Source organism: Actinosynnema pretiosum, from assembly GCF_024171695.1.
GTDB lineage: Bacteria > Actinomycetota > Actinomycetes > Mycobacteriales > Pseudonocardiaceae > Actinosynnema > Actinosynnema pretiosum.
On the sequence record NZ_JAMTCF010000001.1, the window covers coordinates 57,672 to 114,785 of the forward strand.

Below are 57,114 nucleotides of genomic sequence, written 5' to 3' on the forward strand. Positions count from 1 at the left end.
GCTTCGGTTTTGCTGGACGGTGGTTCCGCACGCTTCGCGTGCGGGGACGTGGAATACTCGCGGCCCGTTGTGCCTGAGGAAGCTGGTTGACCGTGGGTGGTGTGGTGTGAAGGTCGAGATCGTCGAAGTCGCCGACCCCGGCTCCGGGCAGGTGGTGTTCCGCCTCGCGGGGGCTCGGGACACGGCGTCCGGCTACTGGTCGTCCGGCGAGGACGCGCAGGTCGGCGAGAGCACGGTCGAGCTGGACGTGCCCGGCGAGGTGACGGCCTGGTCGGTCGTCGCGCCGCCTGAACCGCCGGAGTCGTCCGTGGCCGACGTGGACGGCGGGGTCGCGATCACCGCCGAGGTGCTGCCGGGTGAGGACGCGGACGCGTTCGCCCTGCGCGTGGGCGTGGGCGTGGTGCTGGTGGAGCTGTCCGGCGACGTGTCGGCGGTCGCGCCGGGCACGTGGGTGTCGCTGTCGGTGCCGAAGGTCGTGCTGTACCCGTTCAGCGCCTAGCCGTCCGGCCCGCGCCGGTCCGGCCCCGCTGCCGGAGAGCGCCCCCGCGCGCCACCGGACTGGGTACAGTGCGGAGGCGACCGACGACGGGGAGTGATCCACCATGCGCGAGCCGCTTTCGGTCCACCGGCACTCCGACCCGCTCGGACGGTACGCGGAGAGCGTCGAGATCAGCGGCGCCTCGCGGGTGCTGTTCATCAGCGGGCAGGTCCCCACCGACGTCGACGGGAGCGCGCCCGCCGGGTTCGCCGACCAGTGCCGCAACGCCTGGCAGCGGGTGCTGGCCGTGCTGGAGCAGCACGACATGCGGCCCGAGCACCTGGCCAAGGTGACCACGTTCCTGCGCGACCGGGGTGACCGGGAGCTGAGCAGCGAGGTGCGCAGGCAGGTGCTCGGTGAGCACCTGCCCGCGCTGACCGTGGTCGTGGCCGAGCTCTACGAGCCCGACTGGTTGGTCGAGATCGAGGCCATCGCGCTGGCCTGACCCCGCGCCGCCTTGCCGACCAGGCCGAACTCGACCGCGACCGCGGCGGCCTCGCCCCTGGTGCCGACGCCGAGCTTCTCGAAGATCCGCACCAGGTGGAACTTGATCGTCGCCGGGCTGAGCTGGATCTCGCGGGCGATCTCCCGGTTGCGCAGACCGCGCGCCACCCGGCTGAGCACGTCCAGCTCGCGTGCGCTCAACCCGAAGTCCGGCACCTCCTCCGGCACCGCCAGCGCGCGCCGCAGCGGCAGCACGACGGTCGCGGTGGCGCCGAGCCGGTGGTCGACCTCGACCGAGATCGTGCCGCCGACCGGCGCGACCCTGGTCGCCAGCGCGCGCACGCCCGCCGGGTCGAACCCGGTGGTCGCGTTGTCGCGCACGCGCAGCACCAGCTCCTCCCCGACCTGCCAGCCCACGCGCAGCGAGGTGACCGCGTCCCGGTCCAGCGCGAGCAGCACGACCTCGGTGCTGACGGCGGCGGCGAGCCCGGCCAGCTCCAGCGGCACGTCGCCGCCGTCGTCCGGCTCGTCCACCTCCAGGCGCACCCCGGCCCGCCGCACCACCGGCTCCAGGTCCTCGAGCAGCGCGGCGAACGCCTCGCCGACCGGCTCGCCGGACAGCCCGCGCCGCACCTGCTCCTCGGCCCGCAGGTCGAGCAGCGCGCCCATCGCGAGGCCGGTCGCCTCGGAGCGGGCCTGCCGGTCGTCGTAGCGGGACGAGCGCAGCGCCACGAGCATGGCCTTGACCAGCGCGGACTGCCGCTGCACCAGTTCGGCGGCGACCTGCGCGCCCGCGGCGGCGGCGAGCCTGGCCGAGTAGGGCTCGTCGTCCGGGGCGTCCGGGGACGCGGGCGTGGCGCGACCGGCGCGGTGCGTGGCGAGGAGCCGCCACAGCGCGCCGACGACCTGGAGGGCCGCGATCTCCTCGGTCTCGTCCAAGGCTACCGCCGGGTCGTGCACGAGCACGAGCACCGAGGCGGTCCCCCGTTTGGGTTCAGCTCGCAGCACGCTCACCCGGTACGGCCGCCCCGCCGCGGTGGCCCCGCCGCGCCACAGCGGCTCGCCGCCCGCGGACTCGACCAGGTCGGCCAGCACGGCGGGGGTGAACGCGGCCTTGGTCTCGGGGTCGCCGACCAGCCGGATGGGCGGGACGGCGGCGCTGAGCTCGACCAGCGCCCGGTGCGGGACCAGCTCGGCTATCGCGGTCGAGCAGGCCTCCAGGTGCCGCCCCTCGGGGGCGTCCAGCAGGTCCACGGCTCTGATGAACAGCTCGACCGGTTCCACGGATTGGAATGTAGCGTCGCGCCAGAACCGCCGGGCAGCGGCACCGGGGTGGGTTGGGAGCGCTTTCCCGCAGTTCACAGCGGTGCGGATCGCGGCTGCGGCGGGAACGCGGCCGTGGACCGGCGGTCCGGGCGGCGGGCGAGAAGAGTTACCCAGAACACATCCGGGGGCCGTCAGGCGACCCCGTCGAGGCGCGGGTAGTCCAGGTAGCCCAGGGGGCCGCCGCCGAAGTAGGTGGTGGGGTCGGGCCGGTTGTACGGGCCGCCGCGCGCGATCCGGTCGGGCAGGTCCGGGTTGGCCAGCCACGGCCTGCCCAGGCCCACCAAATCGGCGCCCAGGTCGAGCGCGTCGCGCACCGCGTCGTGCGGGGCGACCGCCCCGTCGTCCTGGAACGGGTTGAGCAGGAACGTCCCGCGCCACCGGTCGCGCAGCCGCCGCACCAGCGGGCGGGTGGTCCGGCCCTCGACCACGTCCAGGAAGCCGAGGACGCCGTCGAGCCGGTCGAGCAGCTCCGCGTACAGCTCATCGGTCCCCGCCTCCCTGATCCCCTTGAGGGTGCTGCCGGGACTGATCCGCAGCGAGGTCCGCTCCGGTCCGACCACGTCGGCGACCGCGCGCGCGACCTCGACGGCGAACCGCACCCGGTTCCGCGCCGGGCCGCCCCACCGGTCGGTCCGGGTGTTGGCGTCGGCGCAGAGGAACTGCTGCACGAGGTAGCCGTTGGCGCCGTGCACCTGGACGCCGTCGAACCCGGCCGCGATCGCGTTGCGGGCGGCGGTGGCGTGGTCGGCGACGGCGGCCAGGACCTGCTCCTCGGTCATGGCGTCGGGCGCCTCGTTCGGCACCCAGCCCCGGCGGGTGAGCGCGGTTCCCGGCGCGGCGACGGCGGACGGGCCCAGCGGTGGCCTGCCGCCGCGCAGCTCGGCCGGGCCGATGCGCCCGCCGTGCATGAGCTGGGCGTGGACGCGACCGCCCTCGGCGTGGACGGCGGCGGTGACCGCGCGCCACGACTCGACCTGCTCGGCGGTGTGCAGCGCGGGGAGGTCGACGTAGGTGCGGCCCTGCGGCCCTGGGTGGATCGCCTCGCTGACGATCAGGCCCGCGCCCGCGCGCTGCCGGTAGTACCGGGCGGTGTCGGGGGTGGCCAGTTCCCCCTCGGTGGCGCGGCTCCTGGTCATGGGGGCCATGACCAGGCGGTTGGGCAGCGTGGTGGCCCCGAGCTGGAACGGCGTGGCGGCCGGGTTGTGCGTCATGCGGGAAGGTTCTCCCGACTGGCGGGCGTTGACGAGGGGCGGGGAAGTCGCTTACCCGCTGGTTGCGCGGAAGGGGAGTGCTGTGCGCGAGGGCTCGACCGGGGCGGGGCACCCGCTGTGCGGGGAGATGACCGCCGTGCTGGAGCTGATGGGCAAGCGGTGGACGGCGGAGGTGCTGCACGCCGGCCGGTCGGGGGCGCGGCGGTTCACCGAGTACCGGCGCGCGGTGCCGGGGGTGTCGGACCGGCTGCTGTCGTTGCGGCTCAAGGAGTTGCAGGGCTGGGGTCTGGTGGTGCGCACGGTGGCGCCGTCGACGCCGGTGCAGGTGCGGTACGCGCCGACGCCGCGCGGCGAGGAGCTGCTGGCCGCGATGCGCGGGCTGGGCGCCTGGGGGCAGCGGCACTTCGGCGATGAGGGGCAGGAGGAGCGGCGCGGGTAGCGCACTGGCCGCCGGGGCAGGGGTTGACCATGCCCCTGGGGCATGGTTTCCCCTTGTGGCACAACCACTTCGAAGTAGGGGGAAGTGTGCGGAAACGACTCGTGCTCGCGGTCGCCCTGGCCCTGGTGTCCGGGGCGACCCCCGCGGTCGCCGAGAGCGCCCAGGGCGGCATCCCCGAGCGCTACGCCGGACAACGGCTGGACTGGCACCTGTGCGCCCCGGAGGAGCTGACCACCCAACCGCCGGAAGGCATGCAGGGCCTGGAGTGCGCCACGTTCCGGACGCCGCGCGACTGGGACCGGCCGCGCGACGGGCGGGACCTGACCATCGCGGTGAGCCGGTTGAAGGCCACCGGCGAGGCCACCGCGTCGCTGCTGACCAACCCCGGCGGACCCGGCGGGGACGGGCGGTACTTCCCCGCCTCGCCGAACTTCACCGGGCAGACCCGGTTGCGCGAGCACCAGGAGATCATCGGCGTCGACGTGCGGGGCACCGGCAAGAGCACCAACGTGACCTGCCACGGCGCGTGGGACACGCTCGCCGACCTGGACGCGCGCGACCGGGGCCGGGCGAACCTGAACCGCGCCCTCGACCTCGCCGAGCGCGCGGCGGACACCTGCCAGTCCGCGTACGGCGACCTGGGGTCGGTGATCAACACCTACCAGACCGTCCACGACTACGACCTGCTGCGCGTGCTGCTCGGCCGCGACCGGATCAACTGGGTCGGCTACTCGGGCGGCACCTGGCTGGGCGCGCACTACGCCCAGCAGTTCCCCCGGCGCACCGGGCGGTTCGTGCTCGACTCGAACACCGAGTTCACCACCACCTGGCAGAAGTCGTTCGACTGGCAGGCCACCGGGTTCGAGCGCAGCTGGCGCGAGCACTTCCTGCCGTGGGCCGCGAAGCACGACGACGTCTACCACCTGGGCTCGGACGCCGAGTCGGTGCGGCGGGTCTACGAGGACGTGCGCGCCGCGCTGGTGCGCGAGCCGGTGGAGCTGCCCACGCAGGACGGGCCGTTCCGGGTGACCGCGCCCGTGCTCGACGGCGTCGTCACGCAGAGCATGTACAGCAAGGCGCTCTTCGAGGGCCTGGCGACGTTCCTGGTGACGCTCAAGGGGATCACCGGGCAGGGCACGGCCGCGCAGGAGGACGTCGCGGCGGCGGTGGCCGTGGCGGCGCTCGCGGCGGACGAGCCCGACGCGATGCGGGCCACGTTCTGGGCCACGCTGTGCGGTGAGGGCGAGTGGACCGGTGACCGCAGGAGCGCGATCCGCGACTCGGACCGGGCGCACGAGCGCGGGCTGACGCTGGTCGGCAGCGGGTGGCCGCTGGTGCAGCTGTGCATGTTCTGGGACAGCGAGCCGCGCGCCCTGCCGAAGCTGGACGGGCGCGGGGTGCCGCCGGTGCTCATGCTGCACTCGGAGCTGGACGGCGCGACGCCGATCGAGGGCGCCCGGCGCGCGCACGCGGCGTTCGCGGGCTCGCGGCTGATCACCGTGACCGGCGAGGGCGACCACGGCCTGTACGGCATGGGCAACCCGGTGGTGGACGAGATCGCCAACGCCTACCTGGTCGACGGGGTCGTGCCCGCGAGCCGGGAGGTGGCGGGGATGCCGCTGCCCGACCCCTCGGCCTGACCGGTCGAGCGCGCGGGGAGGGGCGCGCCGAGGCACGCCCCTCCCCCGGTTCCCTAGCGCTGGTAGGCCTTCACCTCCGTCAGCGCGGTCTTGAAGCCGGACGCGTGGGTGAAGCGCACGCGCAGGCGCTGGGTGTTGACGCTGCTGAACGTCGCCTTGTTGTAGTTGGCGCGCGGGGTCGACGGCGTCGCGCTCTGGTTGGGCACGGCGACCCACGCGCTGCCGTTGTAGTACTCCACCGCGTACGAGGCGGGCGCCCGGTAGCGGTTGGCGGAGCGGTCGTCGCGGAAGTGCAGGCGCACCTCGTTGACCGGTTTGGACTGGCCGAGGTTCAGCTCGTACCAGTCGCTGGCGTTGGGCGAACCCGCCGTGCCCCACAGGGGTTCGTTGGTGGGCAGGCCGTCGATCGCGGCGGCGAGCGAGGTCCCGGAGGCGGTGTAGGAGGCCGACGGGGTGGCGGACTGGGCCAGGTTCGGGGTGGTCGAGGTCAGGTCGACCCCGGCCTTGGCCAGCACGTCGACCATGCGGGCGCTGGTCTGCTGGACCTCCTGCGGGGCGCGGAAACCGGCGAACGGCGCGCTGTGGGTGGTGCTGCCGCCCGCCGGGAGGCTGACGCCGCCGGTGGCCGGGTCGTAGACCAGCCTGGTGAGCCGGTCGACGGTGGCGACCCTGGTGCCGTTGAGGAACACCGAGTAGCCCTGCGGGACGCCGTTGTAGCGGGTGACGCCGTCGGCCGGGTCGTCCCACACCACGCTCAGGTCGGCGCCGTGGTAGCGCAGGTTGTTGACCGCGAAGTGCGACCAGCCGATGTTGATCGGCCAGAGCTCGACCTTGTTGTCCGAGCGCGGGCGCAGGCCCGCCACGTCCTCGACGACGGTCCAGTTGGAGCTGCCGAGGATGTTGTGGTGGATCCAGGACCGGTAGTCGATGGTCTTGGCGTTCGGGTTCCAGTTGGCCCAGAACTCGTTGGCGTCGGGCCACTGCGTGTTGCCGCCGGTGAACTGCGCCCAGGCGTTCCAGTACAGCAGCTTCTTGTAGTCCTCGGCGCCCATCCACTGGTTCGGGTAGTTGCGCAGCACCGAGGAGTAGAGCCGGAACTGGACGGTGGAGTTGATGGTGGAGAAGTTGTTGCTGCCGGGGAACCCGGCCTGGGCCGCCGCCGCCTTGTCGCGCTGGTTCGCGGTGTAGAAGGGGAACACCGGGTACTCGGCGGGGTCGGCGAACAGGCGCAGCGCCTCGCGGTAGTCGGCGGTGTTGGGCACCAGGCCGACCGAGAACGGGTAGTAGTTGTTGATCTCCTTCCACGGCACGTGCGCGTTGGTCGCCACGTGCTTGTGCTCCAGCAGCTTCCGGCTGGGGTTCCACAGGGTCGACATGACGCCGTTGCGGATGCGGTCGGCCAGCGCCTGCATCTCGGTGGCCTTGGCGGTGTTGCCGAGCATCGCGTACGCCTGCTGGGCGGCCATCGCGCCGCTCCACACGTAGGCGGTCTCGGCCCGGTCCATCCGGCCCTCGCGCCAGTGGAACGACACCGCGTCCGCGTCGTTGCCGGTCAGCGCGCCCCAGTCGTACTCGATGACGCCGTTGTTGTTGGTGTCGTAGAAGGAGAGCTGCCCCTTGGCGTCGCCCTCCGCGTAGCGGGCCAGGTTCCCGATGATCGCGGGCTGGCCGCCGTGCACCTGGTAGCTGCGCCAGGCGGCCTCGGAGATGTACTGGGTGTACGAGTTCGACCAGTTCTCCGGGTCGCCGGGGTTGTCCACGAACCGGGCGTTCTTGCCGGTCTGCCCGGCCGAGAGCCAGGGGCCGTAGGAGTACTCGGCGTTGCGCAGGTACTTCAGGTCGTCGATGTGCATCGGCTGGGTGAGCACGATGGCGTTGTTGTAGCCGGTGACGCCCTCGATGGACACCGGGAACTGGTAGTCCTGGCCGGGGATGTCGACGTCCAGGTGGTTGAAGCGCATCAGCCACCAGCGGTAGTAGACGCTCTTCTTGATCGCCGGGTCGGGGACGTCGATGTAGGGGACGTTGTCGGCCCACCACTTGTTGTAGGCGCGCACGTGCGTGCCGAACGCGGTGTCCGGGGTGTGGCCCCGGTAGGCGTTGTACTCGGTCAGCGACTCGGGGATCTCGTCGGTGACGAGGCCGAGCACGACCTTGGTGGTGACCGACTGCCCCGCGCCCAGGGTGATGTCGCGGGCCAGCGCGCCGGACGCGGCGGTGAAGCCGTCGCCGGACAGTCGCGGGCGGATGGTGGTGAGGTTGTTCTTCACCTGCCGCGAACCGGTCAGCTCGGACCCGCTGACCGTGGTGGCGTAGGGGGAGGTGGCGCGCACGGCGGCCGTCGTGGTGGCGGAGCCGGTGTTGGTCAGGGTCAGGTTGGTGACCAGGACGTTGTTGTGGGTGATGAACTTGCTGACCTGGGCGCGCAGCGAACCGCCGGTGTAGACGCCCTTCCAGTGGCTCGGGGCCTGCCAGCGCGAGGCGGGCTGCTCGGTCAACGTCGTGCCGCTGACCGTGATGGCGTAGGCGTTCTGGCTGCTGATGTTGTCCCAGTAGGCGGCGTTGCCGCCGAAGCCGATCACCGCCGGGTTGTGGGTGTACATGAACGCGCCGCGCCCGCGCGTCATCAGCAGCGGCCCGGTCGGGTCGTTGCCGGGGCGGGCGAGCAGGCGGTCCATCCAGAAGTCGGTGCCGCCGCTCTCCGCGTCGTAGATGGCCTTCATGGTGTCGCCGGTGCTGTAGCCCACGGGCGGGGCGGGCACGGCGGGTCCGGTGAAGGTGGGGTAGCCGATGGTCTGCGCGGCGGACGCCGTGCCCATCGCGACCGGGGTCAGCAGGGACAGCAGCACGGCCGCGGTGGTCGTGGTGGCGCGCAGCCGGGGTCGTCTCCTCATCGGGTGCTCCCCTGCTGGATCTGGTTGTCCTGGACGGGGTTCGCGCCGCTGAGGACCTTGGCGAGGCTGTTGTTCGGCGGCGGGCCGGTGCTGGTCTGCACCACGCGCTGGATCGTGCCGTCGGCGTTGAAGTTCACCAGGTCCACGGCCACCGAGCGGCGGAAGTTGCCGCCGCCGGGCGCGTTCGCGTTGTGGTAGACGATGTACCACTGGTTCTTGAACTGGACGATGCCCGCGTGGTTGGTGGTCGAGGAGACCTGGCCCAGCAGCACGCCCCGGTGCGTCCACGGGCCGGTGGGGCTGGTCGCGGTGGCGTAGCGCTGGCAGGCGTAGCTGGAGGAGGTCACGCAGCCGTTGGTGTCGTTGGCGGCGTAGACCATGTAGTACAGGCCGTTGCGCTTGAACATCCAGGGCGCTTCCCAGAAGTTCGTCAGGCCGACCGGGGTGGTGACGGGGCCGTCCAGCTCGATCATGTTGGACTTGAGCTTGGCCATCCTGGGCGCCCAGTAGCTGCCCCAGTACAGGTAGGACTGGCCGTTGTCGTCGGTGAACACGGTCGGGTCGATGTTCAGGCCCGAGGAGTTCGGGGTGCTGTCGCTGACCAGCGGTCCGCCCTTGGCGTCGCGGAACGGGCCGAGCGGGCTGTCGCCGACCGCGACGCCGATGTCCATCCAGCCCGCGCCCCGGCCGTTGACCGAGGTGTACCAGTAGTACTTGCCGTTGCGCGGTTCCACCTCGCTGGCCCACGCGTCGGCGCCCGCCCACGGGAACGTGGCGATGGTCGCCTTGGCGCCGTGGTCGGTCCAGTTCGCGGCGTCGGTGGAGGACAGCACCCGCCACTCGCGCATCAGGAAGTTGCTCGAACCTGCGGGCGCCTCGTCGCGGCCCGCGTAGACGTACATCGTGTTGCCGACGACGAGCGGTGCGGGGTCGGCGGTGTAGTAGCCGGTGATGATCGGGTTCGCCGCGAGCGCGGGCGGGGCCAGGGCGGTGACGAGCGCCAGTGCGGCGCCGAGCCCGAGCACCCGGCTTCGGGTGCGCATGGTGTGCTCCTCTTCGTTGAGGTGGCGGGGTTTCGCGGTGCGGGAGGGTTCAGACGCGCCAGTAGACGGTGTAGCGCTGGCGGTGCGTGCGGTAGAACGGGGCCAGGGTGACCCGGCCGGTGGAGGCGGTGGCCGTGTACTCCAGCGGCGTGCCGGTCGGGGCGAGCGTGCCGGGCTGGAGGGTGGGCAGCGCGGTGAGGTTGGTGGTGCCGTAACCGCCCGCGAGCACGATCGGGCCGTGCTTGACGACCTGCACCGCCGGGTCGTCGGGCGCGCTCTCCCGCGTCAGCGCCATCGGCAGGGTCAGCTCGACGGTGTCGCCGGTGGCCCAGGCGCGGTCGATCCTGGCGTAACCGCCGGGGGTCGCGGCGACGGGCGCGCCGTTGAGGCGCAGCTGCGCGCCGGTGGCCCAGGCGGGCACCCGCAGCCGCAGGTCGACGTGCCCGGAGCCGGTGAACGTGAGCTTGGTGCTCGCGGTGTCCGGGAACCCGGTGTCCTGGCGGACGGTGATGCCGCGACCGGGCCAGGTCAGCGTGGACGGGATGAACAGGTTCACCCACAGCGTCTCGCCGCCGCGGAAGTAGATGCTGTCCCGGTGCTTGGTGTTGGTCTCCATGCCGGTGCCGTGGCAGCAGGTGAAGTCCTGGTAGTCGTTGCTGAACGTGCGCTGGCCGCCCGCGCGCAGCGGCACGTAGTAGCTGTGGTGCCCGTGCGCCGAGTCGGGGTTCTGCGCACCGAGGAGGTGGTTGTAGAGGGCTTTCTCGTGGAAGTCGAACAGCTCGGGACTGCCCGGCGCGGTGCGGAAGAGCTGCCTGGTCAGCTTGAGCATGTTGTGCGTGTTGCAGCACTCGCAGGTGTTGTCGGACAGCTCGGAGGCGATCCGGTTCGGGTTCTTGAAGTACTCGCCGTTGGAGTTGCCGCCGATGGCGTAGGTGTGCGCGCCGACGACGAAGTTCCAGAAGTTGCGGGCGATGTCGCGGTACCGGGTCTCGCCGGTGGCGTGGTACTCGCGGATCGCGCCCAGCGCCTTGGGGATCTGGGTGTTGGCGTGGAACCCGGACAGGGCGTCGCGGCCCGCGGCGAGCGGGTCGAAGACCTGGGCGTGGTCGAAGTAGCGGGCGGCGGTGAGGTGCAGCGGGTCGCCGGTGAGCTGGTAGAGGTTGGCCAGCACCTCGTTCATGCCGCCGAACTCGGTGCCCAGCATGGCCTGCCGCTGGGCCTGGGTGAGCCTGCCGTTGCGCCAGGCGACCCAGGAGGCCTTGCGGGTGAGCACGGTCAGCGCCTGGGCGCTGCCGGTGAGCTGGTGCGCGTCCAGCAGCCCGGCCAGGATCTTGTGCAGGGTGTAGTAGGGGGCCCAGACCTGCTGGCGGGCCTCGACCCGGTCGATGAAGCTCTCCGGGAACGCCGACAGGTAGCCGGTGTTGAACCCGGCGGAGGTGGCCCGGTCCTGGCAGGCGGCCAGACCCGCGACGAGGTAGTCGGACTTCGACTTGAACGCGGCGTCGCCGGTGCTCGCGTAGGCCTGGGCCAGCGCGGAGAGCACGTGCCCGGTGGAGTGGCCGCGCAGCTCGGTGGTCGGGGACTCCCAGCCGCCGCACGGGGTCGCGGTGGAGGCGAGGCCGACGTTGCGGCGGAAGGTGTGCAGGAGCCGGTCGGGGTCGAGGAACTTCAGGTAGGCGTGGGTGCGGGACTCGTTGCGCTGGAACGGTCCGGCGAGCAGGGCGACGGCGGACAGCGGGAACGGGTCGGCCGAGACGCCGATGTCAGCGCGCGCGGCGGCGGTCCCCGGTGCGGCATGGGCGGTATCGGCGTTGGCGGTTCCGGTCAGGCCGGGCGCGCCCGCGACGGCGGCGACGGCGGCGGTCGCGCGAAGCACCGCGCGTCGGGACGGTTGCTGGGGCAGGGACATCTCGCGTCACCTCTCGTGTGACGGTGGGTGCGGGCGTCCCCGTGCGCGAGCGCGCGGGGACGCCCGCCGTGGTGGGACCGCGGCGGTGGTCCTCCTTGCTCAGGTGGTGGTCGTGCTCAGGTGGCGCCGGGGATCAGCGTCCGTAGCGGCTCTTCAGGTGCCGCCACCAGTCGCGCAGCATCCACTTGTCGAACTCGGTGATCGAGGGCGACGAGCCCGCCAGCATGATGAACCCGCCGACCCCGCTGGGCGTCCAGTCGTAGAAGTCGTCGAGCCCGAACGTGTGCCCGATCTCGTGCAGGAGAATCGTGACGTCGTTGCTGTTCAGGCTGTTGACGAAGTACTCGCTGCCCATGCGCTGGCCCCAGTCGCCGCCCGCGCCGCCGCCGAACCCGGAGGTCAGCCACAGCGACTGGTCGTAGTGCCTGGCCACCCCGCCGGGGCAGTTGCGGTACTGGCCGTCGCGGACGAAGAACCGACCGCACGGCTCGGCGCACTGCGGCGCGTTCTCCCGGATGTTGTTGACGTAGATGTCGACGGAGTTGTCGTTCCACTGCAGGGTGTTGCGGTCGCGCACCGCCCAGCCGACGACCTTGATCGGCACCTCGGCGTACGGCCAGTTGTTGTGCCCGACCATCGCGTCGATCCACTTGCGGTACTGCTGGGCGAGCTTGTTGTGGATGCTGTCGCGCAGCGAGGCCGACACGGGAGCCGAGGAGTCCCAGCGGACGCAGAAGTTCAGGTAGCCGCCGTTGGCGAACACCTGGTCCCAGCCGTAGTTGCGGAACCCGTACAGGTCGCCGTAGGTGCTCTCCTGGTGCGACCACACCTGGTTCAGCGGGGTGACCAGGTTCGACGGCGGGCTCCACGTGGCCGGGTTGGCCGCCGCCGAGACGCCACCGGTGTCCGGGGTCTCGGCGGCCGAGGCCGTCAGCGGTGTCACCGCCCCTGTCGCCGTGACCACCCCGAGCGCCACCGCCAGGAGGACTCTCTTCCAGGACCGCGTCATTGCGATCATTCCCTTCGTCTTCGGTGGCGGCGGATTCGCGGCGGCGGAAGCTCGTGGCGGGTCAGCCCTTCAGGGCGCCCGAGGTGAAGCCGCGCACGTAGCTGCGCTGCAGGAACGCGAACAGCAGCAGGCACGGCACGGCCATGACCACCACCCCGGCCTCCAGGGCGGCGTAGTCGACGGCGCCGTGGCTGGCGGTGCGCAGGTTGACCACGGCGAGGGTGGTGGTGAACTTGTCGGTGGAGTTGAGCAGGATCAGCGGCGCGAAGAACTCGCTCCACGAGGCGAGGAACGCGAACAGGCCCACGGTGACCAGGCCCGGTCGCACGGCGGGCAGCATGATCCGCAGCAGCGCGCCGAACGAGGTGCAGCCGTCCACGCGCGCGGACTCCTCCAGCTCGACCGGGACGGCCGCGAACGAGTTGCGCATCATGAACACCGAGAACGGCAGCTGGAACGTGGTCAGCACCAGGCTCAGCCCGACCAGCGAGTCCTCCAGCCCCAGCCAGCCCAGCAGCACGTACAGCGCGATGAGGATGGTCGCGTACGGCACCATCAGGATCGCCAGGGTCAGCAGGAACAGCGCGTCCCTGCCGGGGAAGCGGAAGCGGCCGAACGCGTAGCCGCCGAGGGTGGACACGACGAGCGTGCCGCCGACGGTGAGCGCGCTGACGACCGCGCTGTTGAGCACGTGCCGCAGCCGCACGCCGTCCTCGGAGGAGAACAGCCGCGCGTAGTTCTCCAGGCCGAAGCCGGTGTCCGTGCGCACCGACGCGAAAGCGGCCCACACCAGGGGGAACAGGAACAGCACGGCCAGCGCCGCGCAGGTCAGCCAGTGCGCGCCGAGCGGCCCGCGCTCGGTGTCGTCCACCACCAGGGTCTTCGCCACTGCTCTCCCCCGCTCAGGTCGACCGGCGGCGCAGGACGCCGAGCTGGACGGCGCTCACCGCGACCAGCGCGACGAGCAGGATGACGGAGGTGCCCGCGGCCGACCCGAGGTCGAAGCGCACGAACGCCTCCCGGTAGATGACCATGACCACCGAGGTGGTGCTGTTGTCCGGGCCGCCCCTGGTGAGGATCCAGAACTGGTCGAACGCCAGCAGCGAGCCGGTGACCAGGATCGTGAGCACCAGCGCGATGGTCGGCCGCATGAGCGGCAGCGTGATGCCCCGGAACGCCTGCCAGCGGGTGGCCCCGTCGACGCGGGCGGCCTCGTAGACGTCGACCGGGATGGCCTGCAGGCCGGTGAGCAGGATCAGCATGGTGAACCCGGCGAAGCGCCACAGCACCAGCAGGACGGCCGAGCCGAGCGCGGACTCCGGGCTGCCGCTGGTCCACGACACGTGCCCGTCCAGCAGGCCTAACCCGGACAGCAGGTCGTCGAGCGGGCCGATCTCGTCGCTGAGCAGCCCCAGGAACAGCAGGGAGGCGCTGGCGAAGCCGACCGCCATGGGCAGGTAGTAGGCGGTGCGGAAGAACCCGACGCCGCGCCTTCGCTGCTGCACCAGCAGGGCGAGGCCGAAGGCGACGACGAACAGCAGCACCGTGGTGATCACCGTGTACTTGAGGGTGAACCACGCGGCGGTGCGCAGCAGGTCGCTGTCGACGGCACGGGTGTAGTTGTCCGGGGCGTTGAGCACCGGCTTGCCCAGCAGCGGCCAGCGGTGCAGCGACATCCACGCCACCAGGCCGAGCGGGACGACGAAGAACACCGCGACCACCACCGCGAGCGGTGCGGCGTAACCGATCCCGGTGAGCGCGCGGAGCCTGCGCGCGCGGTTCCGGCGCGGCGGCGGGTCCGCCTCGCGCGCGCCCGCCACCTCGGCGGGTCGGGTGGTCGTGGCGGTCACCTCCGGCTCACCCCTGCTCCAGCGACGCGGTGATGGCGGCGCTGCCGTCGGCGAGCGCCTTGGCCGGGTCGGGGCCGAACAGGGCGCCGCGCAGCGCGGTCAGCCAGGGGCTCTGCGGATCGTTGAAGGAGGCGTTGAAGTTGCGCGCGTACGGCGTCTTCCCCTTGGCCACCAGGCTGTTCGCGGTGACCAGGCGCGGGTCGGCCGAGGCGTGCTCGTTGGCGGCCAGGTCGGTGCGGGTGGGCACGTTCTTGCCCTTGGCGACCACGTCGACCTGGGCCTGGTCGCCGGTGGTCCAGGCGAGGAAGTCCCAGGCCTGGTCGGCGTGCTCGCTGGTGGCGCCGATGCCGAGCGCGTCGCCGCCGACGAACGTGGACTCGCCGCCGTCGAGGCCGGGGATGGGCGCGAGGCCCACGTCGGCGCCGGAGGCCGCGATCTCGCCCAGCCACACCGAGGCGGCCGGTCCGATGCCGACCTTGCCGGTGCGCAGCGCGCCCAGCCAGGTGGGGCCGGCCTCGTCCTTGGACGCGGGCGCGGCGACGCCCTCCTCGTAGAGCTCGCGGTAGACCTCGAAGACCCCGGCCATCTCCGGCGAGTCCAGGGTGGCGCGCTCGCCGCTGTCGTCCAGCACGTCGCCGCCGGAGGCCCACACCGAGGGCCAGAAGGTGAACTCGACGCAGCCGCCGCAGTTGCCGCCGAAGTAGGTGCCGCGCACGTCGCCGCCGAGGGCGTGGATCTTCCTGGCGTGCTCGGCGTACTCGCGCAGCGTGGCCGGCGGCTTCTCCGGGTCGAGCCCGGCCTTGCGGTAGAGGTCCTTGTTGTACAGCAGCACCGACAGGTCGATGGTGTGCGGCAGCGCGTAGTTGCGGTCCTCCCAGGTCCCCGCGCGCACGTGCGACGGCGCGAGGTGGTCCTTGTGGTCCAAGCCCTCGACGCGGTCGGTGATGTCGGTCCACAGGCCCTGGGAGGCGTACTGGGGCGCGAAGACGACGTCGGCCGCGAACAGGTCCGGCAGGGCGCGCGCGCCTGCCGCGGAGGCGAGCTTGGCCGGGTACTCCTCGTTGGGGTACGCGGTGACCTCGACCTTGGTGGAGTGCGTGGCGTTGTAGGCCTCGGCGTAGGCCTTGGACAGCGACTCGGTGGCCGCGCGGGTCCACAGCGTGAGCACGACGTCGCCGTCCTGCCCGGAGCCGCCGCCCGAGCAGCCGGACGCGACGAGGGCGGCGGCGATCAGGAGGGCAGGTAATCCGGTTCTTCTCACCGATCTCTCCTTTGAGGGCGGTTCGCGGGGGAGGTCGTCAGCCTTGGGGCAGCCAGACGCGCATCGTGGACGGGCCGCTCCTGGCCCAGCGGTGGTACGGCACGAGGGTGAGCGGGGCGTGCGCGCCGCCCTCGGGTTCGGTCGGGGGGCCGTACGGCCACGGCCGTTCGGGCGGGGTGTCGAGGAGTGCTCGCACCACGACGCCTCCCGGCCCGTCGACCGGGGGGACGCCGGTGTCCACGCGCAGCGAGTCCAGGTCGAGCGCGGCGGACTCGGCGCAGTGGACGACGGGTCCGCGCTCGACGGCGACGCAGCCCCGGACCGCGTCGACGCGCGGGTCGGCGGCGGTGAAGCGGGGGCGCATCGGCAGTTCGAGGCGGATCTCCTCGCCCACCACGAAGTTCCGGTGCACCACGACGTCGCCGACCGGCGCGGGGTGGCGGCCGTAGGTGGTGTGCAGGACCGCGCCCTCGGCCCAGCCGGGCACGCGCAGCGTGAGCGACCACGGGCGGTCGTCGGTCTTGGTGACGCGCACGGTGATCACGCCGTCGTCGGGGTAGCGGGTGCGCACCGCCAGCCCCACCTCGCGCCCGTCGGGCAGGGTGGTGGCGAGGTCGGCGTCCGCGTACTGGTGCAGCCGCACGCCGGTGTCGTCGGCGGTCGCGGTGTAGCAGGCGAGGGACGCGAGCAGGCGGGCGAGGTTCGGCAGGCAGCAGGACACCTCGAACCAGGGCGCGCGCGGGCCGCCGCCGAAGCCGAGCTGCTCGCGGTCGCCCGGCAGCTCGGCGGTGCGGGTGCGCTGGTGCAGGGTGTTGGCGTAGAAGAAGGAGCGGCCGTCGTCGCCGATCGCGGTGGCCACCACGTTGTAGAGGACGCGCTCGATGACGTCGTCGTAGCGGCCGTCGCCGGTGGCCAGCAGCAGCCGCCAGGCCAGCATGATCGTGGCGACGCCCGCGCAGGTCTCGGAGTAGGCGCGGTCGGCCGGGAGGACGAAGTCGTCGCCGAACGCCTCGTCGGTGTGCCGCGAGCCCATGCCGCCGGTCAGGTAGGTGCGGCGGGCGAGGGTGCGGTCGAACTGGGCGGCGACCGCGTCGAGCAGCGCCCGGTCGCCGGTCTCCACCGCGACGTCGACCGCGCCGCAGGCCAGGTACAGGGCGCGCACCGCGTGGCCGTGCAGGACCGGGTTGTCCCGGACCGGGGTCTCGTCGCTGAAGTAGGACCAGCCGAACTGGTGCGGTGGCAGGGTTCTGCGGCCCCGGCGGGCCACGAACTCGGCGGCCTGGTCGAGGTAGCGGCGCTCGCCGGTGACGCGGTGCAGCTCCACCAGCGCCATCTCGATCTCGGGGTGGCCGCACACGCCGGGGTTGGTGGTGAACTCGGCGCACACGTGGTCGGCGACTCCCCTGGCCACGCGCAGCAGCTCGTCGTCCGCCCCCGCCGTGCGGGCGCGGGCCACGGCGGCCTGGAGGAAGTGCCCGGCGCAGTACAGCTCGTGGCCCCAGGCGAGGTCGCTGTAGCGGGGGCGCTGGCCGGGGCCGCCGAACGCGGTGCCGAGGTAGCCGTCCGGGGACTGCGCGGCGGCGATCGCGGCGGTCAGCTCGGTGATCTGCTGCTCCAGCGCGGGGTTCGGCGCGCGTCCCGCTTCCCAGGACATGGCTTCCAGGAGCTTGTGCACCTCGGAGTCGGAGAACTCGCGGCCCCTGCGGTCGGGCGAGCGGGTGGCGGCGGTGAGGTTGCCGGTCCAGCCGAGGCGGTCCATCCAGGCGCGGGCGTGCGGCAGGGTGGCCTCCGCGTTGACCCGCTGGCGCGTTCCCCAGAACCCGCCCGCGAGCCGCACCTCGGCGAGCCCGAGCGGTCGCAGCGCGCCGCGCGAGGGCACGACGGGGCGACCGCCGACCGCGGTGGTGTCCGGCGACGTGAGGGTCATCGGGTTCCTCCCGCTGGGACCGCGGACCGGTGGTTCCGGTCCTGCGCACCTCTCGCACTCTCGCAGCCGAAAACCTTTTCGGCAATGAGCCCGCTGCGCGATCGGCGGATTGTCAGGGGGTGCGCGTCGAACGCCGGTCGGTGTTCGATTCGATTGTTCGACAAGGGTTTCCGGTGGCGGTTCGATCCGTTCCGGTTGCCGCGCGGGGCATCGGCGTGATCCACTCGCGTCGCGCGGACCTGCGGTGCGGCGGCGGAGCGGTTCGTGGGCTCGGGCGGGCGTCCCACGGGGAAAAGGAATTGCGGCGACTCGGCGTTCCGCTCGGGGAGGGCGATCGGGCGGGAGTCCCGAGGTGTCGCCGCGACAATTCCCGAAGTGGCGGGAACTTCCGGGAACGGGGATTCCGGCGGGAGCGTTGTCGTTCCGATCGGCGCTGGTCGTCCCGGCGTGGCGGGACGGTGCTCCGGTTTCCCCCGATCCGCGACCGCCATGCGACCGCACCGGCCCCGAGTTCGGGAAACCGGTGGTACGCCGGGCAGTTGCGGATCGGGGGGAACCCGAGGGGCTCGCGCGCTGTCGGACTCCCGGCAAGGGTTTCAGGGGGCGGGTTTCGGCCCGTGCGGGTGCGGGGGCTGGCGATTTCGGAGGCTGGCGAATGGGCAGGCGGCGGTCTGGTGCGACGACGCTCAACGACGTGGCGCGACTGGCGGGCGTGTCGGTGTCGACCGCGTCGAAGGCGATCAACGGGCGCGCCGAGGTCGCGCCCGCCACCCGCGAACGGGTGCTGCGGGCGGCGGCGGAGCTGTCGTTCCAGCCGAACGCGCTCGCACGGGGGCTGATCTCCGGGCGCACCAGGACGATCGGGCTGCTGACCGACGAGCTGGGCGGGCGGTTCGCGATCCCCATCCTGCTGGGGGTGGAGAACGCGCTCGCCGACGAGCAGATGTCGGTGCTGCTGTGCGACGCGCGTGGTGACGCGGCTCGGCGGCGGCACTACATCAGCACGTTGCTGGCCCGGCAGGTCGAGGGGTTCATCGTGCTGGGCGACGACAACGACGTGCGGGCGTCGCTGGCCGGGGAGATCCCGGTGCCGGTGGTGTACGTGTACGGCGAGTCCGACTCGCCGGAGGACCTGTCCGTGCTGGCCGACGACGAGGGCGGGGCGCGGCTGGTCGTGGAGCACCTGGTCTCGGCGGGGCGCACGCGCATCGGGCACATCACCGGGCCGCGCACCTACCGGGCCGCGCGCGACCGGGCGCACGGGCTGCGGCAGGCGCTGACCGACCGGGGGCTGCCGCAGTCCGGCGGGGCGACGCTGCACGGCGACTGGTCGCAGCGCTGGGGCAGGCAGGCGGCGCGGCTGCTGCTGGAGCGCGCGCCGGACACCGACGCGGTGTTCTGCGGCAACGACCAGATCGCGGTGGGCGTGGCCGACGCGCTGCACGAGCTGGGGCACCGGGTGCCCGGTGACGTGGCGGTGGTGGGGTACGACAACTGGGAGGAGTTCGCCACCGACTGCAGGCCGCCGCTGACCACGGTGGACCTGGACCTGGAGCACATGGGCACGGTGGCGGCGCGGCTGCTGTTCCGGGCGCTGGAGGGCACCCGGCCGAGCGGGGTGGTGCGGCACCCGTGCCGCCTGGTGGTGCGCGAGTCGACGACGGGGACGATCACGCTCCCCGAGGACTGATCCCGGCGACCGCGAGGTCGAGCAGCCGCGCGGCCGAGGCCGCCGGGTCGGGGTGGTGCTCGGTGGCGAGCGCGATGCCGGTGACCAGGTCGAGCAGGTCGGCCGAGGTGGCGCCGGGGGTGAGCGAGTCGGCGGCGCGGGCGACCAGGGTGGCGCCCGCGCCGAGCAGCCGGTCGGACGCGCAGTTCTCGCGCAGGACCTCGAAGTCGGCGGGGCTGTGCCGGAGCAGGGCGGTGGACAGGCCTCGGACGCGGGCGGCGTAGGCGGTCAGCTCGCGCAGCCACTCCAGGAGGGCGGCGCGCGGGTCGGCGGCGTCGGCGCGCTCGTGGGCGTGCGCGCAGAGCTCGGCGACCTGGTCGTTGAACACGGCTTCGAGCAGGGCGCGCCGGGTGGGGAAGTGCCTGCGCGCGGTGGCCGACCCGACCCCGGCGACCCGCGCGATCTGCTCCAACGACGCACCGGCGCCGTTGGCGGCGATCTCGCGCTCGGCGACGGCGAGGAGGCGGGCGCGGTTGCGCTGGGCGTCGACGCGGCGGGAGGGGGGCTGAGGGGTGGGGGTTGAGGGGGCGGGTGGCGTGGCGGGGGCTCGCGACGTGGAGGGGGCTCGCGACGCGGACGGGGGTCGCAACGCGGACGGGGCGGGCGGAGCAGACTCGGCGGACGGAACAGACGGGACGGCGTGATCACCGGCCCCCGAGGACGGGTTCACCACCGAGGCCGGGTTGGCAACCGAGGCCGGGTTCACGGCCGAGGGCAGGTTCACGGCCGAGGGCAGGTTGCCCATCGGGTTCGGACTGGCACCCGAGGGCGAGGTGACGCCCGAAGACGGGTTGGCCGCCGGGGTCGGACTGGCACCCGAGGACAGGTCAGCCGCAAAGGGCGACTCGACGCTCAGGTCCGGGGCAGCGCTCGGGCTCCGGCCAGCGCTCAGGCGGCCAGCGCTCGGGCTCCGGGCAGCGCCGGAGTCGGAGTCGCACGGGCCGCCTGAGCGCGAGTCCGCCGGACCCGGTTCTGGTGTGCGCCGACCTGTCCTGCGCTGTTCTGGCACGTGCTCTCACCTCGGAGGCTTGGCTAAGTGGCGGGGTCCGCCGTATCTTACCGAACCACAAACGGCGGGGGCCGCTGTTTTGCTTCGAGTCCCACAGGGAGAGCACCATGACCACCCGCGCACCCGTCCTGGTCGTCGGCGCCACCGGCAGGCAGGGCGGGGCCACCGCCCGCGCCCTCCTCGCCTCGGGCGTCCCGGTCCGGGCGCTCGTCCGCGACCCCGGCTCCGAGCGGGCGCGCGCCGTCGCCGCCCTGGGAGCCGACCTCGTCCAGGGCGATCTGACCGACCGCGACTCGCTCACCGCCGCCGCGCGCGGCGCCCGCGCCGTCTTCTCCATCCAGATGCCCGAGGTGAAGGGCGACGCGTTCGACCACCCCGGCGAGGTGACCCAGGCCGACAACCTGATCTCCGCCGCGCTCGCCGAGGGCGTCGAGCAGTTCGTGCACACCTCCACCTCGGGCGCGGGCCAGCACGCCTCGACGCCCGGTTGGGCCGAGGGCGAGTGGGCCGCGCTGGCGCCCTACTACGCCGCGAAGACCGCCATCCAGGACCGGGTGCGCACGGCGGGCTTCCCCCGGTGGACGCTGGTCAAGCCCGCGTTCTTCATGGAGAACTTCCTGCCGTCGCTGGCCTACCTGCTCCCGCGCGGCGTCGACGGCGGCATCGTGACCGTGCTGCGCCCCGAGACCAGGCTGTCACTGGTCGCGGTGGTGGACATCGGCGCGGCTGCGGCGGCGGCGTTCGCGGACCCCGACCGGTTCCACGAGGTCGAGCTGGAGCTCGCGGGCGACGTGCGCTCGCTGACCGAGATCGCCGCGACCATGTCCGATGCGCTCGGCGTCGAGCTGACCGCGCCCGAGTTCACCGAGGAGCAGGCGCTCGCCGCCGGGATGCCGCCGTGGGCGGGCGTCTCCCACCGGTTCGTGGAGCTCGCCGGGCAACCGGCCAGGCCGGAGCTGGCACGCGCGCTGGACATCCCGCTCACGTCCTTCGCCGAGTGGGCGCGCGCGAACCTGCGCCCGTGACCAGCAGCGCGCGCACGCCGACCCACGCCCAGAGCGCCCCGAACGCCTGACCGGCGAGCACGTCGGTCAGGTAGTGGGCGCCCAGAGCGACCCGCGAGAACGACACCGCCTCCGCGAGCACCAGCGCGCACAGCAGAGCCGTTCGGCGCACGACCGCGCAGCCCGCACCACCGCACCCGGCACCACCGCAACGAGCACCGGAGCACCCGGCACCACAGAGCCGCGCACCGACGCACGGGGCACCGGCAAAACGCTCGGCCACCAGGTGTGCGGCAGCGGGACGGAAGGCGGTGGGACGGGTCGCGACGGTGGGCACCACAGCCAGGCACGTGACAACGGGACACGGGGCAGGCAGCACGACCGCAGGCAGCACCAAGGCGACGAGCAGCAACCCCGTCGTCGCGCCGACCGCGTGCGCGCTGGGGAAGCTGAACCCCGTCTGCGCGGCGGCCACGCACCCGAAACCGGGGCGTGGTCTGGCGACCACGTCCTTGAGCGCACCGCACGCCAGCGAGGCGAGCCAGGGCACCACGAGCAGCACCAGCCCGGCAGACAACCGCCCCAGCAGTAAAGCACAGCAGCACGACAAAACCGCCAGTCCCGTGACCGGCGCCGGGTTCCCCAGCGCGCTGATCACCCGGAAGAGGACGTCCAGCGCGGCGTCACCGGCTCGGGTCGAGCAGATCCGCCCGCTCAGCCCGACGTCCCACGGCGCCACCACCGCCCACCCCAGGAGGTGCCCACCACCCCACACCAGCGGCACCGCCCCGGAAGCGGCCCACCCGCTCCCGGGGCGCGCGCCGCTCACCCCGCCTGGAGCACCGCGAGCAGGTCGCGCGGCGTGCTGATGCCGGTCAACCGGTCGTTCGGCACCCGGACGCCCGTCTCCGACTCCAGCCTGCTGATCACCTCGACCTGCGACAGCGAGTCCATGTGCAGGTCCGCCAGCGGCGTGTCCATGCCCGCCCCGTCCGGCGGCCCCTCCCCCGTGACCTCCACGACCGCCGCCCGGAACATCTCCGCGAACCGCTCCTCCGTCACCACACCGCACCTCCACCGCACTCACCACCACCCCGGCCCCGAGCGGGCGCCGGGCAGCTAGGCGTCGCGCCAGCGCACGTGCCGCCGCGTCAGCAGCCAGACCAGGACCGAGAACCCCACCAGCACGCCGACGTCGACCAGCACCCCGGCCCCGACCGGTCCGAGCAGGCTGTGCCGCAGCAGGGACGACGCGTAGGTCGCCGGGTTGAGCCGCCCCACCAGCACCAGCCAGTCCGGCAGCAGCGCGGGCGGGATGGTGACCGGGCCGAGCGCGACCAGCACCAGCGTCACCGCCAGGCTCACCGACGACGCCTCCTCCAGCGCCCGCGACCGGCTGCCGATCCACGCCCCCAGCCCGGCGAACGGCAGCACCGCCAGCACCGCCGCCGGGACCACCAGCGGCGACACCGACAGCCGCACGTCCAGCACCAGCACCCCGAGCACGGCGGTCAGCAGCAGCGCGGGCAGCGCCAGCAGCCCGAACGCCGCCACCGAGGCCAGCACCAGCGCCTCCCGCCGCACCGGCAGCGACGCGTAGAAGTCGAACGCCCCGGTGTGCCGCAGGAACGCGAAGTTCGCGGCCACCTTGTTCTGCGTCTCGAACAGCAGCGCCATCGTCATGCTCCCGGTGAGCACGTACCCGGTCGCGTCCTCCCCGCTGCCCCTGGCGAACGTGCCCAGCGCGGCCAGCGTGACCACGGGCGCGAGCATCCCGGTGAGCACCATCTGCGGCCACGACCAGCGCCAGTTGGACAGCTGGATCCGGAACAGGTCCCAGGTGCTCCGCAGGAATCCCGGCGGGCTCGGTTCGGGGGAGGTCGGCTCGGGGAACATCGGCTCAGCGGACATGGTCCAGGTACACGTCTTCCAGGGTCGCGGAGTGCAGCCGGAACTCCAGGACGGTCTCCGGCGCGAGGTCGGCGGTGAGACGGGCGACGTCGGCGGCGGCCACGTGCGCGGTGACGCGGTCGCGGTGCCTGCTCTCCACCACGACGTAGTCAGGCAGCTCCCGCCCGCCCTCCTCGCGGAAGGTCACGTCGAGCCGGAAGCTGCCCGCCACGCGGCTCTTGAGCTCACCGGGTCGGCCGAGCGCGACCATCCGGCCGCCGCTCATGATCCCGACCCGCTCGATCACCTGCTCGGCCTCCAGCGCGTTGTGCGTGATCAGCACGATCGTCCGGCCGCGCTCCCGGTTCGCCTCGCGCAGCAGCGCCCACACCTGCCGCCTGCGCGCCGGGTCCAGCTCGTTGGTGGGCTCGTCCAGGATGAGCACCGGGGGGTCGGACACGACCGCCACGGCCAGCTGGAGCAGCCGCCGCTCACCGCCGGAGAGCTGGCGGGCGACCTTGTCCCGCAACGGGCCCAGCTCCAGCCGCTCCACGAGCTCGTCGCGCTGCCGCCGGGCCTCGCGGGCGGGAACCCCGCGCAGGTGGGCGGTGTAGTAGACCGCTTCGGCGACGGTGAGGTTGTTGAGGGCGAACGCGCTCTGCGGCATGTACCCGAGCCGGGTCCCGACGAACACCTGGTTGCCGGGAACCGGGCGGCCGAGGAACCGGACGGCGCCGGAGTCGCTGCGCAGCAGGCCGACCATCTGCTTGATCAGGGTGCTCTTGCCCGCGCCGTTGCTGCCGAGCAGGCCGAAGAACTCGCCTCGGGCGACGGTGAGCGAGATCCGGTCGTTGGCGGGGGAGTCCTTGCCCTTGAAGGACTTCGTGACCTCGTGCAGCTCGTACGCGGGTTCGCTCACGCCCGATCGCCTCCCCGGCGCGCGCACCAGACGGCCCGGACCACCGAGGCCGCGTCCACCAGGCGCCCCGGCGGCGCGAGACCGGCCGTGCCGGGGCCGGACATGCGGAAGAACCCGCTCATGGCCGGGTCGGTGGGCAGGTGGCCGTGCGAGGCGGAGCGCACCGCCTCGGTCGCGGGCCCGTCCCCGTACTGGAACTCGGTGTGCGCGCCGCAGGTGACGACGAGGTGGCCGACGCGCGGTCCGCCGACCGGGAGCCGCCAGGCGCGCAGACCGTCCGCGTCGAGCACCCGCACGCCCAGCTCCGCGAGCCCCGCGGTGATCGCGGCCAGCTCGGCGGGTTCGGGCGGGGCGTCGCCGTAGAGGAACGCGCAGTTGCTGTCGCCCTGGAACACCAGCCGGTCGGCCAGTCCCAGCGCGGCGAGGACCTCGTTGGGGCGCAGGTGGTTCTCGACCCAGTCGATGCCGTGGTCGGAGAAGAAGAGGTAGTCGGCGTCGGGCCCGAGCGCGTCGGCGAGCACCCGCACCCCGGCGTCGATCTCCCGGTAGGCGTCGGCGATCTGCCCGAGCGCCGTCGACCTCGTCGCCGGATCGGCCCTGGTGGCGTGCCAGCCGAGGAACTCCTGGGCGTGGTCGGCCTGGTTGAACCGGACCAGCAGGACGTCGGGGTCGTGCCGCTCCAGCACCTCCAGCGCGGCGCGGGCGATCCAGTCGGCGCGCGGGGACTCGTGGAAGTCGTGGTCCGGGTTGGCGGTGTACGACCCGGTCAGCGACGCGGGACCGGGACCGCCGAGCACGCTCGCGGCGAGCCCGCCGAAGGGCAGCACCAGCACGCAGGTGCCCACGGCCAGCTCGACGCGGTCCGCCTCAGGACGCACGGGGGTGAGGGCGAAGGACAGGCGCCCCAACGGGTTCGTGGTGTCGAGCCGCCCGGTGGCTCCGACCTCCAGCCGCAGCGCGGGGCCGTGCGCGGCGCCCACCCGGAACCGGTCGCCCTCCGCGCGCACCTCCAGGTGCAGCGGGTGCTGGAAGTACGCCGTGCTCGCGCTCCCGGAGCGGACGCCGTCCGCGTCGGTGGTCAGCGGGACCACGAGCCGCCGCGCGGGCGCGTAGAGGCAGTGCAGCGCCGGGATGCCGGTTTCGGCGCGGCTGAAGGTGTGCGGGAAGTGCACGGCCGCGACGGACGCGCCGCGCTCGGCGAACCAGTCCAGCAGCGACCCGGTCAGCAGCGAGGTCCGCTCGTACGGGTGCAGCGTCTCGACCGGGTCGACGCGCCGCCGCAGCACCTCCGCGACCGGCTCCCCTGACCAGAACCGGTTGCCCACCACGCCGTGCCGCTCGGGGTGCGCGCCGGTCAGGAACGAGGCGTGCGCGGGCGCGGTGGACGACGGGAAGATCGAGGTGAGCGGCGCGGCCGGGGTCGCCGGGTGCGCGGGGAACCAGCGGCCGGGGTCGAACAGCCCGTGCTCCCGGACCACCGGGGCCACCCCGCCGTCGACGCAGCACACCACGAGCCTCGGCCGGTTCACCGGACCGCCCTCCACTCGTCGGGAATCGGTTGCAGCGCCTCGGTCTCCGCCACCAGCTGCAGCGCCTCGGCAGGTGGTTCGGCAGTGCCGAGGTGCTCGGGCGGGCGCCCGGCCGGGTGCGCGGCGGCGTCCAGGTGCGGGGTGGCGTTGTGCCGGTGCAGCAACCAGGTGCCCGCGGGTGAGCCGGGTCGGTGCTCCCAGTGCGTGATGCCGGTGTGCGCCACCGCGAGCTCGACCCGGCGAGCACCGGTCAGCAGCTCGTGGACCGCGTCGAAGACCCCGCTGTGGGTCACCAGCACGACCCGCCGCCCCGGCGCGGGTTCCGCGCACAGCTCGCTCACCAGCGCGGCGACCCGCTCCAGGAACGCGCCCCAGCACTCCTCCCCCGCGACCTCCGCGCCCGGCCGCCGTTCGCGCGGCGGTGGCGCGGACGTGGCGGCGATCTCGTCCAACCGCCGGTCCACCACGGCGGGAACCCCCAGCACCCCGGCCACGATCCCCGCCGTCGCGCTCGCGCGGGCCAGCGCCCCGGTGCGCACCTCGGTCACGTGCGCGCGCCGCAGCCAGGCCCCGGCCAGGGCCGCCTGACGCCGACCGTCGACGGTCAGCGACCGCTCCCCCCGGCGGGTGTCGGCCCCGTGGCGCAGCAGGTTCAGGTGCACGCCGGTCGGCCCAGGGTCTCGGGGTGCTCGTGGTGCCAGCGCCAGGCCGAGCCGACGATGTCGTCGAGCCCGTGCCGGGGCGCCCAGTCGAACACCCGCCCGGCCAGCCCGCTGTCCGCCCACGACACCGAGGGGTCGCCCTCCCTGCGCGGTCCGACCCGCACCGGGACCTCCCGCCCGGCCGCGCGGCCCAGCGCCCGCACCACCTCCCGCACGCTCGTGGGCACGCCCTGGCCGAGGTTGTAGGTGCCGGAGACGTCCTCCGCGGACAGCGCGTCGAGCACGTCCACGTGCCCGCGCGCCAGGTCCTCCACGTGCACGTAGTCCCGCAGCGCCGTGCCGTCGCGGGTCGGGTAGTCGTCGCCGAAGACCTTCAGGCACGGCTCCAGCCCGAGCGCCGCGCGCACCGCGAGCGGCACCACCTGGCGGGCCACCGGCGGCAGGTGCTCGCCGAGCGAGCCGTCCAGTGCCGCGCCCGCCGCGTTGAAGTAGCGCAGGTTCGCGTAGCGCACGCCCCTGGCCCGCGCGCACCGCTCGACCAGCCGCTCGGAGAGCAGCTTGGACTCGCCGTACGGGCTGACCGGCCGGGCCGGGGCCTGCTCGTCCACCGGGCACACCTGGGGCGTGCCGTAGACCGCGCAGGACGAGGACAGCACGAAGTAGCGGGCCCCGTGGCCGGTCGCGGCCTTGAGCAGGGTGGCCGTCCCGGTGACGTTGACGTCCAGGTACAGCTCCGGCCGCGCCACGGACTCCTGCGGCGACTTCAGCGCCGCGAAGTGGACGACCGCGTCCGGCTCGAACCCCGCGACCACCCGCGTCACGGCGGGCTCGTCGCGCACGTCCACGACCTCGACCCGCTGGTGCGGAACGGCTTCGAGCCGCCCGGTGCTCAGGTCGTCCAGCACCAGCACCTCGTGCCCGCGCGCGAGCAGGCCGCGCACCGTGAAGGACCCGATGTAGCCCGCTCCACCGCTCACCAGGACGCGCAAGCCCCGTCACCTCCCCGGAGCTCCCGCGCCAGCGCGAAGGCCTCCGCGCCCGCGACCCCGACCTGCGCGCCCCGGTACGCGGCCAGCGCGCGCACCGCGTGCGCCGAGCGCGGGTGCGGCGCGTCGAACACCTCGTAGCCGTACGCCGACAGCGCCCGGCACTTGCGCTCCACGTGCCCGCTCACGTCGTAGAAGACCGTTGGCAGGTAGGGGATCGCGGCCGGGGTCTGCTGCTCGGTGGAGGACAGCACCTCGTAGTGCAGCACCTGCCGCACCGGTCCGCCGCCGAGCACGCGCGTGGCGTAGGTGGTGGAGCGCGCCACCACCCGGTGGTCCACGTGGACGTCACCGGGGTGGTGGGTGAACACCAGTTCCGGCTCCACCTCGCGGATCGCGCCGGTGACGGCGTCGACCACCGACCGCTGCGGCCCGTCGCCGAGCATCCCGCCCTCCAGGGCGAACCCGCCGAACCGCACCTCCGCGACGCCCAGCTCGGCGGCGGCGGTCCGGCACGTCTCGCGCGCCCGCGCCAGGTCGACGTCCTCGTGCCGCAACGACACTCCCTCGGCCAGGATCAGCGCGCACACGTGGTGCCCGCGCTCGGCGAGCGCCGCCATGGTCGCGCCCGCGCCCAGCACCTCGTCGTCGGGGTGGGCGGCGATGACGAGCGCCCTCATGCGGTCGCGACCAGCGCCGAGGCGGGTTCGGCGCGGCGCAGCGCGCCCATCCGGTAGAGCTGCTCGACCAGCGCGCGCCGGGGGTGCGACCCGGTCCCGGCCAGCAGCGCAGGATCACCGGCCTGCACCGCTTCCGCGACGTCGGCGTGCGTCGGCGCGTCCAGCTCGGCGAGGTAGGAGGTGCGCGGCACGAACACGAACCCGGTGTCCGCCTCGCGCCGCAACCGCACCTCGTCCCAGGACAGCTCGCCCAGCAGCCGGTCCACGTCACCCCGCTCGGCGAGCAGCAGGTCCAGCCGCCACAGCAGGTGCTCGACCCGCCGGTCGAGCCGGTGCCCCTCCCCGATCACCGCCCGCGCTCCCCTGCCGAGCAGCTCGCGCAACCGCGCGGACGACGCCAGGCGGGTCAGTGCGTCGCGCAGGCCGTCGTCGTCGGAGAACAGCAGGCCGCTGTACGAGTCGGTGACGAACTCCGGGATGCCGCCGATCGCGGGCGCGACGACCGGCAGCCCGGCGGCCATGGACTCCTTGAGCGCCAAGGGGCCCGTCTCCGGGACGGTGCTGGCCAGCGCGGAGGCGTCGGCGGCGGCGAGCACCGGCCGGACGTCGTCGCGGTGGCCGAGGAACCGGACCCGGTCCGCGATCCCGACGCCTGCGGCGAGCGCTTCCAGCTCGGCGCGCTGCTCGCCCTCGCCCACCAGGAGCAGCACCGGCGCGGGTTCGGCCTCGACGAGCGCGAACGCCCGGAGCAGCCGGTCGAGGCCCTTCTCCCAGGAAAGCCTCGCCAGTACGGCGAAAGCGCACTGGTCGGGCGCGAGGCCGAGGTCGGCGCGGAGGCGGTCGCGGTCCAGCGCGGCGACCTCGTCGGCCAGCCCAGGCCGGACCCCGCTGAGCAGCAGCAGCAACCGGGGGTCGCGCGCGGCTGCCAGGTCGCCGAACTGGGCCCGCGCCTGCTCCCACGAGGTGGCGACGACCAGCCCGGCGCGGTCGAGCAGCCAGCGGGTGTCCTCCCCCTGCTCCAGGGGGAAGGCCGAGTGCCGGAACAGGACCAGCGCGCTGGGCCACCCGTCCTCGCGCAGCAGTCGGCGGACGACGGCCGCGTCGTGCCTGCCGGTCGCGCAGACCACGTCCGGCGGGCCGACCCGCTCGCGCAGCGCGGCGGCGACCTCCTCCGGGTGGTCCCGGAACACCGGCACGGCAACGGGTTCCGGCCAGGCCTCGACCGCGCGACCACCGCGCTCGGCGGCCAGCACGACGTCGTGGCCCGCCGCGCGCAACCCGGCCGCGACGTCGAGCGTGTACCGGTGCTTGCCGCCCCAAGCCTGGTCGGAGACGGTGACGAGAACCCTCATCGGTCGCGAATCCCCTTCCCGAAGACGCCGGGGCACGACCCCGGCACGGTCCAGGCGGCGTCGACGGCGCGCAACGCCACCAGCCGCCTGCTCACCCCGCCCAGCACGGCGTGCTGGAAGCCGTGCGCGCGGACCTCGGACAGGCAGGACGACAGCAGTCGCGCCGCGATCCCGTTGTCCCGCCCCCGGATCTCCGCGCTGAGCGCGATGGAGGACAGCATCCCGGCGCGCACGGTGTTGTAGGCGATGAACCCGAGCAGGCACCGCCTCGGGTCCTCGGCGAACCCCCTCGGCCTGGCCACGATCACCGCCGAGACCGGGTCGTGCGCGAACGCGCGGGTGAACTCGGCGGCCCAACCCCGGCCGAAGGCGTCCCTGATCCAGTCCACCACCAGCAGCTGCTCGGACGCCTCGGGCCTGCGCACCAGCACCGGGTCGCCGTCCAGCTCCAGCTCGGCCACCGGGCGCGGCGGCGGCCAGTCCCGCAGGTCCACCAGCACGTCGCCCCACTCCTGCTCGGGCACGTCCCGCTCGGCGGGCGGCGAACCCGCGTTGTCCGGGACCTCCCAGAGCGCCGCGCGCAGCACCTCGTCCGCGTGAGCGGCGACGTCGGCGGGCGCGAACCCGTAGGCGTGGCCGAGCCAGCGCAGCCGCCACAGCGCGCCGTGCAGCAGCGACGCGGCGAGGTCGGCGCGGCCTGCCAGGACCGGCGCGCGCAGCAGCGGGCCGACCTCGCCGAGGGCGCTGTGGTTGACGCCCGCGCAGCCCACCGGCTTGCCGTTCTCGGTGGCCAGCAGCAGTTCCCCGGCGGGCGCGGGCCACGGCGGCTCGCCGTCCGCGCCCCACTCGTCCCACAGCGCGCGCAGCGCGAGCGGCGAGGCGGGCTCCAGGGTCCAGCCGCCGGGTGGCTCCGCCGGGAGGTCGTACAGGCGGAAGAGGGTCAGCGCGGGCACCGTCAGCGCACCTCGTAGCCTTCGAAGATCTGCCGGTCCAGCAACGAGGTCAGCGCGATCGGCTCGCTGGTGGACCGGTCGGCCGCCGCGAAGTCCCAGAAGATCTCCCGCAGCCGCTCGTCGGTGAACTCCTCCTGCTCGCGCGCCAGCTGCTCCTGCCCGCGCGCCCAGATGTCCGCGACGGGCGCGTCCTTGGTGTTGCCCAGCGGGTGCGAGCTGTAGAGCCTGCTCATCGTCACGTCGCCGGTCGCGGAGATCGCGATGCTGCTGTCCTTGACCAGGTAGGGGAACATCACGACGTCCTGGTGCGGCGGGATCTCCTGTCCCGGCACCAGGTAGGGCGCGTTGAGGTTCAGGTCGAACTCGGTGGCGGGCACCCGGTCGCGGAACTCGGCGACCTCGGCGTGCAGCCGCATGGTCTCGTCCTCGGTCAGCAGCAGGCGGTTGCGGCCTCCCCTGCCGTGCGCGCGCACCAGGATCAGGTCCTGGCGGCGGAAACCGGTGCGGCGCAGGTGGGCGGTGAGCTGGAGGACGTTGTGCAGGTTGGTCTTCATGACGGTGGTGAGCACCTTGAAGCTGCGCACCCGGTCCCGCAGGTACGCCGAGTTCTCGATGACGCGGTCGAACGCGTCGACCAGCCGGACCGCCTCGAACGTCTCGCGGGTGCCGTCCATGCTGACCCGGATCGAGGAGATGCCGCTGTCGACGATCCGGTCGAGCTGCTCGCGGGTCTGGTTGGCGGCGTTGGTGATCAGCGTGACGGTGGCGAAGCGCAGGCGCGGCACGACGTCCAGCAGCGACCAGAAGCCCTTGCGGATCGTGGGTTCCCCGCCGGTGAGGGTGATCTCGAAGGCGCCCATGCGGTCGAGCTCCAGCAGCACCTCGCCGAGCTGCTCGACCGAGAGCATCCGGCGGCGGATGTGCGCGGGGATCTCGCCGGTGTTGGTGCGGCAGTGCACGCAGCGCAGGTCGCACGCGTAGGTGACGTCCACGCTGGCCCGGACGGGGGCCGAGTAGCCGGGCATCAGGTCAGCTCCTTGACCGGTCGCCGGTCCCTGGCGGCGGGGACGTCCGCGCTCGCGGTGGGGACGTCGGCGAGCCTGGCCGCCCACCAGTCGTAGGTGCGGCGGACGCCCTCGCGCATCCCGGTCACCGCGAGGGGCAGGCCGAGCAGGCCGTCCTGGACGGTGGTGTCCGCGCGGAACTCGTCGATCTCGTCGCGCCTGCCCGGCTGGAACTCCAGCTCGAGGCCGGGGCGGACCTCCCGCAGCAGCTCGGCGACCTCCAGCACCGACCGGGAGCGGCCGGAACCGAGGTTGACCGTGGGCACGGGCGGCGCGTGGAGCAGCCCGGCGAGCTTGTGGACCGTGTCGCCGACGTAGGAGAAGTCGCGGCGCTGCCTGCCGGTGCCCTCGATCGTCAGGGTGCGGCCGAGGACGGCCCGCAGGCACAGGGCGGGCACGAGCGCGTCGGCGCGCTCGCCGGGGCCGTAGACGTTGAAGAACCGCACGACCGTGACGCGGGAGCCCCGGCGCTGCTGGTGGTTGCGGGCGATCATCTCCAGCGCGACCTTCGAGGAGGCGTACGGGGAGCGCGGGGCGAGCGGCGCGGCCTCGGTGTTGGGCAGCGCCAACGAGTTGCCGTGCACCTCGCAGGTGCTGCCGATCAGCACGCGCGGCACCCCGGCCCGCTCGCACAGCCGGAGCAGGTGCCTGCCCGAGTCGACGTTGTCCAGGTAGTCGAGCGGGCGCTCGAACGACTCGGGCACGCTCTTGTGCGAGGCCAGGTGGTAGACGGCGGTGATCCCGTCCAGGTCGGCGCGGTCCAGGTCCAGCACGGCCTTGACCAGCAGCTCGCCGGTGGGCGGTTGGAGCGGGGCGACGCGCAGGTCGTCCACGGGGACGACGGCGCAGCCGCGCGCGGTCAGCTCGGCGGCGAGGTGCGCGCCGATGAAGCCCGCGCCGCCGGTGATCAGGACCCGTTCGGTTCGTGCAGCGGTTCGTGGAAAGGCCATGGCAGAGCGAACCCCCAACAAGGACGTGCGTGTCCAACCCCGAGGTGCGCGCGGGGCCGCGTGCCGAGCGGAGGGGTGCGGTGGGGAGCGGATCGGTCCGGGAAAGCGGGTGGGACCCCTGTGCCGCGATTGCGCGAGCCGCGCGCCGGAGGTCCACGTTAACCCGGAAAACCCGACAGCGAGAAGAACCTCACAACAACCTCACCCAGAAGGGAACTCCTGGGCCGAGGGAATTTCAGGGGGTGTCGGAAAATGTCCGCGCACTGGTCACCGGCTGTGCCCGTGGTCCACGGAAAGATTAATCCGGACGAAGGGCGGAGTGGTGTGGAACCGGATCACGTCGCCTCTGCGTGACTCACTCGTCCCGGCGCCACACCAGCGCGTGCGCGAAGCCCCGGTCCACGAAGGTCGCGCCGGGGAAGATCGAGCCGTAGCGGCGCTCGAACTCGGGGCGTGACAGGTAGCGGTCGGTCAGCAGGTGCGCCAGCCACGGGCCGCCGGTGCGGAAGCGGAGCAGCCAGGCCGCGTCGCGCCAGCCGTGCGCGCGCACGTCGCCGGGCAGCGACAGCAGCGCGCCGATCCGGTAGACGTGCGCGGGCGGGGTGGGGCGGTCGGCGACGTTGTCCACCAGCACCGCGCTCCCACCCGGTCGGACCAGCGACTTCAGCTTCCGCAGGGCGTCGTCCAGGTCGGGGACGTGGTGCAGGGTGGTGGAGCTGAACACGAGGTCGAACCCCTCGGGGCCGCCGTCCACGTCGGCCAGGTCCGCGACCTCGTAGCGCACCCTCGGGTGCGGCCTGCGGGCCCTGGCCAGCTCGACCAGCGGCGCGCTCAGGTCGACGCCGAGCACCTCGTCGTAGTGCTCGGCGAGTTCGAGGCAGCGGCGGCCGGAGCCACACCCGGCGTCCAGCGCGCGCCCGCCCGGCGCGACGCCCGCTTCCGCGACCCACGCCCAGACCGGGTGATCCTCGAAGCCGCAGAACCGCTCGTATTCCAGGGCGAATGAATCGAAGGATTGTGGGTCGGCGCCATTCCCCGCGCTGTGGACGACCACGCTACCGCCTTTCCGGACCGCGCTTCCAGAGAGCGCGGCCACCCTATTGGCGGTACCGGTCAAGTGCAAAGCCCGCAGCCGCCAACGCTTCGAGGATCAGCCTGTCCGGTGATCATTCCGTCATGCCCCGGTTCGGGTCGGCGGGGTCGGGGCCGGTGCGGGACAGCGCTTCGCGCACCCGTTCCAGCAGGCCGTCCCGCTCGTGCGGGCCGAGCGCGACGGCGGCGGCCCACAGCGCCTCGCACGCCGCGCCCAGCGGGTCCGGGTCGGCGAGCGCGAGCACGGCGGGGAACGCCGCCTCGTGGCGCAGCCGGTTGTCAGGTCCCCCGAAAGGGCACTCGACGGTCGTGGTCGGCACGGCCGGATCGGCGTAGAGTCGGTCCCAGGCCCGCCTCTGATCGCCGTCGAACGGCGCTGGCAGTGCCATGCCCCGCTCCGCAGCCGCCAACGCTTCGGCGATCCAGGGCACGGCCGTCAGCCCGGCCACCGCGCACGCCTGCCTCGCGGCCCAGCGCGCCACCGCCCGCTGCTCCCCCGTCGTCCGCTCGGCGAGCGCGTCCAGGAGTGGTCGGTTCAGCCTTGCCAGCGCCATGGCCGGGCCGCGCAGCTCCCGGAGCCGCTCGCCGGGCAGCTCACCGCCCCACTCGCGCGCTTCCCACCCGCTCGGCCGCTGATCGCGGGCGCGCTGGTGCTTGCGGGCGGAGTAGGCGGCGCGCTGGCGCAGCACGCGGTCGGGTTCGGGTGGCGCGGGCCAGAGGTCGAGCAGGTAGCGGTCCACCGGCTGCTCGTGCGCGAGCACGGTGTCCCGCTCGGCTCCGGCGTCGACGCCGGTCGCGCAGTAGCGCACCCGGTAGTCGGTCTCGGGCAGGTGCAGCTCGGGCGACCGGCCGCCGCCGGGCGTGGCCAGGCGCACCACCGGTCCGGTCGGGCGGAACGAGACCTCCACGGCCTCCTCCCACTCCGCGCCCAGGGGTGGTGGGCCGTCGTGCAGGCGCGCCTCGAAGTCGACCTGCCCGGTGCGCAGGCCGGTCACCAGGACCAGGCGTCCTGCGGCTCCCGCTCCGCACAGGCCGTTGGACTGCCCGTCGAACGACTCGGGCGCGGCCGGGTCGTCGACCGGTGGTCCACCGGTCGACCCGCTCAGGACGTGGACCCGCGAGCGGGCCACCCACACCCGTCCGCTCATCAGCACCAGCGCGCTCATGGCGTGACGCTAACCGCGCGCACCGACAGATCCGGGCGCGTTCCGGCCGGTGGGAGGACGGGTGTGACCCGGCCCTCCCACCGGTGCCCGGTGCTGCCCCGGATCAGGCCTGCTTCGGGTGGATCTGGACCTCCTTGCCGGTGGTCACGTCGATCGCGAAGACCCGCTCGACCCTGGGGTTGGACTGGAGGGTCGGGAACTCGGTCATGCTGACCGGGTCGCCCTCGGCGCGGTTCGGGCCGACCAGGACGAACACGTCGCCGTTGGCGCTGCGCGCCGGGCTGGCCGCGACGTCGCCGGACAGCTTGCCCGAGGTGGACGCGGGCTGCTGGCCGGTCGCGGACGCGCCCGTGTCGGAGAGGTTCGTGAACGCCTTGACCTCGTCCGAGCCCTCGGTGCGGTTGTCCAGGCCGGTCATCAGCTCGGCCATGTCCATCAGCGAGTGCCGCTGGCCATCGGCGTCGATGGTGCTGTCGGCCCAGTAGAAGGAGCCCTCGCCCTTGGTGTCCATGATGTCGCGGATGCGCTCGGTCCAGCGCTCGGCCTCGTCGGCCGGGAGGTCGCGCAGGTCCAGGAACGGCTCGCCGTCCACCGAGGTGATCGGGAAGCCGTCCTTCTCGCCGTCCCGCTCGCCGACCAGGTCGTCGGACTCGTCGCCCTTGTCGCCGATGAGGCCGTCGGGGCGGTCGTCGCCCTTGCCGTCGCGGTCCTCGCCGTCGTGGTCGCCGCGACCCTCGTGGTCGCCCTTGCCGTGTTCGCCTCGGCCTTCGTGGTCGTCCTTGCCGCCGTGCTCACCACGACCGTCGTGCTCGCCTCGGCCACCGTGGTCGCCCTTGCCGGGCTCGCCGCGACCGTCGTGCTCGCCCTTGCCACCGGGCTCGCCGCGACCGTCGTTGCCGCAGTGGCGACCCCGGTCCTCGTCGGAGCCGGAACCAGAGCCGGAGCCCGCGCCGTCGCCGGAACCAGCGCCCGCGCCGGAACCAGCGCCCGTGCCGGAGCCGGAACCCGAGCCGGAACCGGCGGACGAGCCGTCCGTGTCACCTGCGGGGACGCCCGGCGTGCCGAACAGGTCCTTCGGGACCTCGGGGATCGGCGGGATGGTCGGCATGGTCGGGGTGGTCGCGCCGGAACCGGTGGTGGTGCCGTTGCCGGAGCCACCGCTCGAACCCGAGCCGGAGCCGGAACCGAGACCGCCGCCAAGGCCGCCTGCGCCGGAACCGCTGCCGGAACCAGAGCCGGAGCCGGAACCGCTGCCGCCGGTGGAGTCGCCGCCCTTGATCGGGTCGACGCTGGTGTCGCCTGCGGAGATGCCGCCGGTGGACGGGATGCCGGGCGTGCCGAACAGGTCCTTGGGGACCTCGGGGATCGGCGGGATGGTGGGCATGGTCGGGGTCGACGGGGTGGAACCGCCGCTGCCACCGGGCGAGCCGATGTTCGCGGTGTCCTCGATCTGGTAGTCACCGGGCTTCGGCATCGACGGCGACGAACCACCCGTCGAACCGGAACCACCCGACGAGCCGGAACCGCCGGTCGAACCGGAACCGCCGGTGGAGCCGCTGCCACCCGTGGAACCGCTGCCGCCCGCGGTGCTGTCGGAGCCGCCCGCGCCCGCGCTGCCGCCGGGGGAGAACAGGTCCTTCGGGACCTCCGGGATCGGCGGGATGTTCGGCATGGTGGGCGTCGACGGGGTCGAGCCGCCGCTGCCACCGGGCGAGCCGATGTTCGCGGTGTCCTCGATCTGGTAGTCACCGGGCTTCGGCATCGACGGAGACGAACCACCCGTCGAACCGGAACCACCCGACGAGCCGGAGCCACCCGTGGAGCCGGAGCCGGACGTGCCGCCGGTCGAACCGGAACCGCCTGCGCCCGAGCCTTCGCCGCCTGCGCCCGCACCGCCGCCAGGGGAGAACAGGTCCTTCGGGACCTCCGGGATCGGCGGGATGTTCGGCATCGGCTGCTGCTGCTGGCCGGAGCCGGACTCGGAGCCGCTGCCGGAACCACTGCCGGAGGGGCCACCGGAGCCACCGGGCGAGCCGATGTCCGCCGTGTCCTCGATCTGGTAGTCACCGGGCTTCGGGATCGACGGCGACGAACCACCGCTGCCCGAACCGGAACCGCCGGTCGAACCGCTGCCGCCCGTCGAACCGGCGCCAGCACCCGCGCCACCGGCGCCCTCGCCGCCCGCGCCTGCGCCCGCGCCGCCCTGGGAGAACAGGTCCTTCGGGACCTCGGGGATCGGCGGCACCTCGGGCATCGGCTGCTGCTGCTGGCCGGTGGTCTCGCTGCCCGAACCGGAACCAGAGCCAGAACCAGAGCCGGAACCCGCGCCCGCCCCGGAACCAGAGCCCGAGCCGGCGCCGGTACCGGCGCCTGCACCAGTCCCAGCACCCGCGCCAGCGCCAGCACCGGCGGTCGCCCCGGCGTCGCCGCCGCCCGGCGTGCCGATGTCGGCGGTGTCCTCGATCTGGTAGTCACCGGGCTTCGGCGCGCCGTTGGCGGTCTGGGCGCCACCGGTTCCACCGGTCCCCGCGCCACCCGCTCCACCGGCGCCCGACCCCTCGGCGCCACCCGCGCCGCCGGGGACCTCGGGCTGGTTCACCGCAGGACCGCCCGCGCCGCCCGTGCCCGCGCCACCCGTGGCGCCGGGGTCGCCGTTGACCGAACCGGGGTCGCTGACCTGCGCGCCCGCGCCCTGGCCGGTCGCGCCGCCCGTCCCACCGGCGCCGTCCGCACCGGCGGGAGCCTGGGCGTCGGTCTCGGTGCTGATGCCCGCGAACTCCTGGTTGTTGGTCTCGTCGGTCTGGGCGTGGTCCTTGGCCGTGGCCTGGATGCCGCCCGCGACCTTGTCCATCGTCATGGAGATCTTGTCGAGGTGCATCCCGCCCTTGGTGGAGGAGACGTTGAACCGCTCCACCGCCTCGGCGCCGACCTGCCCGAAGGCGTTGCCCGACAAGGAGGCGCCGGTGATGCTCGCGGCGATCTCCTTGTAGCTGCTGCCGAGGTCCTCGGCCTGCTTGCGCAGGGTCTCCATGTCGGACTGGTTCATGGAGAACCCGGAGCCCGCGTCACCGGTGCCCGCCACCGGGGCCGGGCGTCGGGACATCACGTGCATCTTCTGCATCTGCTGTTCGGTCGTGGACATCGCTGTGCTGCCTCCGCGGGGCGCAGGGAGAGGGTGGGGACGGGGTGAGGTGGTCGGCGCCTGGCCGGGTCAGCTCCTAGCCGTTCTCCACCTGCCGCTGCTCACGGCTCCACGACTGGACGGGGCGCAGCGGCTCGACCGGCTGGGCCGGGACCGACATGTGCGCGGGCTGCAGGGGCTGAACGGGCTGCTGGTAGGCCGGAGTGCCCTGCTGCATCGGCTGGAGCTGCTGCACGGGCTGCTGGTACGCCGGGGTCCCCTGCTGCATGGGCTGGAGCGGGTGGTGCGCCGGAGTGCCCTGGTGCATCGGCTGCAACGGCTGCTGGTAGGCCGGGGTTCCCTGCTGCATGGGCTGGAGCGGGTGGTGCGCCGGGGTGCCCTGCTGCATCGGCTGGAGCTGCTGGTAGGCCGGGGTCCCCTGCTGCATCGGCTGGAGCGGGTGGAGCGCGGGGGTGCCCTGCTGCCGCTCGACCGCGTGCATCTGCACGTGCTCGGCGCGCTGCATGGGCTCCAGCTGGTGCATCCGCTCGGCGGCCATCCTGGGCTCCAGCGCGTGCATCCGCTCGGCCGCCATCTTCGGCTCCAGCTGGTGCGCCCGCTCGACAGCCATCTTGGGCTCCAGCGCGTGCATCCGCTCAGCCGCCATCTTCGGCTCCAGCGCGTGCATCCGCTCACCGGCCTGCATGGGCTCCAGGAGCGTGCCCTGCCGCAGCTCGCCCCGCTCCATCGGGCGGAGCAGGCCCTGCTTGGGCTGCAGGGCGGCCTCGTCCTCGGCGAACCGCGCGCGGGGCGCGTTCATCGCGGACGGGGTGGTGGTGCCCTCCGCCGTCATGCCGCGCGGGGCGTTCGGCAGGGTGGGGGTGGTCGTCTCGCCCTCGACCATGCGGCCTCGCGGGGCGTTCGGCAGGGTCGGGCTGGTGGTCTCGCCCTCGACCGTCATGCCGCGCGGGGCGTTCGCCATGGACGCGGTGGTCGTGCCCTCCTGCTCGTTCGGCAGGCGCGCCGCGTTCTTGGGGGTGGCGGTGGCGGTGCCGTTGTCGGAGACGTCGTCGTACCGCTCCCACTCCTTGCTGACCTGGTCGGACAGCTCGTCGAGCTTGCCCATCCGCTCGGCCTGGCGGCCCATGGCCTCCTTGAGCTGGTCCATGCGGCCGGAGATGTCCTGGCCGACCTGGGTGGCCGCGCTGACCACCGAGGCCAGGAAGATCGGGATGGAGGCGCCGAAGGTCAGCGGGGCCATCACGTAGGCGGCGACCGCAGCGGGCGCGAGCGAGTCGGAGAACCGGCTGACCTGGTCGATGACGCCCGCGCGCATCCCCTCGACCATCTTGCCGGTGGCCTCGACGACCACGCCCTTCTGCGCGACCGCGTTCGCCATCGAGTCCAGCTCGCCGCCGAACTTGTCCATGCTGCCCTGGAAGGCCTCCATGGACTCGCCGGTCCAGCCCTGCGGGTTGCCCAGCTGCTCGCGCTGGGTGTTGGACAGCTCGCGCATCCGCTCGGACGCGGTGCGGTAGGCGTCGGCGGTGGCCTGGACGCTGCCCTTGTCGGTCTCCAGCTGGTCGATCGGCTCGCGCAGGAACGCCACGTAGTCCATCGTCCACCCGGCGACCTGGGCCAGGCTCGCGAACGGGTCGGCGGGGGCGGCGACGTTGCCCGCGGGGGTGAAGGCGTCCGGCTCGGCGGCGGCGTCCTTCCCGATGGACTCGATCTGCGGGTTGACATCAGCCCCGTTAGCCGCGCCGCTGACCTTCTTCGCCAGCACCGTGGCGGTGGCGGCGGTGGCGGTGAGTTGTGCGGTGGCTTCTGCCATGAGCAGGACCTTCCTCGGGGCATCTCGTCCGGCGCCGGGGTGGGGCAGGGGACCGGCACTTCGGTATGGGTGTTCACCGCACAGTAGAGGGACGCCGCCAACGCGCCGCCAACGCGGCTCCAACGATCACGAGCGGCGGTCGGTTCGCGGGCGGGTTCGGGGAACGGCCGGTGACGGGCGGGTTTCGGGCGGGCGGACGGCGGCGTTCGGGCTTCCGGCGGTCGGTTCGCGAGCCCTTGCGATCGCCCGGTGCCCCCCTCCCCCGCCGCTGGACGGCTGCGCGCGCTCCGCGACCGGGCGCCCGGCGCGCCTGCGGTGGACGCGGCGCTCGCGGTCGCGCTGGCCGTGCTGGCGTTCGTGCCGACGCTGTCCGCGATCGGCCCGGAGATCGGTGACCTGCCCGTCGTGGCCCGGGACCCGCTCGGGGTGGCGCTGGCGCTGGGGCAGTGCCTGCCGCTGGTGGTGCGCCGGACGTGGCCCGCGCTGTGCCTCGCGGTGGTCGGTGTCGCTTTCGGACTGCACCAGGTGCTGGGGTACCCGACGACGTTCGGCGGGGTCGGCCTGTACCTGGCGCTGGTCGCGGCGGGCGCGCACCTGGAGCGGCGGCGGGGGCTGGTGGCGGGGGTCGCGGTGGCCGGGTACGCGGTGCTGGCCGTGGTGCTGGCCGCGTCCGGGTCGCCGCAGCGGGCGCACGACTTCGTGGCCTACCTGGCGGTGCTGGCGGTGTGCTGGTCGGGTGGGGCGTGGTTGCGGGGTCGGCGGGCCGAGGAGGCGGAGCGGCGCGAGTCGACCGCGCGGGCGGCGGCGGCCGAGGAGCGGGCGCGGATCGCGCGGGAGCTGCACGACGTGGTGACGCACCACGTGACGGCGGTGGTCGTGCAGGCGGACGCGGCCGGGGTGGTGCTGCCCGCGGCGCCGGAGCGGGTCGCGGAGGCGCTGGAGGTGATCGCGGGGACCGGGCGGCGGGCGTTGGCCGATCTGCGGCACCTGCTGGGGGTGCTGGAGGCGACCGGAGGTGGGGTGGACCGGGTGCGGGACCTGGTCGAACGGGCTCGGCGGGCCGGGCAGCGGGTGGAGCTGACCGAGGGTGGGGGCGGGGTGGACGGGGTGTCCGCCGACGTGGAGCTGGTCGCGTACCGGGTGGTGCAGGAGTCGTTGACCAACGCGGTCAAGCACGCTCCGGGGCAGCTCACCCGCGTTGCGCTGCGCCGGGTGGGCGGGGTGGTGGAGGTGGTCGTGACCACCTCGGGCGCGGTGGTCACGGTGGCGTCGCCGGACGGGCGGGGCCTGGCCGGGTTGCGGCGGCGGGCCGAGGAGCTGGGCGGCGAGGTGGTCGCGGGCGCGGGGGACGAGGGGTTCACCGTGCGCGCGGTGCTGCCGGTGGGGACGGGTTCGAGGAGGACGGCGTGAGCGCTCCGATCAGGGTGCTGGTGTGCGAGGACCAGGCGCTGGTGCGCGCGGGGTACGTGACGATCTTCGGCGCGCAACCGGACCTGGAGGTCGTCGGCGAGGCCGAGGACGGCGAGGAGGCGGTGGCGCAGGCGGCGAGGTTGCGGCCGGACGTGGTGGTCATGGACGTGCGGATGCCCAGGTTGGACGGCATCGCCGCGACCAGGGCGCTGGCCGGACCGGGGGCCGAGGCGCCCGCGAAGGTGCTGGTGGTGACCACGTTCAACGTCGACCACTACGTGTACGAGGCGCTGCGGGCGGGCGCGAGCGGCTTCCTGCTGAAGGACTCGCCGCCCGCGCGGCTGCTGGAGGGGGTGCGGACGGTGGCGCGCGGCGAGGCGCTGCTGGACCCCTCGGTGACCAGGGAGCTGATCCGGCGGTACGCGACCAGGGTCAGGCCACGCGAGGAACCGGCGCACGAGGCGCTGGCCGCGCTGTCGCCGAGGGAGCTGGAGGTGCTGCGCCTGGTCGCGGACGGGCGGTCGAACTCGGAGATCGCGGCGGAGCTGGTGCTGAGCCCGGAGACGGTGAAGACGTACGTGTCCCGGCTGCTGGGCAAGCTGGACTTGCGCGACCGGGTGCAGGCCGTGGTGCTGGCGCACCGGACGGGGCTCGTCGGCGGCGCGTGACGGGGGCGCGTGACGGGGGCGGGCGGTCGTGCCCGCCCCGTCCGGCTACGCGCCGGGGCCACCGCCGAACAGGTCACGGCCCGAGAAACCGGGATCGGGGTCGTCGGGGCGCTCCTCGCTGGAACCGCGCGGATCACCACCGGGCACCGGATCAGCGGGAGTCGGGCCGGTGGGAGTCGGGCTGGCGGGAATCGGACTGGCTGGGATGTGGCGGACGGTGGCCGGGCCGGCTGGGATGTCGTGGTCGGGGGTTGGGCCAGCGGGAGTTGGGCCTGCGGGGGCTGGACCTGCGGGAGTTGGGCTGGCAGGGTTCGGCCTGACCGGGATCGAACCAGCGGGAATCGAACCGGCGGGGAGCGAGCCGGGAGGAACCGGACCGGCTGGCGCGGGACCGGCAGGCGTCGAGCCACTGGCGACTGGGCCGGCAGGCGTCGGACCGCCGAACATCGCGCCGCCAGGCGGCGGACCAGCGGGCACCGGGCCGCCAGGCACGCCGGAGACTCGCGAGCCGGGGTTGAGCGCTCCGGGGAAGGACGCTCCGGGCACTCGCGCACCGGGGCTCAGCGTTCCGGGACCGGGCGCGCCTGACACCCTTGCACCAGGGTTGAGCGTTCCAGGACCCGGCACGCCGGACACCCTTGCACCAGGGTTGAGCGTTCCCCGGTTCGGTCCGCCGGGGCCGGGGTTCGGCACGGCGGGCGAGAACGTGCCGCTGTTCGGCACACCACCACCGGGCGCCCCGGCTCCGGTCATCCAGGTGCCGGACAACCCGCTGCCCGCCGCACCGGCGCCGGGCATCCCGGTTCCGGGCAGTCCGCCACCGGGGCCGCCGCCTGGACCGCCGAAGCCCGTGCCGGGCGCGGGGTTGCCTGCCCCGCCATGAGCAGGCGCGGCGCTGGCCGCCGCAGCAGCCGCAGCCGCTGCCGCCTCCAGGGCGGCCCAGCGCGGGCCGAGCAGGCGCTCGACCGGCGTCGTCCCCGGCTCGCCGTCGCCCACCGCCAGGACGCGGCGCGCCCGGCGCAGCGCGCCGACCGCCCGCGCGGGTGGCACGGCGCGGTCCAGCAGGAGCCAGCCGAGGGAGTCCGGCCCGGCGCCCGCCAGCAGGCGCGCGCCCGACTCCGCCGTGACGCTGATCAGCGGCGTGACCAGGAACAGCGTGCGCCACGCCTCCCCGACCGCGCCATCCGGCATCTCCGGGGACGACTCGCCCGCGATCAGGTCGGCCACCGCCTGGAGGTTGCGCCGCACCGCCCGCGCCTCATGGCCGAGGAACTCGCGGTGCAGCTCCAGGGCGGCCAGGAGCAGCGCGTCGCGCGCGGCCGTCCACTCCGGGTCCGTCCACGGCTCGGCGCGCTCCCGCCCGGCGAACAGCTCGGCCGCGACCGGCAGCAGCTCCTCCACGCGCGCCAGTTCCGCCGTGCGCTCGCTGATCACCCACTCGTGGTCGGCCTGGGCGAGCACGGCCGCGCGCACCGCCTGCTCCGCCGCGTCGAGCCCCGGCGTGCGGGGCGGTGGCGGCGGGGCCTGGGGCGGCGGGGTGGCGTGCAGGCGCTTCAGCTCGGCCTCGGCCAGCTTCACCCGGTCGGACAGCCACGTGTCGCGCCACGACCACAGGTGCTGGTCGCTGTCCTGCTTGGCGACGCGCTTCCACAGGGCGGGCCGGAGCTTGCGGTGCTCCCGGTGCTCGCCCTTGCGGCGCTCCAGCTCCTCGTTCCAGCCCCAGACCTGGTGCTCGATCGCGGTGAACTGCCGGGCGGCCTCCTGCTCCAGCTCCGCGTGCGCGTCGACGGCGGCCCGCTCGACCGCGGCCAGCCGGTCGCGGTGGGCGCGCACCTCGGCCAGGCGCGCGATGGCGGCCGTGAGCCCCGCGCGGGCGCGGTCCAGCTCCTCGCGCAGCACGGGTTCGCGGTCGACGGCACGGCTGGCGGCGGCGCGCCTGGCGTGCAGGTCGTCCACGAGCAGGCGGGCAGCGCGGAACGCGGCAACGGCATCCGACCACGGGCGTCGAGGACCATTGTCCTCCCAGGTCTTCAGCAAGTCCAGGAGGCCGGCGCCGCCGGTCCAGAGCTCTTCGTCGAACCGCTCGCGGTCGGCGCGGTCGACGAGGGTGAGCGCGAGCGGCCAGTCGTGCCCGGTGGCCCCGTCCGCAGCGGCGGGCGCCGGTCGCACGGCCGCCCCCGCGGCACGCGCGGTGGTCTCGTCGGCGCTGACCGCGAGCACCCCTCCCCCGGCCAGCTCCGGTCGCCAGGCGCTGACCTCGCGGGCCCGGTCGGCGGTGAGCCAGCGGAACCGCAGCCCGCTGAACGCCTCGCGCGGGTGCCCCAGCTCGGCGAGGTCGCGGGCCCGGCGCACGAGCACGCCGACCACCAGCTCGTGGACCGCGTCGGCGTCGGCCGGACCGGGCTCGGGCGGCTCGCCAGCCAGGTGGTCGCGCAGCGCGGGCGCGGTGGGCTCGGCGGCGTCCAGCTCGGCGAGGAACGGGCTGGTCGGCTCGGGCAGCCAGGCCGCGCCGGTCCCGCGCGGCACGGCGGTGCTGGTGACGCCGATCTCGGCGTCGGCCGGGGAGAACCCGGTGGCGCGCACGGCGGCGTCCTCGCAGGCGGCCAGCTCGGTGTGCCCGAGCCTGCCGAGGGCGGTGGCGCGGAACTCGGCGGCGAACCGCTCCTGCGCCTGGGCGAACCCGGTGAGCCGCCCGAGCACGGCCGCGCCGTTCAGCCCGACCTCGCCGGTGGCCCAGGCGGCGGCCGACAGGGCGGCGGACCCGAGCAGCGCGCGCCCGCTGTCGTCGACGGCGAACCGGGCGAGCGCCCCGTCCCCGTCCGCGTCGGGCGTGGGCGCGCCGAACGCCCCGGCGAGCACGGCGAGCGCCTTGCCGCGCGGGTGGATGCCGACGTGCACGACGTGCCGCCACTCGGTCCCACTGGGCAGCTCCCGCCGGGCGAGGGGGTGCTCGGTGTCCCACGGCAGCGGCTCACCGGCCCTGACCCGCTCGACCTCGCCCAGTTCCGGCTGGTCGAACAGCTCGACCGCACGCCAGAACCCCAAAGCCCGCACCGAGACCGCCTCTCCCACAACCTGCTCCCCGCTCACCGTCGCACCGCGCTCGATCATCACACAGGTGCCGGGGAAAGGGGTGTCGGCGCGCTCCCCGGCCTCGGGGGCCCGGCCGGTGCCCGCGATCAGGACGCGGTGGGGGCGCGGCTACTGTCTGCGCCTGCGGTGCGACGCACCACAACGCTGCGGAGGCGATGCCCGGATGATCCCGCTGCTGTTCCTGAACGCCGTCACGGCGGTGGTCGGCGTCGTGTTCGCGGCGGTGGCGGCGGTGCACCCGGCGTCGCTGAGCTACAGCCAGTCGCCGGATCGCGGGGAGCGCTTCTACGCGTTGCTGCACGCCGCGAAGGCGATCCCGCTGGGCTTGCTGGCGGCGAGCCTGCCGCTGGCGCTGCCGGGGCAGGCGACGATGTTCTGCCTGCTGGCGGCGGCGCTGTCGCAGGCGGTGGACGCGGCGATCGGCTGGTCTCGGGGGTCGTGGGGGATGACGGCGGTGGGGGCGGCGTCCGCGGTGGTGCACGGCGTGACCGCGGCGGCGGTGGCCTGACCTGGTGAGGGGCGCCGTCCCGCGCCGGGAGCCGCCTGGTCACGGCGCCCGCCTGGCTACGGCGCCCGCCACAGCGTGACCCGCAGGCCGACCGTGGGGCTGAACGGCCGGTCCGGCCCGAACCCGGTGACCTCCAGCAGCGCCACCGCGCCCTCGCCGGTCAGCGCGCACAGCCGCGTGCCGACCTCGACCGGGGTGCCCGGCCCGGTCGGCTGGTGCCGGGCCATCGGGGCGGCGGCCGCGGCGGCGCGGCACTGCTCGGGGGTGGTGGCCTCGCCCGCGAAGCCGACGGCGGCCCGCTCGTCGGTGATCGAGGTGCTGAACCTGCCCCTGGAGTCGTAGCTGAACTCGGCGGCGTCCTCCACATCAGGGGGCGCGGGGGACCCCGCCGAGCGCACCGAGCGCTCGTCGAGGTCCACGAACGCCTGGACGCCCAGCGCGCCCTCGGGCAGCGTGAGGACGGCGTCCCGGTACACCTCCGCAGGTCCTGGGGGAGCGGTGGTCGTGGCGGATGCGCCGGACGTGCCGGTCGGGCTCGGCGCGCTCGTCCCGGCGGGCGCGCCGCTGCTCGGTCCCTCCTCGGCGGGCGAGCGCGGCAGCAGCCACGCGGCCAGCGCCACCACGAGCCCGACGACGGCGAGCGCGGCACTGGCCACCCCCGCCACCGCGCCGCTCTTCTGCCAGTCCACGGCACCCTCCCCCAGGGCCTTCGTCCTCGGGCCCTCCGCCTGCCATTGTGCCGGGCGAAGGCCCCGCAGCACCCCGGTTTTCCCGTTCCCGGCGGCGGGGTCGAGGCGCGGGACGGGGTGGTGCGGCGCGGGGCGCCCCGCGCCGCGGCGGGCGCGCGTGGTGCGAGTCGCTCGGGTGGTGCGGGTGGTGCGCGCACGAGCGGCGCGCCGTGGTCCCGCCGAGCGGAACCCCTTGCCTGGCTCGGGAGTCCGCCACGAGCGGCTGCGCGGCGAGGGACTCCGCGTGGAGCGCCACGGGAGGCGGTGCACGATCCGGTGGTCCAGCCAGCCGGACGGCGGCGTCGCCCCACCGGCCGCCGACGACGTCGCGCGAGGTGGGACCTGCTCCGCCGGTGGTCGACGCGCGGGTCCCCCGGAGGATCGGCAGGTCCCGCGCTCGGGGGCGGACGAGCAGCCGAGGCGGACGCCCGGCGGCCCCGGTGCGGCGCGGTGGGCACGGCCTGCGACGCCGCCTCCCGCCAGGGGGAGGGCTCCCGCCGCCGCGACGCGGCGATCCCGGACAGCCTCGGCACGAGGGCTTCGGCGAGCAGCGGCGGGCACAGCAGGCAGAGCGAGCAGAGCGGGCACAGCAGGCAGCGGCGGGCAAGGTGGGAAAACGAGGAGCGGCAGGGGGATCCGCAGGCGCCCGGCGTCGTGGGCGGAGAGGGCGTTGAACGCCGTACGCGGCGCGTGGTGGCCGTGCCGCCGCTCCGGCGGCCCGGCGGCCCTCGCCTCCGGAGGGGCAGCCGCTCGGCGGGAGGTCTGGGCGAAGGGCGCGGCGGCAGGTGGACGTCAGGGGCAGGTGGACGCCAGGGGCGCGGGGTCACGCGCCGCTTCGGGGGAGGGCGGCGCGATCAGCGCACCGGGCGGGAGCGGCGGGGAGTCCGCTGGGACCGGGGCGCCGGGCCGCGCACGGGCGCCGCGCCGCGAGACCGCGAAACGGCGGGGCCGGGCGGCCGTCCGCTCGTGCGTACGGGTGAGCCGGGCCGCGCAACCGGACGCGGGACCTGCGGGTGGGATAGCGTGCCGAAGTCCCCCGCCGGAGCGCCCAGAACCCGCTCTCACGTCGGAGCAAACCCTTGTGAGCAGGCGAGTTCCTCCGGTGTTCGCGCCCCTGCGCGACCGGTTGGGCGACGCCTGCCGGAGCAGGAGTCGGCACCATGGCGACACCGGGCGAGAACGGGTACTGCTGCCTCCACCGAGGCGCCCACCACGATTTCCGCAGCGGCCCCGGCCACGATCTGCCCCACCACGCGCGTCCGCGGGCCGAAGCGGGTCCCCGCGCCGCCTCGGGCACGGTGACGGCGGCCCTGCGGCACCACGGGCGGACCCCCGTGCTGCACGTGGCGGGCGAGATCGACCAGCTGAGCGCGCCCGTGCTGCGCGGCGCGCTCGACCTGGCGCTGAAGCACCGGCCGCCGGTGCTGGTGGTGGACCTCGGCGAGGTCCGGCTGCTGGCCGTCGCGGGCCTGGCCGCGCTGACCGCCGCCTACCTGCGGGCGGGCGGGCGGACGCGCCTGCTGGTCGTGGCGGGCCACCGCGCCGTGCTGCGACCGCTGCGGATCGCCGCGCTCGACCGGCTGGTCGAGGTGCGCCACTGCCTGGGCGAGGCCCTGGGGACGCTGTGACCTGGCCACCGGCCGCGCCCCCCACCGCGCGCGGCCCGCTCGGGCGAAGGCCTAGGCTGACCTGGTTGCCCACGAGGGCTGGCTCGGAGGACTGATGGCGGAGAACCGGCGACGGCGGCTGCAGGCACTGCTGGCCGCCGACCTCGCCGAGCGCCCCGAATCGGTCGTCAAGCTGGCCTGCGAGCGCTGCGTGCTGGAGCTGGGCGTGTCCGGGGCGGGAGCCACGGTCCTGAGCGCCGCGCCCGGTCACGGGCTGCCCAGCCGGGGCCTGGTGTGCGCGACGAACGAGGTGAGCTCGGGTCTGGAGGACCTGCAGCTCGTCGTCGGCGAGGGCCCGTGCCTGGACGCCTTCGCCTCCGGCGGGCCGGTCCTGATCTCGGACCTGTCCGCCGAGATGGAGCGCTGGCCCGCGTTCACCCCCGCGGCGCGCGGGCTGGGCGCCGCCGCGGTGTTCTCGTTCCCGCTCCAGATCGGCGTGGCCAGGGTGGGGTCGCTGGACCTCTACCGCGACACGCCCGGCCCGCTCACCAGGACGGAGCTGACGGACGCGCTGATCCTGAGCGACCTGGCGACGCTGGGCGTCGTGGCGGAGCTGGACGGGCACAGCACGGCCGACCTGAGCTGGTTGGCGGATCCCCACATCCAGGTGCACCAGGCGACCGGCATGGTGCAGGCGCAGCTGGACTCCACGACCGATGTCGCGCTGCTGCGCCTGCGCGGGTACGCCTTCACCCACGACGTGCCACTGGCCGAGGTGGCCCGGCGGGTAGTGGCGCGCGAGCTGCGCTTCACCGCCGACGAGGGCGGGCACTGATGCGACATGAGGGAAAGGCCGAGCCGATGAGCAGTGCCCGTGACCAACAGCTGGCTGACACCTTCGTGTCACTGGCCGACACGCTGGTCGCCGACTTCGACGTGCTCGACTTCCTCGGCATGTTGACCGAACGGGCGGTGGACCTGCTCGGCGTGGACGCGGCCGGGGTCATCCTGTCCGACCAGCGCGGCGGGTGGCGGCCCGCCGCCGGGTCGTCCGAGCACGCCGCGCTCGTGGAGGTGTTCGCCGCGCAGACCCTGCAGGGACCGTGCCTGGACTGCGTGCGCAGCGGGACCCCGGTGTCCAGCGCCGACCTGGCGGGCGAGCACGAGCGGTGGCCGGAGTTCGGGCCCGCCGCGGTGAGCGCGGGGTTCCGGGCGGCGTGCGCGCTGCCGATGCGGCTGCGCGACGAGGTGATCGGCGCGCTGACCCTGCTCAACACCGCCCCGGTGGCGATCGGCGGGGCGACCATCGCGCTGGGGCAGGCGCTCGCCGACGTGGCCACCATCGGTATCCTCCAACAGCGCACGGCCCGGCAGTACGACCTGGTGTCGGAACAACTGCAGGCCACGCTGCACCACCGCACCGTCGTCGAGCAGGCCAAGGGCGTCCTGGCCGAAGTCGGTGGTCTGGACATGCACGAGGCGTTCCTGGCACTGCGGCGCTACGCCCGCGCGCACCACCTGAGGCTGTCGGAGGTGGCGCGAGGCGTTGCGGCGGGCGAGTTGGCAGCGAACGGCCTGCTGTCCGAGCGAAGTGACTCGCCCCGGCCGTGACCCCGCGGGGGCACCCATCCCGGCAACCGGAGGGCCCCGACATGGTGATCACCCCGCAGGAAAGCGCCCCGCAGGAGCGCGCCGAAGCAGCGAGCGACCGGGAAGTGCGGGTGGCGCGCGCGTTCGTGCGCCTGGCCGACACGCTCGTCGCGGACTTCGACGTCGCCGAGTTCCTCCACATGCTCACCGAGCAGTGCGTCGAACTGCTCGACTCGACGGCCGCAGGCGTGGTGCTGGTCGACCGGTGGTCGGTGCCGCACGTGACCGCGAGCTCGTCGCAGGAGGCAGAGCTGCTGGAGCTGTTCGCCGTGCAGGCCGACGACGGCCCCTGCATCGACTGCGTCCGCTCCCAGACCCCCGTCTCCTGCCCCGACCTGCGCGAGGCCACCACCCGCTGGCCCCGCTTCACCGCGGCAGCCCACGAATGCGGCTTCCGCTCCGCCCACGCCCTGCCCCTGCGCCTGCGCGAACACGCCGTAGGCGCAATCACCCTGCTCAACACCCAACCCGGCGACCTGAGCCAGGACGTGCTCCAACTCGGCCAGGCCCTCGCCGACGTCGCCACCATCGGCATCCTGCAACAACGCGCCATCGAGCACGCCGACCAGCTCAGCGGACAACTCCAGACGGCGCTCGGCAGCAGGATCGTGATCGAGCAGGCCAAGGGAATACTGGCGGTCTGGGGCGAGATCCCGCTCGACGTGGCGTTCAGCAGGCTGCGCGGCTACGCGCGCGCGCACCACCACCGCCTCACCGACCTGGCCCACGCCGTCACCACCGGCGTGGCCGACAGGGCTGCGATCCTCGCCCACCGGGCGCGCTGACCGCACCGGGCCGCGTGCCCGCGGGTGATCGCGCCGCCCTCGTCCAGGCGTGGGCGGCGCGCGCCCGAGCGGCCGGGGCGGGTTCCCGGCGCGGAGGGCGGACGAGCCCGCGCGGTGCGGCGGGGACACCGGCGGTGGGCGCCTGAGCGCGGGGTTGGGCCGAACAGGCGCCGTTCCTGTACAGCCCACCGGGCGGCTGCTAGAACAGGACCGGGGTTCCCCGTCGTGATCCGGAGCGGATCGGCCGGGCGCCCCCGGCGACACCGCTGTCCCCGACCCCGACAGCCGAATCCCAGCAGGCATCGGCGTGGATCGGGGTTTTTTCTTGCTCCTGCATCGCCCAGCGGCGGCACGCTCCCTACCGGCCCCGGTGTTCCGCAGATCCGGCGGAGCGCCTTCGGACGCGGTCCACCCCGCGCGGCTCGTGCGCGGGGTGGCCGCTGCCGGGCTGGCGGGCGGGCGCCGCACCGCGCCGACCGCCTCCGGGGCGCGTCGCCACCCGGCACCGCAGGCGCAGCCCGGTCCCCCGCGCCCGAACGCCCGGCGCGCGGGCCACTCGGCGTGCCCGCCTCCGGTGCTCTCGGCACAACCCCAGGAGCACACATGAAGATCGCCATGGTGGCGCTGCACACAGGGCCGCCCGCGGAGCTCGACGAGGCGGCGAGCAGGCGGGTGGCGCACGTGGCCGAACTGTCCTCCTCGCTGACCGCGCTGGGACACGAGATCACCGTCTACACCGGCGGCAGATCGATCGGCGCGGCCGTGTCCACGCGCACGCCGGAGGGGTACCAGGTGGTCCACCTGCCCTCGGGCGCGCGCGGCGGGAAGGCCGGACGCCTGAAGGGCGCGGGCGACTTCCTGCACGGCCGGTGGCGGGCCGCGCCACCCGATCTCGTCCACGCCCACCAGTGGCCGTCGGGGCTGGTCGCGCTGCACGCGGCCGTCCCGCTCGACCTGCCCGTCGTGCAGAACTTCCACTCGCAGTCGAGCGACCACCTCTCCGACCACGTGGCCGCCCAGCGGGTGATCGGCCACGAGGCGACCCGGATCGTGGCCACCAGCGCCTCCGAGGTCGCGCGCCTGATCAAGGCGGGCGTGCGGCGGACGAAGATCACCGTCGTGCCGTACGGGGTGGACCTGTCCCGGTTCGGCCCCAGGGGGCCCAGGGAGGGGCGGGACCTGCCGCACCGGATCCTCGCGGTCGGCGTGGGGCGTCCCGCCGACGGGGTGGGCGATCTGGTCGTCGCGCTGCGGGGCGTCCCGAACACCGAGCTGGTCGTGGTGGGGGACCCCGCCGTCTCCGCCGCGTCGTCGTCGTGGGCGCAGCGGCTGGTGAACCACGCGCGGGTGCACGGCGTCGTGAACCGGGTGCGGCTGGTGGGGTGCGTGCCGCGCGCGGCGATGGCCAGCCTGCTGCGCTCGGCCGACGTCGTGGTGTGCGCCGCCCGCAGCGAGCCGTCCGGGATCGTGGCGCTGGAGGCGATGGCGTGCGGGGTGGCCGTGGTCGCCACGTCGGTCGGGGTGCTGCCGGAGGTCGTGCTTGACCGGGTGACCGGGGTGCTGGTGCCGCCGCGCTCCCCCGCCGCGCTGGCGAGGGCGCTGCGGGAACTGCTGGGCAACAAGGTCAGGCTCAACTCGTACGGGGTCGCGGGCTACGACCGGGTTCTGGCCCGCTACAGCACGGAGCTGCTCGCGGACGAGGTGACCAGGCTCTACCAGCGGGCGGTCGCGGCGAGCTCCGGGCGGGACGTGGGGGCGCGCGCCTGAGCGGTCCTCAGCGGACTCGGGCCCGCCGGGCAGGGCGGTCCCGCGGCGGGTCCGGGCAGGCCGGGGCAGGGCCGGTCGGTCCGGACCCGTGGGGGGTGGCGGGGCGGAGCCGGGGAGGGGTCGGCTCGGCCCCGCCGCTGCGGGGGTGGCGGGCGGGCTCGGCGGAGCGGCGCGCGCAGTGAGGAGCCGGTGGTGACCACCGTCGAACCCAGGCCCTACCCGTTCAGCCAACCCGAGCGGCTGGACTCGGAACCACTGTTCTCGGCGTTGCGCGCCGAGCCGAGGCTGCGCCCGGTGCCGTCGCCGCCGGGCAACATCCTCGGCATGGCCCCACCGGACCACACCAGGCTGCGCAGGCTGGTGGCCAAGGCGTTCACGGTCCGCCGCGTCGAGCGGCTGCGCCCCCGCGCGCAGGAGATCGCCGACGGCCTGGTGGCGGCGATGCGCGCGGGGGAGCGCCCGCCGACCTGGTGGAGGACTTCGCGCTGCCGCTGCCGATCACCGTGATCTGCGAGCTGCCGGGCGTGCCCTACGAGGACCGGGTGGACTTCCGGGTGTGGTCGGACGCGTTCCTGTCCACGACGGAGTTCACCGCCGACGAGGACCGCGAGCACACCGGCGAGATGGCCGCGTACATGGCGGACCTGATCGCGAGCCGGCGGCGCGAGCCCACCGGGGACCTGCTCGGCGCGCTCGTGGTGGCGCGAGACAGCGAGGACCGGTTGGCTGTGCGGGCTGCCGGGTCTGCGCTTGGCGGAGGAGCCGATCACCTGGAAGACCGGCATGTCCACCAGGGGGCCTGCCCGCCTGCCGGTGACCTGGGACGGGCTGACGGGCAGACGGCGCCCGGCCAGTGCCGCGGACCGGGCAGCGGTCGTGCGGGCGCAGGCGCGCGCGGCGGGCCGTGGACGGCGCCTGCGCCGGGGCGGTGGCCGTTGCCGCAGTACGCGGTCAGCGAGCGGCGGGGCGGCGTCGGCGGCTCGTGTTGACGCGGACTCGTCTGCGCCACAGCGGTCCCCGGACCACCGGGCCACCGGACGGCGTCGCGGGCGCGCCCTCCGGCGAGGGCTGCCGCTCCGGCGGGCCCTCCCGGCGCGGCTCAGCCTGCTCGACATCCGGGCTCTGCGGCCCCCGTGAGGCCGGCAGGCCCCACGTGGCCCGCCCGTCCGCGTCAGACAGGGCTGGGCCGTCCGGCGCGGGCGGGTGGTGCGGCGGAGCCTGCGCGGGCGAGGAGGCCGGGCGCGTCATGACGTGGCCCCGGCGCCCGTGGGCCGCGCTGTCCGCTTCTCCGGCGGCGGCGACACCCCCGGCCGCGACACCCGCCCCCGCGCCACCTTCTCCCGCACCGACGGCCGCACTCCCCCGGCACCGCCCTCCGCCTCCCACCGCTCCTCCGGCCCGGACTCCACCGGACCGCCCCCGGCCAGTCCCCCCTCCGGCGCGGCGTGCCCCACCCCTCGCACCCGAACGCCGTTCCGCACCATCAACTCCTCCACCGGATCGGACCCGTCCGACCCGGTCACAGCGCGCAGCGCCGCCCCCGCGGCGCCACCCGGCGTGTCGGGCGGGATCACCAGCAGGACCGTGCGGGCGCGATCCGGACCCAGCACGGTCACCTCCCAGGGCCGCGTCGTGCGGAACCCCTCCAGGCGCACCACCACGCCGGCCACAGTGATCTTGTGCTCGGCCCTGCCCCACGCGCCCAGGTGGTAGACCACCCGCAGCACCGGCCTGCCAAACCCGGTCACGGCGGCGATCAGCGCGGGGAACTCGACCGCCGGGTCGGCGGACCTCGGCCACCAGGCCCCGTCGGCAGCGGACCGGGCCGAGTCGCGCGGCCTCACGGCCAGCCTGCGACCGGGGTCCGCGTCAGCGCCGGCCAGGGGAGCGCGCTCGGTCGCGCTCATCCCGACGTCCCCGTCCCCGCCCCGGACGGCCTTCCCCCGTGGCGCGCGCCGATCCGCACGGGCGCGGCCACTCCCACGTCACCCGCCCAGCCCGCGCACAGGCACCGCCGGTCCAACCCGCCTGCCTCGGTCGCGGCGCAGAACCTCAGGGCGATCTCGTCGTGCGCGCCCACCGGGTGGTCGCACGTGGGGCAGCGCGCCTCGTCCGCGCCCTCCGCCGGGGGCGGCGGAACCCCGGTCCCGGACGTCCGCTGGACGGGTCTGAGCGTGCTGCTTTCAGCGTTCACGTGCCTGCTCCGATGAGGTCGGGGGCGCCGTTCGGGCGCCCGGATTGCCGGTGAGGCGGAACTCGACGGTCGTGGGCAGCCGGTCGAGGTCGAGCGCCCTGCGCAGCCGGGGCAGTCCCCCGGTGGCGAGCGCGCGGCGGATCGCGCCGGGCTCGCCGTCCCGGTCGGTGCTGATCACCAGCTCCAACCTCGGGGCGTTCCCGGCCCCGGTGAGGACGCCGCGCGCCTCGCGCACACCGGGATAGGCCCCGGCCTCGGCGAGGAGCGGGGCGAGCGCGGTGCTCGCGGCCAGCTCGGTCCGCCCCGAGCCGTCGGTGTCGAACCGCCACAGGCTGCTCCTGGGCGCGCGGGCGACCTGGGCGACGAGCCAGCGGACGGCGAGCAGCCCGAGCGCGGTCCCGGCGACCGCGATGACGTTCCAGACCCACGGGGGCGGCAGGGCATCACCGGGGACCAGGGGCGCGTCGGGCGCGAGGACGTCCAGCACGGCGAACCGGGTGGCCAGGGCGAACCCGCCCGCCGCGAGCAGCAGCAGACCGGTCACGGCCAGCACGGCGCGGTTGAGCCGGGCGGGCCGGTCGTGGCCGGTCACCGCGCCCTCCCGGCCTTGAGCCGGACGGTCACGGTCGGCCGGTCCAGCGGACCGACGCGGTCGAGCCGCTCCGCGACGGCCACGCGCACGGCGTCGGCCAGGCCTGTGGTGCCGGTGCGGTCGGTGGTGGCGGTCGCGGTGGCCGCGCGGCGGGTGAGGGCGAGCTTGGCGGTGGTCACGCCGTCGACCGACGACGCGGTCGCGCGCAGGACGTTCCGCAGGCTCCGCCGGGTCACCCCGGACTCCAGCGCGTGGTCCGAGTCCGGGTCGTCGTCGCGCAGCGGCAGCACGGTGGGCGCGCCGGGGAGCAGCGCGCACAGCAGCAGGACCGCGCCGAGCACGGCGCAGACCGAGGCCGCCAGCACGACGAGCGGGTCGGTCCAGCGCGCCCCGTGCAGGGCGCCCGCGACCGCGCGCGGGTCGATCCACGGGCTGAGCCCGAAGGCCTGCCGCACGGCCACGGTGGTGACGAGCGCGCAGGCGGCGAGGACGGCCAGCGCGACGAGGACGGCGGGCGCGCTGCGCCGGGGCAGCCGCTTCACCGCACCCTCCCCTCGGGGCACGCGGCGTGGTGCAGCGCGGTGACGGTGACGTCGACCCTGGTCACGGTCAGGCCAGTCAGGTCCCGGATGCGCAGGGCCAGGTGCGCGCGCACCCGGTCCGCGGTGCGGCGCACCGGCATCGGGTAGACGACCGACAGCCGCACGTCGAGCGCGACCGCGTCGCCGGTGACGGTCGCGCCGACCCGGACGTCCGCACCGGCCTGCTCCGGGCCGACGGCGACGCCGAGCAGGCGGTACGCGGAGCCGCCGACTCCGTCGACCTCGGTGGCCGCGTGCGCGGCGATCCGCTCCACCGCGGCGTCGCCGACGGTGAGGCGACCGCGTTCGCCGGGGTCGGCGGGTGTTCCCGGCGCCGCCGGGTGGGATGGGGTGGTCGTGGTGGTGGTCACGGCGCTCAGCCCCGGTCCCGGCCGGTCAGCGCGGACACGTCGAGCTTGCCGTCGAGGACCCGGCCGACGACCAGGCCCGCCGCGCCCAGGAGCAGGACGACGATGAAGGCGCCGAACCCGCCGAACGCGGCGGCGAAGCCGAGCGCTAGACCCGCCAGCGTTCCGGTGGTGGTGGAGTTCACGGTGGGTTCCTCACTGCGGTGGTCACCGCGGTGGCCGGTGGGGTGGTGGGTGGGGTGGCCGGTGGGGTGGTGGGCACGGCGGTCGGCCTGGTGACCGGTGCGGCCACCGGCCCGGTGGCGGGTGCGGCGCCCTGGCGGGCGCCCGGCTCGACGGCCGCCACGCTCACCGCCACCACGCCGACCTCCACCAGGCCGACCTCCACGACGTTGACTTCCACGACGCCGGCCTCCGCACCACCGGCCTCCGCACCACCGGCCTCCGCACCGCCCGGCTCCCCGCGCCGCGCGGCACGCCCGGCGGCGCGGTCGGGCGCGAGGGCGAGCGGCGGCGCGACGTCGCCGATCCACACGTGCAGCGGCACCCGGTCGGGGCCGAGCACGGCGTGCACCGCGGAGCGGACCGCCGCGTCGACCTCGGCGGTGGTGGCCGGGTAGCGCACGACCACGCCGACGACCAGCTCGTCCGGCCGGACGCGCACCCCCACCACCCTCCGCCCTGGCAGGAGGGTGGCGATCTCGCCGTAGCGCCCGGCGTGGGGACCCGCCACCTGCGGCAGGCTGCTCACGGCCACCGCGACGGCGGTGGCCTCGACGTCGGGCGTCACCGCACGCGACCCGGTTCCGGGGTCCTGTCGCCCTCGTCCTCGCCGGGGATGTGCACGTCGGTGACGGCGATGTTGACCTCGACGACCTCGAGTCCGGTCATCTGCTCCACCGCGCCGATCACGTTGCGGCGCACCGACCGGGAGAGGTCCACTATGGACACCCCGTACTCGACCAGGACGTGCAGGTCGATCGCGGCCTGCCGCTCGCCGACCTCGACCGAGACGCCCTGTCCCGCCGAGGCCGTCGCGCCGGGGATGCGCTCGCGCAGCGAGCTGAAGGCCCGTGCCGCGCCGCCGCCGAGCGCGTATACGCCGGACACCTCGCGCGTCGCGAGCCCGGCGATCTTCTGGACCACGGTGTCGGCCACGGTGGTCGTCCCCTTGGTCTGGGCGGACGTGGCGAGGTCGCGGTCGGCGGCCTCGGTGGCGATGTTCTGGGTGGGCGCGCCCGCGTTCTGGATGGACGACTTGGGCGCGGCGGTGACGGGGGTTGTCACGGTGGTCTCCTCGACCTGGCATCGGGTGCGGGGCGCGTTCGCGCCCCGTTGTCCTTGGTTCGGCCGGTCCGGCGGTGTCCGCTCTCGACCGGGCTCTCGACCGGGCTCTCGCGCGGGAGGTGTGCTGAGCGATGTGCTCGGAAGCGCCTTCCCCGGAGTTCGGCGGGTGTCGCCGGGATCAGGGGCGGCTGCTGCGCTCACCGGATGCCCTGGGGCACGAGCGCCAAACCCCCCTGGCGGACTTGGCGCTCGCAGAGGGGTGACATCGCCGCCGAGTGGGCATCCGGGCGTCATGGAACCCGTTCCGCACTCAGGGCAGCAGTTGAGGCAGGACCAGGAACGAAGGGTTTCGCGCGCGTTCGTGCGCCTGGCCGACACGCTCGTCGCGGACTTCGACGTCGCCGAGTTCCTCCACATGCTCACCGAGCAGTGCGTCGAACTGCTC

Annotated in this window: 53 protein-coding genes; 16 read left to right on the forward strand and 37 right to left on the reverse strand. The window is 74.5% G+C overall.

The window, feature by feature from the left end:
- Positions 1–106 precede the first annotated feature (106 nt).
- Together LV78_RS00210 and LV78_RS00215 are read left to right on the forward strand one after the other, a co-directional pair.
- A complete protein-coding gene (locus LV78_RS00210) occupies positions 107–499 on the forward strand; it encodes a hypothetical protein (protein ID WP_253842466.1) in 393 nt (130 codons plus the stop codon).
- Positions 500–602: 103 nt separating this feature from the next.
- The gene (locus LV78_RS00215) at positions 603–983 is read left to right on the forward strand and encodes a RidA family protein (RefSeq protein WP_253842467.1); all 381 of its coding nucleotides are present in this window, start codon (positions 603–605) and stop codon (positions 981–983) included.
- Here LV78_RS00215 and LV78_RS41435 read toward each other — a convergent pair.
- Together LV78_RS41435 and LV78_RS00225 are read right to left on the reverse strand one after the other, a co-directional pair.
- A complete protein-coding gene (locus tag LV78_RS41435; protein ID WP_253842468.1) occupies positions 935–2,266 on the reverse strand; it encodes a helix-turn-helix transcriptional regulator in 1,332 nt (443 codons plus the stop codon). The two genes, LV78_RS00215 and LV78_RS41435, sit on opposite strands and share 49 nt — an antisense overlap.
- 173 nt (positions 2,267–2,439) lie before the next feature.
- The gene (locus tag LV78_RS00225; protein WP_253842469.1) at positions 2,440–3,519 is read right to left on the reverse strand and encodes an oxidoreductase; all 1,080 of its coding nucleotides are present in this window, start codon (positions 3,517–3,519) and stop codon (positions 2,440–2,442) included.
- An 82-nt stretch (positions 3,520–3,601) separates the two neighbouring features.
- Between LV78_RS00225 and LV78_RS00230 the strand changes: the two genes are divergently transcribed.
- Together LV78_RS00230 and LV78_RS00235 are read left to right on the forward strand one after the other, a co-directional pair.
- Entirely contained in the window at positions 3,602–3,958 is a 357-nt protein-coding gene (locus tag LV78_RS00230; RefSeq protein WP_253842470.1) for a winged helix-turn-helix transcriptional regulator, read from the forward strand.
- An 86-nt stretch (positions 3,959–4,044) separates the two neighbouring features.
- Positions 4,045–5,598, forward strand: a complete 1,554-nt coding sequence (locus tag LV78_RS00235; RefSeq protein ID WP_253842471.1) for an alpha/beta hydrolase — start codon at positions 4,045–4,047, stop codon at positions 5,596–5,598.
- 53 nt (positions 5,599–5,651) lie between these two features.
- Here the strand turns inward: LV78_RS00235 and LV78_RS00240 are convergent, their stop codons facing one another.
- From LV78_RS00240 to LV78_RS00275, 8 genes are all read right to left on the reverse strand, one after another.
- The gene (locus LV78_RS00240) at positions 5,652–8,492 is read right to left on the reverse strand and encodes a discoidin domain-containing protein (protein ID WP_253842472.1); all 2,841 of its coding nucleotides are present in this window, start codon (positions 8,490–8,492) and stop codon (positions 5,652–5,654) included.
- Complete coding sequence (locus LV78_RS00245; RefSeq protein ID WP_253842473.1) at positions 8,489–9,535, reverse strand: glycoside hydrolase family 43 protein; 1,047 nt, start codon at positions 9,533–9,535, stop codon at positions 8,489–8,491. Before LV78_RS00245 ends, LV78_RS00240 begins: the two co-directional genes overlap by 4 nt.
- A 49-nt stretch (positions 9,536–9,584) precedes the next feature.
- Positions 9,585–11,444, reverse strand: coding sequence for a glycoside hydrolase family 127 protein (locus tag LV78_RS00250; RefSeq protein WP_253842474.1), 1,860 nt, complete (start codon positions 11,442–11,444; stop codon positions 9,585–9,587).
- 133 nt (positions 11,445–11,577) lie between these two features.
- A complete protein-coding gene (locus LV78_RS00255; protein WP_253842475.1) occupies positions 11,578–12,453 on the reverse strand; it encodes a hypothetical protein in 876 nt (291 codons plus the stop codon).
- 61 nt (positions 12,454–12,514) lie between these two features.
- Positions 12,515–13,342 (reverse strand): carbohydrate ABC transporter permease, encoded by an 828-nt coding sequence (locus tag LV78_RS00260; protein WP_253842476.1) that lies wholly within the window; start codon positions 13,340–13,342, stop codon positions 12,515–12,517.
- Between the two features lie 13 nt (positions 13,343–13,355).
- The gene (locus LV78_RS00265) at positions 13,356–14,303 is read right to left on the reverse strand and encodes a carbohydrate ABC transporter permease (protein ID WP_253842477.1); all 948 of its coding nucleotides are present in this window, start codon (positions 14,301–14,303) and stop codon (positions 13,356–13,358) included.
- Between the two features lie 7 nt (positions 14,304–14,310).
- Entirely contained in the window at positions 14,311–15,564 is a 1,254-nt protein-coding gene (locus LV78_RS00270; RefSeq protein WP_253842478.1) for an ABC transporter substrate-binding protein, read from the reverse strand.
- A 37-nt stretch (positions 15,565–15,601) separates the two neighbouring features.
- The gene (locus LV78_RS00275) at positions 15,602–17,491 is read right to left on the reverse strand and encodes a glycoside hydrolase family 127 protein (RefSeq protein ID WP_253842479.1); all 1,890 of its coding nucleotides are present in this window, start codon (positions 17,489–17,491) and stop codon (positions 15,602–15,604) included.
- Between the two features lie 655 nt (positions 17,492–18,146).
- On the opposite strand from LV78_RS00275, the gene LV78_RS00280 reads away from it, so the two are divergent.
- A complete protein-coding gene (locus tag LV78_RS00280) occupies positions 18,147–19,181 on the forward strand; it encodes a LacI family DNA-binding transcriptional regulator (protein ID WP_301305608.1) in 1,035 nt (344 codons plus the stop codon).
- On the opposite strand, the gene LV78_RS00285 is transcribed toward LV78_RS00280, so the two are convergent.
- Positions 19,162–19,965: an SbtR family transcriptional regulator gene (locus LV78_RS00285; protein ID WP_253842480.1), complete on the reverse strand. Its 804-nt coding sequence runs from the start codon at positions 19,963–19,965 to the stop codon at positions 19,162–19,164. The two genes, LV78_RS00280 and LV78_RS00285, sit on opposite strands and share 20 nt — an antisense overlap.
- A 371-nt stretch (positions 19,966–20,336) precedes the next feature.
- Here LV78_RS00285 and LV78_RS00290 point away from each other — a divergent pair, with 371 nt between their 5' ends.
- Positions 20,337–21,254, forward strand: coding sequence for an NmrA family NAD(P)-binding protein (locus LV78_RS00290; protein ID WP_253842481.1), 918 nt, complete (start codon positions 20,337–20,339; stop codon positions 21,252–21,254).
- Here LV78_RS00290 and LV78_RS00295 read toward each other — a convergent pair.
- The 16 genes from LV78_RS00295 to LV78_RS00375 all read right to left on the reverse strand — a co-directional run bounded on the left by LV78_RS00295 (position 21,211) and on the right by LV78_RS00375 (position 39,431).
- Positions 21,211–22,017 carry a phosphatase PAP2 family protein gene (locus LV78_RS00295; RefSeq protein WP_253842482.1) on the reverse strand — a complete coding sequence of 269 codons (807 nt, stop codon included), beginning with the start codon at positions 22,015–22,017 and terminating at the stop codon, positions 21,211–21,213. The two genes, LV78_RS00290 and LV78_RS00295, sit on opposite strands and share 44 nt — an antisense overlap.
- Positions 22,018–22,058: 41 nt before the next feature.
- A complete protein-coding gene (locus tag LV78_RS00300) occupies positions 22,059–22,295 on the reverse strand; it encodes an acyl carrier protein (protein WP_253842483.1) in 237 nt (78 codons plus the stop codon).
- 57 nt (positions 22,296–22,352) lie between these two features.
- Positions 22,353–23,144, reverse strand: a complete 792-nt coding sequence (locus LV78_RS00305) for an ABC transporter permease (protein ID WP_253842484.1) — start codon at positions 23,142–23,144, stop codon at positions 22,353–22,355.
- Positions 23,134–24,042, reverse strand: coding sequence for an ABC transporter ATP-binding protein (locus tag LV78_RS00310; RefSeq protein WP_253842485.1), 909 nt, complete (start codon positions 24,040–24,042; stop codon positions 23,134–23,136). The genes LV78_RS00305 and LV78_RS00310 overlap by 11 nt, the downstream gene beginning before the upstream one ends.
- Positions 24,039–25,571 (reverse strand): alkaline phosphatase family protein, encoded by a 1,533-nt coding sequence (locus LV78_RS00315; protein ID WP_253842486.1) that lies wholly within the window; start codon positions 25,569–25,571, stop codon positions 24,039–24,041. Before LV78_RS00315 ends, LV78_RS00310 begins: the two co-directional genes overlap by 4 nt.
- Entirely contained in the window at positions 25,568–26,233 is a 666-nt protein-coding gene (locus LV78_RS00320; RefSeq protein WP_253842487.1) for a histidine phosphatase family protein, read from the reverse strand. Before LV78_RS00320 ends, LV78_RS00315 begins: the two co-directional genes overlap by 4 nt.
- Positions 26,224–27,222, reverse strand: a complete 999-nt coding sequence (gene galE, locus LV78_RS00325) for a UDP-glucose 4-epimerase GalE (RefSeq protein ID WP_253842488.1) — start codon at positions 27,220–27,222, stop codon at positions 26,224–26,226. The genes LV78_RS00320 and galE overlap by 10 nt, the downstream gene beginning before the upstream one ends.
- Positions 27,207–27,899: a PIG-L deacetylase family protein gene (locus LV78_RS00330; RefSeq protein WP_253842489.1), complete on the reverse strand. Its 693-nt coding sequence runs from the start codon at positions 27,897–27,899 to the stop codon at positions 27,207–27,209. The genes galE and LV78_RS00330 overlap by 16 nt, the downstream gene beginning before the upstream one ends.
- Complete coding sequence (locus LV78_RS00335) at positions 27,896–29,251, reverse strand: glycosyltransferase family 4 protein (RefSeq protein ID WP_253842490.1); 1,356 nt, start codon at positions 29,249–29,251, stop codon at positions 27,896–27,898. Before LV78_RS00335 ends, LV78_RS00330 begins: the two co-directional genes overlap by 4 nt.
- A complete protein-coding gene (locus LV78_RS00340) occupies positions 29,248–30,204 on the reverse strand; it encodes a GNAT family N-acetyltransferase (RefSeq protein WP_253842491.1) in 957 nt (318 codons plus the stop codon). The genes LV78_RS00335 and LV78_RS00340 overlap by 4 nt, the downstream gene beginning before the upstream one ends.
- Before the next feature lie 2 nt (positions 30,205–30,206).
- Positions 30,207–31,229, reverse strand: a complete 1,023-nt coding sequence (locus LV78_RS00345) for a radical SAM protein (RefSeq protein WP_253842492.1) — start codon at positions 31,227–31,229, stop codon at positions 30,207–30,209.
- A complete protein-coding gene (locus LV78_RS00350; RefSeq protein WP_253842493.1) occupies positions 31,229–32,218 on the reverse strand; it encodes an NAD-dependent epimerase/dehydratase family protein in 990 nt (329 codons plus the stop codon). Before LV78_RS00350 ends, LV78_RS00345 begins: the two co-directional genes overlap by 1 nt.
- 355 nt (positions 32,219–32,573) lie before the next feature.
- Positions 32,574–33,272, reverse strand: a complete 699-nt coding sequence (locus tag LV78_RS00355; protein ID WP_253842494.1) for a class I SAM-dependent methyltransferase — start codon at positions 33,270–33,272, stop codon at positions 32,574–32,576.
- A 112-nt stretch (positions 33,273–33,384) separates the two neighbouring features.
- Entirely contained in the window at positions 33,385–34,476 is a 1,092-nt protein-coding gene (locus LV78_RS00360; RefSeq protein WP_253842495.1) for a hypothetical protein, read from the reverse strand.
- Between the two features lie 103 nt (positions 34,477–34,579).
- Complete coding sequence (locus tag LV78_RS00365; protein ID WP_301305610.1) at positions 34,580–37,618, reverse strand: hypothetical protein; 3,039 nt, start codon at positions 37,616–37,618, stop codon at positions 34,580–34,582.
- A gap of 76 nt (positions 37,619–37,694) precedes the next feature.
- The gene (locus tag LV78_RS00375) at positions 37,695–39,431 is read right to left on the reverse strand and encodes a WXG100-like domain-containing protein (protein WP_253842496.1); all 1,737 of its coding nucleotides are present in this window, start codon (positions 39,429–39,431) and stop codon (positions 37,695–37,697) included.
- A gap of 249 nt (positions 39,432–39,680) precedes the next feature.
- Here LV78_RS00375 and LV78_RS00380 point away from each other — a divergent pair, with 249 nt between their 5' ends.
- Positions 39,681–40,841, forward strand: a complete 1,161-nt coding sequence (locus tag LV78_RS00380) for a sensor histidine kinase (RefSeq protein WP_253842497.1) — start codon at positions 39,681–39,683, stop codon at positions 40,839–40,841.
- The gene (locus tag LV78_RS00385; RefSeq protein ID WP_253842498.1) at positions 40,838–41,509 is read left to right on the forward strand and encodes a response regulator; all 672 of its coding nucleotides are present in this window, start codon (positions 40,838–40,840) and stop codon (positions 41,507–41,509) included. Before LV78_RS00380 ends, LV78_RS00385 begins: the two co-directional genes overlap by 4 nt.
- 45 nt (positions 41,510–41,554) lie before the next feature.
- Here LV78_RS00385 and LV78_RS00390 read toward each other — a convergent pair whose 3' ends face one another.
- Complete coding sequence (locus LV78_RS00390) at positions 41,555–44,581, reverse strand: YML083C domain-containing protein (protein WP_253842499.1); 3,027 nt, start codon at positions 44,579–44,581, stop codon at positions 41,555–41,557.
- 184 nt (positions 44,582–44,765) lie between these two features.
- On the opposite strand from LV78_RS00390, the gene LV78_RS00395 reads away from it, so the two are divergent.
- Positions 44,766–45,110 carry a hypothetical protein gene (locus tag LV78_RS00395; protein ID WP_015801629.1) on the forward strand — a complete coding sequence of 115 codons (345 nt, stop codon included), beginning with the start codon at positions 44,766–44,768 and terminating at the stop codon, positions 45,108–45,110.
- Positions 45,111–45,166: 56 nt separating this feature from the next.
- On the opposite strand, the gene LV78_RS00400 is transcribed toward LV78_RS00395, so the two are convergent.
- Complete coding sequence (locus tag LV78_RS00400) at positions 45,167–45,799, reverse strand: hypothetical protein (RefSeq protein ID WP_015801628.1); 633 nt, start codon at positions 45,797–45,799, stop codon at positions 45,167–45,169.
- Positions 45,800–46,998: 1,199 nt separating this feature from the next.
- On the opposite strand from LV78_RS00400, the gene LV78_RS00405 reads away from it, so the two are divergent.
- The 7 genes from LV78_RS00405 (at position 46,999) to LV78_RS00435 (ending at position 52,636) form a co-directional block, all read left to right on the forward strand.
- Positions 46,999–47,466: an STAS domain-containing protein gene (locus LV78_RS00405; protein ID WP_015801627.1), complete on the forward strand. Its 468-nt coding sequence runs from the start codon at positions 46,999–47,001 to the stop codon at positions 47,464–47,466.
- 94 nt (positions 47,467–47,560) lie between these two features.
- Positions 47,561–48,280 carry a GAF and ANTAR domain-containing protein gene (locus LV78_RS00410; RefSeq protein ID WP_253842500.1) on the forward strand — a complete coding sequence of 240 codons (720 nt, stop codon included), beginning with the start codon at positions 47,561–47,563 and terminating at the stop codon, positions 48,278–48,280.
- A gap of 26 nt (positions 48,281–48,306) precedes the next feature.
- On the forward strand, positions 48,307–49,056 hold the full coding sequence (locus LV78_RS00415) for a GAF and ANTAR domain-containing protein (protein ID WP_253842501.1): 750 nt from the start codon (positions 48,307–48,309) through the stop codon (positions 49,054–49,056).
- 41 nt (positions 49,057–49,097) lie between these two features.
- Positions 49,098–49,880: a GAF and ANTAR domain-containing protein gene (locus LV78_RS00420; protein WP_253842502.1), complete on the forward strand. Its 783-nt coding sequence runs from the start codon at positions 49,098–49,100 to the stop codon at positions 49,878–49,880.
- A 603-nt stretch (positions 49,881–50,483) separates the two neighbouring features.
- Entirely contained in the window at positions 50,484–51,647 is a 1,164-nt protein-coding gene (locus tag LV78_RS00425; protein ID WP_015801623.1) for a glycosyltransferase, read from the forward strand.
- Between the two features lie 192 nt (positions 51,648–51,839).
- Positions 51,840–52,154, forward strand: a complete 315-nt coding sequence (locus LV78_RS00430; protein WP_253842503.1) for a hypothetical protein — start codon at positions 51,840–51,842, stop codon at positions 52,152–52,154.
- Positions 52,118–52,636 (forward strand): cytochrome P450 family protein, encoded by a 519-nt coding sequence (locus tag LV78_RS00435; protein WP_253842504.1) that lies wholly within the window; start codon positions 52,118–52,120, stop codon positions 52,634–52,636. Before LV78_RS00430 ends, LV78_RS00435 begins: the two co-directional genes overlap by 37 nt.
- A gap of 255 nt (positions 52,637–52,891) precedes the next feature.
- Here the strand turns inward: LV78_RS00435 and LV78_RS00440 are convergent, their stop codons facing one another.
- The 8 genes from LV78_RS00440 to LV78_RS00475 are packed head-to-tail and all read right to left on the reverse strand — an operon-like array spanning position 52,892 to position 56,669.
- Positions 52,892–53,554, reverse strand: coding sequence for a DUF5994 family protein (locus tag LV78_RS00440; protein ID WP_253842505.1), 663 nt, complete (start codon positions 53,552–53,554; stop codon positions 52,892–52,894).
- Entirely contained in the window at positions 53,551–53,841 is a 291-nt protein-coding gene (locus tag LV78_RS00445) for an RGCVC family protein (protein WP_015801621.1), read from the reverse strand. The genes LV78_RS00440 and LV78_RS00445 overlap by 4 nt, the downstream gene beginning before the upstream one ends.
- Positions 53,831–54,433 (reverse strand): Asp23/Gls24 family envelope stress response protein, encoded by a 603-nt coding sequence (locus tag LV78_RS00450; RefSeq protein ID WP_253842506.1) that lies wholly within the window; start codon positions 54,431–54,433, stop codon positions 53,831–53,833. Before LV78_RS00450 ends, LV78_RS00445 begins: the two co-directional genes overlap by 11 nt.
- Positions 54,430–54,975, reverse strand: a complete 546-nt coding sequence (locus tag LV78_RS00455; protein WP_015801619.1) for a DUF6286 domain-containing protein — start codon at positions 54,973–54,975, stop codon at positions 54,430–54,432. The genes LV78_RS00450 and LV78_RS00455 overlap by 4 nt, the downstream gene beginning before the upstream one ends.
- Complete coding sequence (locus LV78_RS00460; RefSeq protein ID WP_253842507.1) at positions 54,972–55,385, reverse strand: Asp23/Gls24 family envelope stress response protein; 414 nt, start codon at positions 55,383–55,385, stop codon at positions 54,972–54,974. The genes LV78_RS00455 and LV78_RS00460 overlap by 4 nt, the downstream gene beginning before the upstream one ends.
- Before the next feature lie 5 nt (positions 55,386–55,390).
- Complete coding sequence (locus LV78_RS00465) at positions 55,391–55,567, reverse strand: hypothetical protein (protein WP_015801617.1); 177 nt, start codon at positions 55,565–55,567, stop codon at positions 55,391–55,393.
- Positions 55,564–56,172 (reverse strand): hypothetical protein, encoded by a 609-nt coding sequence (locus LV78_RS00470; protein WP_253842508.1) that lies wholly within the window; start codon positions 56,170–56,172, stop codon positions 55,564–55,566. The genes LV78_RS00465 and LV78_RS00470 overlap by 4 nt, the downstream gene beginning before the upstream one ends.
- The gene (locus LV78_RS00475) at positions 56,169–56,669 is read right to left on the reverse strand and encodes an Asp23/Gls24 family envelope stress response protein (protein WP_015801615.1); all 501 of its coding nucleotides are present in this window, start codon (positions 56,667–56,669) and stop codon (positions 56,169–56,171) included. The genes LV78_RS00470 and LV78_RS00475 overlap by 4 nt, the downstream gene beginning before the upstream one ends.
- Positions 56,670–57,114: the final 445 nt, after the last annotated feature.

Bases quoted from the DNA above. Each gene is read 5' to 3' on its own strand.
- LV78_RS00215 (WP_253842467.1), top strand. From the start codon at position 603: ATGCGCGAGCCGCTTTCGGTCCACCGGCACTCCGACCCGCTCGGACGG.
- LV78_RS00225 (WP_253842469.1), bottom strand. From the start codon at position 3,519: ATGACGCACAACCCGGCCGCCACGCCGTTCCAGCTCGGGGCCACCACG.
- LV78_RS00240 (WP_253842472.1), bottom strand. From the start codon at position 8,492: ATGAGGAGACGACCCCGGCTGCGCGCCACCACGACCACCGCGGCCGTG.
- LV78_RS00245 (WP_253842473.1), bottom strand. From the start codon at position 9,535: ATGCGCACCCGAAGCCGGGTGCTCGGGCTCGGCGCCGCACTGGCGCTC.
- LV78_RS00250 (WP_253842474.1), bottom strand. From the start codon at position 11,444: ATGTCCCTGCCCCAGCAACCGTCCCGACGCGCGGTGCTTCGCGCGACC.
- LV78_RS00255 (WP_253842475.1), bottom strand. From the start codon at position 12,453: ATGACGCGGTCCTGGAAGAGAGTCCTCCTGGCGGTGGCGCTCGGGGTG.
- LV78_RS00275 (WP_253842479.1), bottom strand. From the start codon at position 17,491: ATGACCCTCACGTCGCCGGACACCACCGCGGTCGGCGGTCGCCCCGTC.
- LV78_RS00280 (WP_301305608.1), top strand. From the start codon at position 18,147: ATGGGCAGGCGGCGGTCTGGTGCGACGACGCTCAACGACGTGGCGCGA.
- LV78_RS00285 (WP_253842480.1), bottom strand. From the start codon at position 19,965: ATGGGCAACCTGCCCTCGGCCGTGAACCTGCCCTCGGCCGTGAACCCG.
- LV78_RS00290 (WP_253842481.1), top strand. From the start codon at position 20,337: ATGACCACCCGCGCACCCGTCCTGGTCGTCGGCGCCACCGGCAGGCAG.
- LV78_RS00305 (WP_253842484.1), bottom strand. From the start codon at position 23,144: ATGTCCGCTGAGCCGATGTTCCCCGAGCCGACCTCCCCCGAACCGAGC.
- LV78_RS00330 (WP_253842489.1), bottom strand. From the start codon at position 27,899: ATGAGGGCGCTCGTCATCGCCGCCCACCCCGACGACGAGGTGCTGGGC.
- LV78_RS00335 (WP_253842490.1), bottom strand. From the start codon at position 29,251: ATGAGGGTTCTCGTCACCGTCTCCGACCAGGCTTGGGGCGGCAAGCAC.
- LV78_RS00345 (WP_253842492.1), bottom strand. From the start codon at position 31,229: ATGCCCGGCTACTCGGCCCCCGTCCGGGCCAGCGTGGACGTCACCTAC.
- LV78_RS00350 (WP_253842493.1), bottom strand. From the start codon at position 32,218: ATGGCCTTTCCACGAACCGCTGCACGAACCGAACGGGTCCTGATCACC.
- LV78_RS00360 (WP_253842495.1), bottom strand. From the start codon at position 34,476: ATGAGCGCGCTGGTGCTGATGAGCGGACGGGTGTGGGTGGCCCGCTCG.
- LV78_RS00365 (WP_301305610.1), bottom strand. From the start codon at position 37,618: ATGTCCACGACCGAACAGCAGATGCAGAAGATGCACGTGATGTCCCGA.
- LV78_RS00375 (WP_253842496.1), bottom strand. From the start codon at position 39,431: ATGGCAGAAGCCACCGCACAACTCACCGCCACCGCCGCCACCGCCACG.
- LV78_RS00395 (WP_015801629.1), top strand. From the start codon at position 44,766: ATGATCCCGCTGCTGTTCCTGAACGCCGTCACGGCGGTGGTCGGCGTC.
- LV78_RS00405 (WP_015801627.1), top strand. From the start codon at position 46,999: ATGGCGACACCGGGCGAGAACGGGTACTGCTGCCTCCACCGAGGCGCC.
- LV78_RS00410 (WP_253842500.1), top strand. From the start codon at position 47,561: ATGGCGGAGAACCGGCGACGGCGGCTGCAGGCACTGCTGGCCGCCGAC.
- LV78_RS00415 (WP_253842501.1), top strand. From the start codon at position 48,307: ATGAGCAGTGCCCGTGACCAACAGCTGGCTGACACCTTCGTGTCACTG.
- LV78_RS00420 (WP_253842502.1), top strand. From the start codon at position 49,098: ATGGTGATCACCCCGCAGGAAAGCGCCCCGCAGGAGCGCGCCGAAGCA.
- LV78_RS00425 (WP_015801623.1), top strand. From the start codon at position 50,484: ATGAAGATCGCCATGGTGGCGCTGCACACAGGGCCGCCCGCGGAGCTC.
- LV78_RS00440 (WP_253842505.1), bottom strand. From the start codon at position 53,554: ATGAGCGCGACCGAGCGCGCTCCCCTGGCCGGCGCTGACGCGGACCCC.